Raw genomic sequence first — 49,758 nt, forward strand, 5'->3', positions numbered from 1 at the left:
GGGTTCGCGATCAACGGATTGCAGGCCCGTTATCCCGAGTTGAACAAAGCCCTGGACCGGGTGATCAGTCCTGCGGGGCGCGCGACGTTGGGGACGCTCAGCGATGAATGTATCGGTGACATCATCACTCGCCATCCGTTCCTGAAGACCGGCTCGCTGACCAAGGACGGTCGCTCGCTCACCGAGCATCTGGCGGCGATTCCGGAAGCGGCTCCGGCGTTGGCCGAACTGCGGGTGGGGAGTCTGCTTCCGGCCTCGCCGGTGCTGATCACCAGTGGTTTGAACGATGACACCGTTCCCTATGGTCAGGCCCGCCGGTTGGCCGAGGACTGGTGCGCGAAAGGCGCCACGGTCACCTTCCGTACCAACGATCTGCCGCCGATCTTTTCCGGCGCTACCATCCCGAACCATTTCGGACCCGAGATGATCGACGGCTTCGGCCCCGACAACGCGATCACCTACCTGCTCGACCGCCTCGCCGACAAACCCGTCACAGGCTGCACCTTCGACTGAAACCCCCCTGCGCCAGACCCCCGAGCGGGCCTCGCATCCGACGCTGTCGGATTGCGGGGCCCGCTCGCTTTCTATGGTTCGCCATTCCCTCGTCCGGAAGATGAGAATGACAATCTCCTGATACGAGAAGAACAGTTGCATCAACGTATCGGCAGATTTACACTTGCAGGACTCCGACAACTCGGTCTTCGGCTGAATCTCGTATGCGCCACCGAGGACGATGATGTTTCTGCGAGAGGCGAACCTCAGTGACCACCAGCGCGGCCAGCGACGTGTACTACGACCCGTACGATGTCGAACTCAATGCCGATCCGTACCCGATGTTCAAGCGGCTCCGCGAGGAGATTCCGCTGTACTACAACGAGAAGCACGACTTCTACGCGGTGAGTCGCCACGCGGATGTCAACGCGGCGTTGCTGGACAAGGACACCTACAGTTCCGCGCGTGGCGCGATCATCGAGCTGATCAAGGCCGATATCGAAATCCCCTCCGGCGTGCTGATCTTCGAGGATCCGCCGATCCACGACATCCATCGCAGCCTGCTGTCGCGGATGTTCACCCCCCGCAAGATCCGGGCGCTCGAGGACAAGATCCGCGAGTTCTGCGCGCACAGCCTCGATCCGCACGTCGGAACCGGACGGCTGGACTTCATCGCCGACATCGGCGCGCAGATGCCGATGCGCACCATCGGCATGCTGCTCGGCATCCCGGAACAGGACCAGGAGGCCATTCGCGACTTCGCGAACGAGCAGATGCGCACCGAGGAGGGCAAGCCGATGAAGGCCGCCTCCGAGGGCATGGTCAGCGGCGACATCTTCGCCGCCTACATCGACTGGCGGGCCGAGCATCCCTCCGACGACATCATGACCGAGCTGCTCAACGTCGAGTTCGAGGACGAGACCGGCACCGTGCGCCGACTGACCCGCGCGGAATTGCTGACCTATGTGAACGTGGTGTCCGGCGCGGGCAACGAGACCACGACACGGCTGATCGGATGGGCGGGCAAGGTGCTCGCGGAGCATCCCGATCAGCGCCGCGAGCTGGTGGAGAATCCGCGATTGATTCCGAACGCGGTCGAGGAGCTGCTGCGGTTCGAATCGCCCGCCCCGCACGTGGCGCGGTACGTCACCCGGGACGTCGAGGTGCACGGCCGGACCGTGCCGGAGGGCAGCGCCATGATGATGCTCATCGGCGCGGCCAACCGCGACCACCGGCAGTTCGCGCCGGACGGCGACGTTTTCGACATCCACCGCGACACCCGCCAGCACCTGTCGTTCAGTGTCGGCACGCACTACTGCCTCGGATCGGCGCTGGCCCGGCTGGAGGGGCGGATCGCGCTCGAGGAGATCCTCGCGCGGTTCCCGGAATGGGAAGTGGACGTGGCGAACGCGAAGCTGTCGCCCACCTCGACCGTTCGCGGCTGGGAAACGTTGCCGGCGTTCACCGCGTGAACCGCTTCCGGTGCCGCCCGGCCGCCGATGCCGTCCGGGTAGGAACCGACGCATCCGGGCCCACGGCATGCTCGCTCTCTGCGCGAGCCGGATCGGTGCGGACGTGCACATCGTGAACGCTCCTCGGCGACCAGGAAGGGAATCGAGATGTTGACTGCCCGCTCCCGCAGTGAGCTGGCTGCGAACCTTGCCGAGGCGGAGCGCGGCCGCAAACCCCTGTCGCCGCTGACCACCGCGCACCCGCGCATAGACGTCGTCGACGCCTACGCGATCCAGCTGATCAACATCCGCAGGCGCGTCCGCAACGGCGCGAGGGTTGTCGGGCACAAGGTCGGGCTCTCGTCGAAGGCCATGCAGCAGATGATGGGCGTCGACGAGCCCGACTACGGTCACCTGCTCGACGACATGCTGGTCTCCACGGAGGAGCCGGTGCCCGCCGGACGGTACTTGTCCCCGAGGGTCGAGGTGGAGGTGGCCTTTCTCCTGGGTGCGGATCTGCCCGGGGCGCAGTGCACCGAAGCGGACGTGCTCGCCGCCACGACGGCCTTCGCGCCCGCGATCGAGCTGATCGACTCGCGCATCGAGAACTGGGCGATCCGGTTGTGCGACACCATCGCCGACAACGCCTCATCGGCGGGATACGTCCTGGGTACGCAGCGGGTGGCGCCCGCCGATATCGACATCACCGCCATCGACGCGGTGCTCACCCGCAACGGGGAAGTGGTGGCCGAGGGCCGCAGCGACGCGGTGCTCGGCAATCCCGTCACGGCGGTGGCCTGGCTGGCCCGGAAGGTAGCGGGCTTCGGGGTGCGGTTGCGTGCCGGGGACGTCGTCCTTCCCGGATCGTGCACCAAGGCGATCGACGCCCACGCGGGTGACGAGTTCGTGGCCCGGTTCGCGGGCCTGGGCTCGGTCCGCCTCGCCTTCGACTGATCGGAACAAGGAGCGTTATGCCGGCGAAAGCATCCGTAGCCATCGTCGGGTCGGGCAATATCGGCACCGACCTGCTGTACAAGCTGTCGCGGTCGCAGTGGCTCGAGCCGCGCTGGATGGTGGGTATCGACCCGGCCAGCGAGGGTCTCGCGCGGGCCGCCCGGCTCGGGCTGGAAACCACCGACAAGGGGGTCGATCACCTGCTCGCGCAGGCCGAGAAGCCCGATCTGGTGTTCGAGGCCACCTCGGCCGCCGTGCACCGCAGGGCCGCCGCGCGCTACGCCGAAGCGGGGATCCGGGTCATCGACCTCACGCCCGCCGCGGTCGGCCCGGCGGTCGTCCCGCCCGCGAACCTGCGGCAGCATCTGGACGCGCCGAACGTCAACATGATCACCTGCGGCGGGCAGGCGACCATCCCGATCGTGTACGCGGTCTCGCGGGTGGTCGAGGTGCCGATCGCCGAGATCGTCGCGTCGGTCGCGTCGGTGTCGGCCGGGCCGGGAACCCGCGCGAACATCGATGAATTCACCAAGACCACCAGCCGCGGGGTGGAAACCATCGGCGGCGCCGCGCGCGGCAAGGCGATCATCATCCTCAACCCGGCCGACCCGCCGATGATCATGCGCGACACCATCTTCTGTGCCATCCCGGAAGACGCCGACCGCGCCGCGATCGCCGCGTCCATCCACGAGGTAGTGGCCGAGGTGCAGACCTACGTCCCGGGCTACCGGCTGCTCAACGAGCCGCAATTCGACGATCCGTCGGTCAATTCCGGAGGCCGGGCGCTGGTGACGACGTTCCTGGAGGTCGAAGGGGCCGGGGACTACCTGCCGCCCTACGCGGGCAACCTGGACATCATGACGGCCGCGGCCACCGAAGTCGGCGAGGAGATCGCGAAGCGGACCCTCGGCGTCGCGGAGAGCGCACGGTGAGCGAGACGGCGGCGACCAGCGACCGGACGATCGAAGGACAAGGCAGATGAGCGAATCCGATATCTGGGACGTCCGGATCACCGACACGTCGTTGCGGGACGGTTCACATCACAAACGACACCAGTTCACCCCGGACGAGGTGAGCGCCATCGTCGCCGCACTGGACGCGGCCGGCGTTCCGGTGATCGAGGTGACCCACGGCGACGGCCTCGGCGGCTCGTCGTTCAACTACGGCTTCTCCAAGACGCCCGAACAGCACCTGATCAAGCTGGCCGCCGAGACGGCCACGGAGGCGAAGATCGCGTTCCTCATGCTGCCCGGCGTCGGCACCAAAGAGGACATCGAGGAGGCCAGGGACAACGGGGGATCGATCTGCCGGATCGCCACCCATTGCACCGAGGCCGACGTGTCGATCCAGCACTTCGGGCTCGCACGGGATCTCGGCTTGGAGACGGTCGGCTTTCTCATGATGGCCCACACCATCGCGCCCGAGCGGCTCGCGGCACAGGCGCGGATCATGGCCGACGCCGGATGCCAGTGCGTCTACGTGGTCGACTCCGCGGGCGCCCTGGTCATGGAGGGCGTGGCAGACCGGGTGTCGGCGCTGGTCGCGGAACTCGGCGACGACGCGCAGGTCGGCTTCCACGGTCACGAGAACCTCGGCCTCGGCGTGGCGAACTCGGTGGCGGCGGTGCGCGCGGGCGCCCGGCAGATCGACGGCAGTGCCCGCCGGTTCGGCGCGGGCGCGGGAAACGCTCCGGTGGAGGCGCTGATCGGCGTGTTCGACAAGATCGGCGTCAAGACCGGCATCGATTTCTTCGACATCGCCGACGCCGCCGAAGACGTCGTGCGCCCCGCGATGCCCGCCGAATGCCTGCTCGATCGCAACGCGCTGATCATGGGCTACGCGGGCGTCTACTCGAGCTTCCTGAAACATGCTGTCCGCCAAGCGGAACGCTACGACGTGCCCGCCGCCCAGCTATTGCACCGTGCAGGCCAGCGCAAGCTGATCGGCGGCCAAGAGGATCAGCTCATCGACATCGCACTGGAACTCGTTCGCGAACGCGACGCCGAAGCGGCGAGCTAGCGCCGAGCGGTCCGCCCACCGTAGCAACCCCGCCGCGAAATGTGCTCTCGCGGCGGGGTTCCGGCGGTCACTCGGATTTCACCGGTGGGCGCGCGACGGCCGGAGTACCTCCGATGACACCGTCGTCCTGCAGCGCGCGGATTTCCGCCTCGCTCAGGCCGAGCGTGGTGAGCAGCTCCGTGTTGTGCTGGCCGAGCAGGGGAGCGGGCTGGCGATGGAAACGTCGCGGACCGGCGGAGAACCGCACCGGTACCGTGCTGTGCCTGGCCGTCTCGGCGACCGGGTGGGCGACCGGCTCGAAGAATCCCCGGTACTGCAGCTGTGGCAGTTCGAACTGACGATGCGGTTGCACGACCCGGGCGACCGGGACACCGGCGTCCCAGAGGACGCGGACGATCTCGTCGCTGTCGCGCTCGGCGCACCACGCGGCGAGCCGCTCGTCGATCAGGTCGTGCCTGCGGCGGCGGCCTGCCTCGGTCGAGAGTTCCGGATCCAGTGCCCAGAACGGAGTTCCGATCGCTTCCCGCAACCGCCGCCACTGCGCGTCGGTGGCTACCGCTATCGCCACCCAGCAATCCTGCGCGCCGAATTCGTCCACTCCCGCCGCGCGGTAGAGGTTCTGCGGCGCGGCGACGGGACCGCGGTTGCCGTCCCGCTCGAGCAGCACGCCATAGGCGGAGTACTCGATCACCTGCTCGGCGGCCACGTTGAGCGCCGCCTCCACCATCGCGGCCTCCACCAGCACGCCCTGACCGGTGCGCCGCCGGTATTCCAAGGCCAGCAGCAGAGCGTTGAGCGCGTGCACGCCCGCGTTCGGGTCGCCGATCGAGTAGGGCTCCACCGGATTCTGGTCCGGGTGGCCGGTCAGCCAGGTCAACCCCGAGGTGTCCTCGATGACGTAGGCGAAGGCCGGATGGTCGCGCCAGGGACCGTCCAGGCCGAATCCGGGCATCCGGACCATGATCGCGTCCGGGCGCAGTTTCCGTACGGCGGGGTAATCCAGGCCGATCTGTTCCAGCACCCGCGGCGTGTAGTTCTCGACGATCACGTCGCACGTGGCGGCCAGGCGCTTCAGCAGGTCCTGCCCGCGTTCGGAGCGGAAGTCCAGCGTGAGGCTCTTCTTGTTGGTGTTCAGCCCGGAGAAGATCGGAGACTTCTCCCACCACTGCTCTTCGGTCAGCGGCACGCCCGCGATGAGGCGGGTGCCGTCCGGTCGCCCGGCCGACTCCACGTGCACGACCTCCGCGCCCAGCATGGCTAGGAAGTGGGTGCACGACGGCCCGGCCCAGAACGTCGTGAGATCCAGGACACGAAGATCGCGGAACGGCAGGGGATCCCGCTCGGCCAGACCCGCCGCGCCGCGGTGCGCCGGGCGGCGGGCGCGGTATTCCTCGGTGTGCTCGCCGAGGCGCGGAGCAGGCAGCGGATCCCGCAGTAGCGCGGGCCGGGTGCGGTACGGCGGGCCGGGCTGGACGAAACCGTCGCGGGGGTTGACCGTGAAGAACTTCCGGGCCACGGGGTGATCCATGGTGGTGGCGTCGGCGCCGTTGACCACCGGGCCGTTGGGGATGCGGAAAGCCGTCGCCAGGTCGCGGATCACCTCGGCAGGCTGCTCGGCCAGCCAGGCGAAGATCTCCGGCGCCTTCTCGTTGGCCTTCTGGGTGATCCCCGCAGCGAGGTCCTCTTCGATCCATTCCGGATGGCCCACCATCGCGCACAGGTCGAACCACTGCTGGGCGGTGCCGCATCCCACCGCCACCAAACCGTCGGCGGCGGTGGCGACGCCGGGCACGCTGAGCCGTCGTTCGGTGCGGAACGGACGGCCGAGGGCGTCGAAGAAGGAGACCGGGAAATAGGTGAGCCCGAGGATCTGCGTCTCCAGCACGGACAGGTCGACGAGCTCGCCCCCAGCGGATCCGAGCGTGCGCAACCGCGATGTCATGGTGGCCGCACAGGCGTAGGCGCCGGCGAACCATTCGCCGACCCGGCCGCCCACGTGCACGGGCGCACGATCCGGTGCACCGCGGCCGAGCCCGACGATGCCACCGGACCAGGCCTGCAGAGTGAACTCGGTGGCCGGGCGATCGTGCCACGGCCCGTCCAAGCCGAAAGGGGTTATCGCGGTGACAACCAGGTGCCGATGAGCGCGGCGCAGCGCGCCGGGGGCGAGCCGGGGATGCTCGGCCAGGCGCGAACCCGGCGACCACACCACCACGTCGGCCGAGGCCAGCAGGCCGTCGACGAAATCCAGATCGGCGGCCACACCAGGGTCGGCGACGACACTTTTCTTCGAACCGGCCAGGAAGGCGAACAGCGCACCGTCGGCGCCGGGCTCGAGTTCGGCTCGGGAGGCCGACCAGCGCCGGAGGGGATCCCCCTCGGGCGCTTCGACTTTGATCACCTCCGCGCCACCGTCGGCCAGTAGTTTGGTGCAATACGCACCGGCGATCCCGCAGGAGAGGTCGACCACGACGCAACCGCGCAGCGGCGGCTCCACGGGGCGTTCGGCGCTGCTTGCGGAGTGTTTCGATGCCATGACCCTCACCGTTCCGATCACCGGCCCCGAGACCGCCGAGCACAGCCGCGGCGGACTAGACCTGCTTCTTGCGACCCGACTTGCTCAACCGGAACTCCGGCGGGAACTGCGCGTCGTTGTCCTTGACCGAGTTGTTCAGCCCGCCTTCGAAGGCGTTGTCCAGCATGAGTTCGTCGTCGTCGGCGTGGATATGGCCGCCCATCGACTCGAAGAACCCGCTCAGCAGGCTGCCCATGTACTCGCCCTGGTGCTGCTTCATCACCTCGAAGAAGACCTTCTGCATGAAGACCGTGTCGGTGGGCCGGTTGCGCGCACAGGCCAGCGCGTATTTCTCGGTCTCGGCTTCGAGGTCTGCCCGTGGCACGACCTTGTTCAGGAAGTTGCACTCGTACATTTCCCGCGCCGTGAACGCCCGGCCGGTGAAGACCATCTCCTGGAACCGGCGCAGTCCCATGGTCTGTGCCCACGTCCACATCCGCGGCCCCCAGCCGTAATAGCGGAAGGACGGGTGACCGAACAGGGCATCGTCGGAGGAGATCACCAGGTCGGCGTCGGCAGCCTGGTAGAAGTGCCAGCCGTAGCAGTAGCCCTTCACCTCCAGGATGCTGATCTTCTTGAACTCCTGGAGGCTGCGGCAACCGGCCTGGGCGTTGGCGTACCACTGGCTGATCGTGGCGCCGTGGCGGAAGGACTCCTTGGGCGGATACCGCACCTCGTCCTCGCCGATCTTGTACTCGCTCAACCGCGGGCCCTGGGTGGGCGCGTTCTGCACCGCCATGAACTCGGGGAGGTCGGCTCCGGTGCCGAGATCGTCGCCCGCGCCGCGCACGACGAGCACTTTCACGTCGTCGTCGACGCTCGCGCGATGCAACAGATCGGCATAGCGCAGCCGCGCCGCGATGGTGGGGGCGTTGAGATGGTCGGGCCGATCGAACGTGATCGTCGCGATCCGGGTCTTGGTGTCCTTCTCGTAGCGGATGATCTCCTCCGCCGAAGGCTGCTCGGGACCGGGCATGGACGGGCTCCTTTGCCGAAGATGAGACGTGTCCGGAACGTTCTGCCGGACACCGTGAACCGGTGCTCCGGCAGCAGCGCCGGAGCACCGATCCCTAGTGCTCCCAGTGCGGAGCGACGGTGAGCACCTCGGCGCCGTCCTCGGTGATCAGCACCGCGTCGCGTCCGAAAACCGCCCCGACACCCGGTTCCCACACGTAGCCGGTGACCGCGAGCACCATGCCGGGTTCCATGCGCTCCGCCTCGGCGCTCGCCCGCAGGTGGGAGGTCACCACCGGCGGGTCGAAACCCATGCCGAGGCCCCGCGCTACCGGCATCGGCGGCAGCGGTTCCCCCGCGATCTCGTAGGCGGCCAGCAGATCCGTGCCTGCCGATCCTGGGCGGCATGCCTCGATCAGGCGCGCCCACAACCCGTCCCACCGCCGGTACAGCTTCCGGACGCTGTCGTCGCCCTCGCCGCCGACCGGCCAGGTACGGCCGACCTCGCCGATGTAGCCCTCACCGAGGACCCCGGCGGAGAAGGCCACCAGGTCGCCCGGCTGCACGCGCCGGTCCGCGCCGGCCCGCCGCCACGGGTGTTCCCGCGAGGTCACCCAAGCCGAGTCCTGTGACGCCGGGGTGCTGACGCCGCCGGCCGCCATGGCTTCCAGCAGCACGCCGATCAGCGCCTGTTCGGTGACGCCCGGCGCGAGCTCGGCCACCGCGGCGGACAGACCTGCCTCGGCGATCCGCAGCGTGCCGCGCAGCACCTGCACTTCCTGGTCGGTCTTGATCCGGCGCGCGGCGCGCATCGCGAGTTCGCCGTCGACCAGCTCGGCGTTGGGGAAGGCGATCGGCAGCAGCTTCGCGAAGGTGGGCGACAGCGCGTCGGTGCCGACCCGCCGGGCGTTGGCGGCTCCCTCGATGCCTTGCAGCACGCCGATGGTGTTCATCGGATTCCACGCGATCCCGTAGAGGTGATCGTGCGGGATGTCCTCGGGCACGCCTTCGTCCCAGGTGCTCAGCAGATGCACCGCACGTGTTTCCCGCACCACCGTCGCCACCGGCCCGAACGGGCGGGTGCCCGCGACCCATAGTTGCGGTGTGCCAGAGACGTAGCGGGCGTTCGCCTGGCGTCCGAGAACCAGGACGTCCAGGTCATGGGCTTCCATCTGTGCCAGTGCACGATCGCGCCGCCCATGTCGCAGGGCGCGATCGTCTGGCACGACCTCAGTGGCCATACGGGGCATAGGGGTAGTCGGTGAGGGACGTCCAGCCCTCTTCGGTGATCACGATGATTTCCTCGCTTCGGTAGCCGCCGGTGCCGTCCTCCCAGACCACCGGCTCCAGAACCAGCACCATGTTCGGTTCGAACACGAAGTTCTCGTCGAACTCGTCGCCGAGATCGGTGCCGATCATCGGCATCTCGGCGGCGCTCACGCCGATTCCGTGTCCCAGGTAGAAATGCGGCAGCCAGGGTTTGGTGCCGCCGTTGGCGGCGATCGCCGCCCGGGCGAGTTCGGCGGCGGTGGCCCCCGCGCGAGTCACGTCCAGCACCGCGGTGAGAATCTCCCGCCAGCGCTCGAACTGCTTCTGCTGACGAGCGTCGGGCTCGGCGCCGACCGTCCAGGTGCGGCCGAAGTCCGAACAGTAACCGCCGTAGGTGATGCTGACGTCGGTCCAGAGCACGTCGCCGGCAGCCAGTTCCCGCTCTGTGGTCAGTAGCGGGAGGGCGAGATCGCCGTGCGTGGTCCAGACGCCGTCGGCCTTGGTCTCCGGCATCACCTGCCAGATGGCGTCGAGCATGTTGGCGGTGGCGCCCAACTCGAAGGCCCGGCGCACGAAGCTCGCCGACAGATCCATCTGCCTGCGTCCCGGCACCAGCGCCGCCTGCACGTCGACCATGGCCCGCTCGGTGATCCGGCACGCGGTGCGGATGCAGGCGATCTCGTCCGGTGTCTTGATCAGCTTCGCGGGTCCGATGACGGCCGCGGCGTCCGACGGAGGGCCGCCGGGGAACAGCGTGGACTGCGCCCGCGACATGGCACCGGTGCACTCGTCCACCGCGATGGTCGCCCCGTCCGGGACGAGATCGGCGATCAGTCGGGCGAAAGCCGCCACGCCCTCGTCGAATTCGAGATAGACGGGCCCGTGCAGGTGATCGGCGGGCAGATCCGATTCCGCCGAGGCTCCCTCCCGGAAGGGCAGGAAGAGGTGTGGCCACGGATCGCCCGCGACGACCACGGCGACCGGTCGCTCGACGTGCGCGAGCCCCGCGTCGCCGAGGGGCCAGTTCGCGCCGGTCGCGTACACGACATTGCTGTTGTTCAGCAGGATCAGCGCGTCGACGCCCTGATCGGCCATGGCCGATCGCAGCCGCGCCCCGGTGTCGCGCCGCATGCGGGCGCGATCCGGTATCTCGGGGATCTCGACCGACGAGGTCGCCGCGATGGGGAACGACGTCATGAGACCAGACCCAGGAATTCCGCCACGTTGCCGCTGACGATGCGGGCGGCGTCCTGCGGGCCCACCGCCTGCACGACGGCTTCCAGGGACTTCTCCGAGTAGCCGAACGTACTCTCGTTGTGCGGGTAGTCCGACGACCACATGACGCGGTCGCGGCCGATGTGATCGATCAGCGACAACCCGAGCGGGTCCACCATGAACGACGCGCGCATGTGGTTGTCCCAGTAGTAGCGCACGTCGTGCTCGACCGGGCGGTCGAGCATGTGCTGGAAGGAGGCCAGCATGTGCTCGGCGTCCTGGATCGCCGCGGGCACCCAGTTCACGCCGCCTTCGAACCAGCCGATGCTGAGGCCGGGATGCCGGTCGATGATGCCGCTGAAGATGTATTTGGAGAACAGTTCCCGGAACGGCGCGACGTTGTGCATCATGCCGACGGCGACGCTGTTGATTTCGCAGGGGCTCGACAGCGGCGACTCACCGATGTGGTGGGAGACCGGCACGCCGGACTCCTCGATCGCGTCCCACACCGGGATCATCGCGGTGCTCGCGTAGTCGATGACCTTGCCCTCGTCGTCCTTGCCCGCCGACAGCGGCAACAGGAAAGTCTTGAGTCCCAGCGACTTCAGTTCCGCGAGGGTGCGGCGAGCGCCGTCGGCATCCCACCAGTTGATCAACCCGACGCCGTAGAAGGTGCCGTCGGATTGTTCCTGCAACTCCGCGATGTAGGCGTTGTACACCCGGAAGGACAGTTCCCGGATCTCTTTGTCCGGGTAGAACAGCAGCGCCAGCAGCGCGTTCGGGAACGCGAGTTCCTTGGCGATGCCGTCGGCGCGCAGATCCGCGATGCGTGCCTCCATGTTGGCGCTGCCGGAACCGTCCAGCGGGTCGTACTGCATCAGCACGTGGCTGAAGTCCCCGGGCAGGAACGACTTGCCCTTCCGGCCCAGCTGGTAGGCGCCGTCCTCGTACCACACGCGTGGGGCCCGGTCCTTGAGGGATTCCGGGAAACGCTCGTAGAAGATGTCGTGCGCCAGCGAGATGTGGTTGTCGGCGGAGAACACTTCGGTGCCCGCGGGCAGGCCCACCGAACCCTCGGCGTGCCCGCGACGGTCCTTCGGGGGACCGAAGCCGCCGGGCGGGTACAACGAAGCACTGCTGGTCGGAACCGACATCTTGACCCTCCCATGGATCTGTTGGCTGCACGGAACCGTCGTCCCGCCGGCGTGGGTGGCGAACGCGGAGCCCGGTGGCGGCGTGGACCGCGACCGGAGATCCGCCTCGACTGTGGTGGCCGGGCTCGCGATGACCCGCGCGGCGGCGATCCTCCTCGGATCGCGGCGGTGTCCGTTATGGGAATGACGTTATCACAGTAGGAGAGGGAGACCTACGCCTGTCGTCATATTCGGACCGAATAGTGCGCCTTGTACAGCGAGAATGGGGTTATCACCAGAATCCTGGAGAACCGGTGTGATCACCCAGGATGTCGTCGCCGAGGCGGATCTGTTCTTCCAAGGGTCCCATCCGATCGCCGGTGTCAGGTGAAGGTTCCGGAGAGGTCGAATCGATGCCCGTGAGACCCTTGTCACATCGGTAAAACCAACCTACTGTGTGTTCACTAGGTTTGATCGAACAGGGATTTTCGTGACTACTCCTCGTCCTTACGCCTCCCTGCTGGCAAAAGGTGAAGACCGCCGACAGCGCATCCTGGCTGTCGCCCAGCGACTGCTCACCCGAAATGGCTGGCGCAGTACGACATTGGCTCAGATCGCCCGGGAGGCCGGCGTGAGCCCGGCCGGGCTGCTGCACCATTTCCAGTCCAAGGAGCAACTCCTGCACGCCGTGCTCGACGCCCGCGACGCCGACGACGCCCGCGAAGCCGACGTGACCGGCGATCTGTTCCTGGAGATCCGTAAGGTCGCCGACCGCATCCAGCGCTCACCGGAGCTGGTGGGCACCTTCGTAGTTCTACTGGTGGAGAACCTGCTGCCCGAGGCTCCACTGCACGAGCGCCTGCTCGACCGTTGGAAGGTGGCCGTCGGCATCGTCGCCGACGTCATCCGCCGCAACCAGGAGATCGGACGGTTCCGGCCCGATTTCGACCCTGACATCCGGGCTGTGGAAATCGTCGCTTTCATCAATGGAATGGAGATCTCATGGATGCTCGACCACTCGATCCCGCTGACCGAGGTGTTCAACGAGTACACCAGGTCACTGGCCCGCGACTTCGCTCCGGCTGGGGAACGATGAGATACCGCCTCGACGTCGTCGCGACCAGCGTCGTCGATGTCGTCGAGCACGCGGGCGGATGGCTGTTCGACCGGTCCGTCGCCGGATGGGACGTCACGGTGCTCGTCGCCGATCTGTCGGACACCCGGCCGCTGCGCATCCTCGGCGCGGAAGTGCTCGAACTCGAGCAGGTGCTCGCCTCGCGCGGGCAGGGTCGTCAGCCGCACGCGCTCGCGGTCGCCGCCGATGTGTGCGAGTGCGATCGCCGGGCGCGCCGGGGTCTGTTGAAGGCGCTCGACGACGGTGGCGTCCAAGTGGTGGTCTGGGGTGAGGGCTGGCCGTCGCCGCCGGAGCACCGGGTCGATCCGGTGCTGCACCGGCTCAGCGTCGCCGCGCAGGCCTTCAAAGCGCAGGCGCTGACCGCGGCGGCGGTACCGGCCACCGCGGTCGGAACCACGGAGGTCTTCCGCAGCGGGCTGTCGTCCTTCCCGCCGATCGGTGCCGACCTCAGCCCCGTCGGCTGACTCTCCCAGCTCCACATCGCTTCGCGCCCGGCTGATCCTCGGCCGTTCGCGTTCGCATCTTCCCGCCGCGCCGTTCGACCGCTCGTCATCCGGTCGCGGGGCACAGCCCGCCGCGCCGACCGGTCCCACCCTGTCGAGCGCCCTCGATGCGCGCGCCTTCCTGCGGCTTCCGTGTAATCGCCAGTACATCCGCGTATTGAATTCTCATTTCAAGTGTGCAACCGTATGCGTATATGAGAATGGCATTTTCCACCACAGAGAGGGTGATTAATGCAATCCCAGGCACAGGCGCCTCCTCCTGCCGCGACCGGGCCATCCGGGCGCGCAGGAACGGGCCGCAACCGTCTGCTGCCGGGACGGGGCCTGCCTGCCACGCTCGCGCGAGCGGCGTCGGGGCCCATGCAGGCCGTCGGCGGGCTGTTCGCGATGTCCGCGGACGCCGTGCGGTTCTTGTTCCGCAGACCGTTCCAGACCAGGGAGTTCCTCGAGCAGTCGTGGTTCATCGTGCGTGTCTCGCTGGTGCCGACGCTGCTGGTGGCGATTCCGTTCACGGTGCTGGTCAGTTTCACCCTCAACATCCTGTTGCGGGAACTCGGCGCCGCAGACCTCAGCGGGGCGGGCGCCGCGTTCGGCGCCGTGACGCAGGTGGGCCCGATGGTCACCGTGCTGATCGTGGCCGGGTCCGGCGCGACGGCGATGTGCGCCGACCTCGGCTCGCGCACCATCCGCGAGGAGATCGCGGCGATGCAGGTCCTCGGCATCGATCCGGTGCAGCGACTGGTGACGCCACGGATGCTCGCCTCCGGCTTGGTGGCGTTCCTGCTGAACAACCTGGTGTGCATCATCGGCGTGATCGGCGGCTACGTGTTCTCCGTCTATGTGCAGGACGTGAATCCGGGCGCCTTCGCGGCCGGGATCACGCTGCTGACCGGGATCGACGAGGTGATCATCTCCTCGGTCAAGGCTTTGCTGTTCGGGCTCGTCGCCGGGCTCGTCGCCTGCTACCGAGGGTTGATCGTGACCGGTGGGGCCAAGGCCGTCGGCAACGCGGTCAACGAAACCGTGGTCTACGCCTTCATGTCCCTGTTCGTGATCAATGTCGTCGTCACGGCGATCGGCATTCAGATGACCGTCCGGTGAAGGAGCGGCGCTCGTGACCCTGATCGCGCGCTATCCCAAGACATTTCGACGGATCCGGCGGCCGTATCAAGCGTTGGGCCGGCTCGGCGACCACGCCATCTTCTATCTGAAGGCGCTGGTGTACGCGCCGTTCGCCGCCTGGCACTACCGGCGGGAAACGGTCCGGCTCATCGCCGAGATCAGCATGGGCTCCGGGGCATTGGCGGTGTTCGGCGGGACGGTGGTGATCGTCGGGTTCCTGACCTTGGCCACCGGCGGCACCCTCGCCGTCCAGGGCTACAGCTCGCTGGGCAACATCGGCATCGAGGCGCTGACCGGCTTCCTCTCGGCGTTCATCAACGTGCGCATCTCCGCGCCGGTGGTCGCGGGCATCGGGCTGGCGGCCACCTTCGGCGCGGGCGCCACCGCCCAGCTCGGCGCGATGCGGATCAACGAGGAGATCGACGCGCTGGAATCGCTGGCGATCGAACCGATCGCCTATCTGGTCGGCACCAGGATCGTCGCGGGCATGATCGCGATCGTCCCGCTGTACGCCCTGGCGGTCATCGCCTCGTTCATCGCGAGCAGACTGACCACCGTCGTGCTGCTGGGGCAGTCCGCTGGGTTGTACGACCACTACTTCGGGACCTTCCTGAACCCGATCGATCTGGTGTGGTCGTTCGTGCAGGCGATCTTGATGGCCTTGACGGTCCTGCTGATCCACACCTACTTCGGTTTCTTCGCCAGCGGGGGACCGGCGGGTGTCGGTATCGCGGTGGGAAACGCCGTCCGGACCTCGCTCATCGGCGTCGTCTCGGTGACCCTGCTGGTCTCGCTGGCGGTCTACGGCGCCAACGGGAACTTCGACCTGTCCGGCTGAGAGGTGCCGATGTCATCGACGATGAAGTCGCTCACAGCGCTGTCGCGCGAGCTGGCGCGCCCCGCGGCCGGGCTGGCCTCGATCGCCCTGGGTATCGCGGTGATCAGCCTGAGCCTGACCATGTTCAACGGCGGGTTCGCCGACACCGTGCCGGTGACCGTGCTGTCGCCGCGTGCCGGCCTGGTGATGTATCCGGACGCCGACGTCAAGATGCGCGGTGTCACGGTGGGCAAGGTCGAATCGATCGAGGAACGCGCCGACGGGCTCGCATCGATCCGGTTGGCCATCGATGCCGGACAGCTGGATCTCATTCCCGCCGACGTGCGGGTGGACATCGCCTCGACGACGGTGTTCGGTGCGAAATTCGTCCAACTCGTCCCGCCGGAACGCCCTGCGCGGCAAGCGATGCGCGCCGGCCAGGTGCTCGAATCCGACCACGTCACCGTGGAGATCAACACCGTCTTCCAGCAGCTGACCTCGGTGCTGGGCCGCATCGAACCGGAGAAGCTGAACGAGACGCTCGGCGCGATCGCAGGCGCGACCGGCGGGCGCGGCGACAAACTGGGTCTGATGCTCGGCGACCTGGAGAACTTCCTCGCCCAGCTCGAGCCCGGACTGCCCGCTCTGCAAACGGATCTCGCCATGGCGCCGCAGGTGTTGAACACCTACGCCGACGCGGCGCCCGCCTTGCTGGACACGGCCCGCAACACCGCTGCGATCAGCCGGACGATCGTGGACGAACAGCAGAATCTCGATGCCATGCTGATCGGGCTGATCGGGTTGTCCGACATCGGAACCCAGGTGCTCGGCGACAACCGCGCCGCGCTGGACAGCGCGCTGGCGGCCCTGGTGCCGACCACGACGCTGACCAACGAGTACCACGAGGCATTGACCTGTGCGCTCGACGGCTTCGGGTGGCTGTCGCAGTCGAAGCCGGTCGACGTGCCCGGGCTCGGGCTGTCGGCGAACTTCCTGTTCGGCACCGAGCCCTACCGGTATCCGCGGCATTTGCCGAAAGTGGCCGCCACGGGCGGTCCGCAATGTTCGGTGATTCCGGTTCCGTACGAGGGACGGCCGCCATTCGTGGTCGCCGACGTCGGCGCGAACCCGTTCGAGAAGGGGAACCAGACCGTGGAGCTGAACGTGGGCAACCTCCCGCAGGCGCTGTTCGGTCCGTTCGCCGGGGCACCGGGCCAGGGGGCACCCCGATGACGCCGCGCAACTCGCCGTTGCTGAAGTTCGGCGTCTTCGCCGCGGTCATGCTCGTGCTGTCCGGGTTCCTGCTGCTCGTGTTCGGCGACTACCGGACCGGGTCGCGGGCCGAATACGCCGCCGTGTTCACCGACTCCTCCGGGCTGCGTTCGGGCAACACCGTGCGGATCGCCGGCGTGGAGGTGGGCACGGTGCGTGCGGTCTCGTTGCGCGACGACCACACGGTCAGGGTGACCTTCGACGCCGAACGCGGCGTCGCGCTGACGAACGGCACGGCGGCAGCCGTCCGGTATCTCAATCTCGTCGGCGACCGCTACCTGGAATTGTCCGACACCGCCGGATCGACCGGAATCCTGAGCGCGGGCTCGGAAATCCCCGTCGAGCGGACCTCGCCCGCGCTCGACCTCGACCTTCTGCTCGGCGGCCTGAAGCCGGTGATCCAGGGCTTGAACGCCCACGAGGTGAACGCGTTGACCTGGTCGCTGCTAGAGATATTCCAGGGCAAGGAGGGCACCCTCGACTCGCTGCTGTCGCGGACCTCCTCGTTCACCACCGCGCTCGCCGGGCACAGCGAGGTGATCGGACAGGTGATCGACCACCTCGGCGCCGTCATGGCGACGCTGGCGAAAGACGGCGAGAAGTTCGCGGGCACCATCGACCGGCTGGAACAGCTGGTCACCCACCTGTCCCAGGACCGCGACCCGATCGCCGAGGCGATCGTCGCTCTCGACAACGGCACGGCGACCATCGCCGACCTGCTGACCAGGGCCCGTCCGCCGCTGGCGGGCACCGTCGATCAGCTCGCGCGGCTGGCCCCGCTGGTCGACCAGGACAAGCAGCGGCTGGACGACGCCTTGCAGCGGGCGCCGGGCAACTACCGCAAGCTGGTGCGCACCGGCGCCTACGGCAACTTCGTCCAGTACTACATCTGCGCGGTCACCGTCCGGGTGACCGACGACGCGGGGCAGGTGGCGGTGCTGCCCTGGATCGAGCAGAAAACCGGAAGGTGTAGCGGGTAGCGATGCTCGAGTACCGCGGAAGTCATCTGGCCCGGCACGGCGTCATCGGCGTCGTGCTCGCGGTCTGCGTCATCCTGGTCGGACTGCAGTCCCAGAAGTTCATCGACTGGGCGACCACCGTGCGGTACCAGGCGGTCTTCAGCGAGGCGGGCGGGCTGGCCGTCGGCGACGACGTGATCGTCTCCGGCCTGAAAGTGGGCCGGGTGTCGGGTGTCTCGCTACGCGGGGGCGACGCCTGGGTGACGTTCGCGATCGATGAGACGATCCGGCTCGGCGACGAGAGCGCGGCGCAGATCAAGACCGGTTCGCTGCTGGGCAAGCGGGTGCTGACCGTAGTCTCCTCCGGTGGCGACACACTGCGGCCGTTCGGCGTCATCCCGCTGGAGCGGACCTCCTCGCCCTACTCGCTGACCGACGCGGTGGGCGAGTTGACCACCAATGTCTCGGAGATCGACACCGACTCGCTCAACCGGTCGCTGGACATGCTCTCCTCGACACTGGACCGCGTCGCGCCGCAGCTGGGGCCGGCCTTCGACGGCGTGACTCAGCTGTCCCGCTCGATCAACAGCCGCAACAGCGCACTTCGGGACATGCTCAGGACCACCGCCGACGTCACCGAGATCCTCTCGCAACGGGGCGGTCAGCTGAATGCACTGATCCTGAACGCGAATTCGCTGCTGGACGTATTGGCCGCGCGCCGTCAGGCGATCGTCGAGCTGCTGGCCAACACCGCCGCGGTGGCCAGGCAACTCTCGGGCTTGGTCGCGGACAACGAAGCCGAGCTCGCGCCGACGCTGAATCGGCTGAACTCGGTGGTGGCGATGCTGGAGAAGAATCGCGACAACATCGGCGCGGCGATTCCGGGTCTGGCGAAAGTCGCGCTCACCCAGGGCGAAGCCGTGTCCGGCGGCCCGTTCTACAACGCCTATGTGGCGAATCTGATCCCCGCCCAGCTCATCCAGCCGTTCATCGATCAGGCCTTCGGCATCCAGCCGCCCAGCCAGTTCCCCCTCCCGAGCCCGGAGCCGCCCCGATGAAGAAGAGAATCCTCGGCGTCGCCGGTGCGGTGATGGTCGTCTCGCTGGTCGTCACCGGTGCCTACCTCGGGTATCGGACAGTGTTCGGCCCGAGGACGATTCGTGCGGTCTTCGCCTCCGCCACCGCGATCTATCAAGGCGACGATGTGCGCGTGGCCGGTGTCGGAGTCGGCCGCATCGCCTCCATCCGACCGCGGGGAACCAGCACCGAGATGGTGCTGGAAGTCGACCGCGACGTCCCGATTCCGGCCGACGCCAAGGCGGTGATCGTCGCCCAGAGCCTGGTCGGTGCCCGCTACGTGCAGCTGACGCCCGCCTACCGCACGCAGGGGCCGACGCTGCCCGACGGCGGGGTGATCCCCTTGGAGCGCACCGCCGTCCCGGTCGAGTGGGACGAGGTGAAGACCCAGCTCACCCGGCTGGCCACCGAACTCGGCCCCGGCATGGACCTGACCGGCAGCGCGACCGGCCGTTTCATCGACAGCGCCGCGAACGCTATGGCGGACAACGGCGCGAAGTTGCGGCAGACGCTGGCTCAGCTGTCCGGGATCGGGCGGGTACTGGCCGACGGCAGCGGCGACATCGTCGGCATCATCGCCGACCTGCAACACTTCGTGACGGTGCTGCGCGACAGTGACGTGCAGATCGTCGAATTCCAGAACCGGCTGGCCAGCCTGTCCAGCGTGCTCGCCGACAGCAGATCGGACCTGGATGCCGCGCTGAGCGAGCTGTCCGTCGCGGTCGGGGAGGTCCAGCGGTTCGTATCCGCCAACCGGGACGGCGCGTCCGAACAGGTGCAGCGCCTGGTGAACGTGACCCAGAATCTGGTCGATCACCGCGACGACGTCGAGGAACTGCTGCACATATTCCCGACGAGCATCGCCAACTTCTACAACATCTACAACCCGGACACCGCGACCGAAGCGGGCGTATTCGTTCTGAACAATTTCTCCGATCCCGTGCAATTCGTGTGCTCGTCCATCGCCAGCCTGGAGAAGACGACCACCGCGGAGGCGGCGCAGAAATGCCGTGACTATCTCGGGCCGGTGCTGGGACTGCTGAACTTCAACTATCTACCGTTCCCGGTCAATCCGGTGCACGGGCCGAGCGCGCGCCCGGAGAACCTCATCTACACCGAAGACCACCTGATCCCCCAGGTGGTGGCGACCGACGGACCGCCACCACCGCCCCTGCCGAGCCTCGCGGACATCCTGTTCCCCGGCGGAAGGCGTTGACCATGAGAACTTTTCCGCGACGCGGCTGTCGTCCGCTGCTCGCCGTGAGCGCCTGCTCGATCTTGACGCTCACGGGATGCGGATGGCACGGAGTGAACTCGCTGCCGCTGCCCGGCGCCCCTGGGCAGGGTACGGACGCGACCGTCGTCCAGGTGGACATGGCGAATGTCGGCACCTTGGTGGCGAATTCGCCGGTACTGGTGGACGACGTCGTGGTCGGCAGCGTGCGCGGGATCCGGCTCGACGGTTGGCATGCGGTGGTGGAGGCGTCCATCCGCGCGGACGCCGCGGTGCCCGCGAACGTCGTCGCGACGATCGGGCAGACCAGCCTGCTCGGATCCAGTCACCTCGCGCTGAACGTGCCCGCGGGCGCCGAACCGTCCGGGAAGCTGGCCTCCGGGGCCAGCATCCCGATGAACAAATCCTCGACCTATCCCTCCACCGAACAGACGCTGGCGTCGCTGTCGGTGGTCGTCAACGGCGGCGGGCTCGGTCAGCTCGGCGAGATCATCGGCAACTTGAACGACGCCTTCGACGGACATCAGGGGCAGATCGGCGCGCTGCTGGTGCGCCTCGACACGATGATGGGCGTCATCGACGGCCAACGCGACGACATCATCGCCTCGATCGATGCGCTCAACCGGCTCACCGGACAGTTCGCCGAGCAGCGCGATGTGGTGACCGAAACCCTCGAGCGGCTGCCCCCCGCGCTCGACGTGCTGCTGGCACAGCGGCCGAACATCATCGCGGCGCTGGATCGGCTGCGCACCTTCAGCGACACCGCCACCGCCGTGGTCACCGACGTCCGGACGGATCTGGTGACGAATCTGCGCAACCTGGAGCCGACGCTGCGGGCGCTGGCCGACGTCGGCCCGCAGATCGATGGGGCACTGGCGTACGCGACCGTGTTCCCCTACGGCCAGATGGTCATCGACCGCGCGGTGCAGGGCGACTACATGAATCTGTTCGCGACAGTCGATCTCACGGTTCCGCGGCTGAAACGGGAATTGCTGCTCGGCACGCCGTGGGGTGATCCGACCGCCGTGGTACAGGCGGCAATCGGCGACCCGGGCTACGCGCAGCAGACCTCGAACCCGCTCGGGGCCGGGATCACACCGCCGACCACCGGAGGCCGCTGATGCTGCTGTCCCGTTTCGTCCGCACCCAGTTGCTGATCTTCGCGGTCCTGTCGGTGATCGGGCTGACGGCGATGGCGACGGTCTATATGCGCTTGCCCCACCTGGCCGGCGTCGGCACCATCAGCGTGTCCGTCGAACTGCCCGCCACCGGAGGGCTCTACCGCTTCGGCAATGTCACCTACCGTGGCGTCGAAATCGGCGAGGTGAGCTCGGTCGAGCTGACCGGCGACGGCGTGCGCGCCACCCTGAAGATCGACAGCTCCTACGACATTCCCGCCGACCTGACCGCGGAGGTGCGCAGCGTGTCCGCGGTGGGTGAGCAGTACGTCGAACTGCGGCCCCGTACCGACTCGCCGCCCTATCTGCGCGACGGCGCGGTGATCGAGTCGCGGCACACCACCGTTCCGCAGCCGGTCGGCCCCATGCTGGATTCGCTCAGCGATCTGGTGGGCAGCATCCCCACCGACAAGCTGCGCGAACTGCTCGACGAACTCTTCCAGGGCATGCACGGGGCCCGATACGACCTGGACTCCCTGCTGACCTCGGCGCAGACCCTCGCCGCCGACTTGAACGGAGCGGGAGGCCGGACCCGCACGCTCGTCGAAGACGCTCGGCCGCTGCTGGATTCGCAAGTGCGCTCCGCCGACGCAGTCCGGATCTGGACGCGTAGCCTCGCCGGCGTCACCGGTCAGGTCGTCGAGAACGATCCGCAGGTCCGCACGCTGCTGCGCTCCGGTCCCGGATTCACCGGGGAGGTCGCGCACCTGTTGGACTCGGTGAAACTCACGCTGCCGATCCTGCTGTCCAACCTGACGACCGTCGGGCAACTCGGCGTGACCTACAACGCCGGACTGGAGCAGATACTCGTCCTGCTGCCACCGGCGATCTCGATGATCCAGGCCGTGCAACCGAATCGGAACGCCTCCGGCCTCGGCCTCGGCGACTTCCGGTTGGGCGGCATCTCCGACCCGCCCGCGTGCACCGTCGGATTCCTGCCGCCGTCGGCTTGGCGATCGCCGGAGGAGACCGACACCATCGACACCCCGGACGGCCTGTACTGCAAACTGCCCCAGGATTCCGACATCGCCGTGCGCGGAGTGCGCAACATCCCGTGCGCGAACAACCCCGCCAAGCGGGCGCCGACCGCCGCGCTGTGCAACAGCGACGAGCAGTTCCAGCCGCTTGCCGCCGAACAGCCCTTGCTGGGGCCCTATCCGCGCGACCCCGGCCTCGAAGGGCAAGGCGTCCCACCGGACTCCCGCTCGGTTCCGGGCGCGCCACCACCGGCCGCACCGGCGTCAGCGCCCGGAGAGCCTGGCGCGCCCTCGATCGGCATCGCGCGATACGACCCGAGAACCGGGAACTACCTCGGTCCGGACGGCCGTCTCTACCAGCAGAGGGACCTGGTCGCCACGACCGGCCGAGCCTGGACCGACATGCTGCCGCACTGACCGCCACGAGGAGCTGATCGGCCGCGGCAGACCCTGCGACGACGGCGAGCAGGAGTCGATTTCCCAGGGTGGCAGAGTAATCGGCGTGACTCGCGCGGTGGAATGACCGATACTCGACCTTCACGAGTCGATGTCCGGAGGTAGGGGACTTGAAGCTGGCGGAGGCGTTGGCGTTGCGCGCGGATTCGGCGCGCCGGATCGAGCAGTTGCGTGCTCGCGTTGTGAGCAACGCACGTTTTCAGGAGGGGGAGGAGCCCGCCGAGAACGCGGCCGCTCTGCTCGACGAGGCGGGCGAGGTGCTCGAGGACTACGAGAAGCTGATCCGGCGCATCAATCGCACCAACGCCGCCGCGCGGATCGGCGACGACGGCACCTTGACCGACGCACTGGCCCGCCGGGATGCGTTGCGCCTGCGGCACTCCCTGGTCACCGCCGCGGCGGACGCGGCGGCGGGCAAGGGGCAGCCCGGGTACGCGCGTCAGTTGCGATCGGAGCTGAAGATGTTCTCCGCGTTGCCGGTCGCCGAACTGCGTGGGCAGGCCGACGACCTGGCCCGGGAACTGCGGGAACTCGACGTCCGCATCCAGCGCTCCAACTGGGAGGTCGAACTGTTGGACTGAGCGGGGAAGTGGAGCAGGTAGTCATCGCGGAGGCGTGCACGAACCCGATGGCCGGCGGGATATTCGGCCACTTTCTCGGCGCACGATGGGCAGTGCGAAGGGTTCGACTCCCTTCCTCACACCGCAGCCCAGCACCGCGCACAAGAGACAGTGCACAGCACACAGCACACCACCATGTGCAGATCCGTGACGGCGAGGGCGGGTAAGGGGCACTCCACTCTTCGCTAGTCCCAGAGTTTGCCGCACGGCAGGTGCGGCAGGTCGGGGCGGACGTTGTCGTCGACGGTGACGACGAATCCACCGTGGGCGCCCAACTCGGCGACGACGTCCGCTATCTGCGCCGCGCCCGCCTGGTAATCCATTGCGAAAGCGCCGGTTTCGATGCGTATGTGGCGGGTCCGCGCGGCCACGTTCCGAGGGAGATTCCCGGCGAGCACCGTACGGGCGGGCCGGGACATCAGGGTACCGATCGCGCGGAGCGTTTGCGGAGCAAGAGGGCGAAGAGTAGGACGAGGACGCCGGCGAAGGCCAGTCCGCCCAGCCGCGTGGCGCTGCTCGCACCGGCGGCCTGGAGCAGATCGATCGGCTCGGCAGGCTTGCGCGGCGCGGTCTGGGTGGGAGCGGCGGCCGGTGTGGCGGAGTCCGGAGCAGCCGAGAGGATGCGCGGTTGCGCGTCCGGTACCGGCGCGGCCTGCGCCGACGCGGTGATCTCCGCGGCGAGATTGGTGGCGAACTGGCCGATGAGCGTGCCCGCCACGTCGGCGAGCGCGCCGCGCCCGAACTGTGCGGGCTTGCCGGTGATCGCGAGGTCGGTGTCCACGAAGACGTCCGTGGTCGCGCCGGATTCGACGAGGCGGCAGGTGATGGTGGCCTTGGCTGTTCCGTTGCCGCGGGTTTCGCGACCGCGCCCTTCCAGCACGGCGATCCCGGCGGCCTCGTCCTGCGAGACGACCTTGATGACCCCGCTGTAGCTCAGCCCGACGGGGCCGAGTTTGACCTTGATCTTGCCGTGGAAGTCGTCGCCGTCCCGGGAGGTGATGGTGGCGCCGGGAACGCAGGGGGCGATGCGTTCCAGATCGAGCAGCACCTGCCAGGCCTGCGCGGCCGGGACGGGAATGGTGAAGGTGTTGTCGAGTTTCATGGAAGTCCTTCGGTGGTCACGCCTGCGGCGCGGTGGGCGTCTCGGCGTTCGCCGAGTCGGCGGCGGCGCGGACCGCCCGGACGATGCCCTGATATCCGGTGCAGCGGCACAGGTTCCCGGAGATGCCCTCGCGGATCTCGGTCTCGGTGGGGTCCGGGTTGTCGCGCAGGAAGGCGGTGGCGGACACGATGAAGCCGGGAGTGCAGAATCCGCACTGGAGCCCGTGCTCCGCGCGGAACGCCGCCTGCACCGGCGAGAGTTCGCCGTCGGGTCCGGCGATGCCCTCGACGGTGGTCAGTTCGGCGCCGTCGGCTTGCACGGCGAACACCAGACAGGCGCGCACCGCCTGCCCGTCGAGCATGATCGTGCAGGCGCCGCACACGCCGTGCTCGCACCCGAGGTGGGTGCCGGTGAGGCCGCACTTCTCGCGCAGGTAGTCGGCCAGGGTCAGCCGGGGCGGCACTCGGTCTCGGCGGAGAGCGCCGTTGATGCGCACCTCGATGTCGACGTCAGTCATTGCGGGCCTCCTCTACGGCGCGTCGCCATGCGCGCGCCACCATCGCCGCTCCGACTCGGCGCCGGTAGTCGGCGGAGCCGTGCACATCCGACGAGACCGCGTCCAATCCGGCGGTCGCGCTCCGGCCGATCTCCTCGGCCTGTGTCGCCTCGGCGGGGCGACCGATCAGCTCGGCTTCGGTCTCGGTTGCCCGCACCGGGGTCGGCGCCAGGCCGAACAAGCCGATCGCGCACCGTTCGACGCGGGAGTCCGCGTCCAGCCGGACCGCCACGGTGGCCCCCGCCATCGCGAAATCTCCACTGCGGCGGGTGAATTCCTCGATAGCGAAGCCGCACCGCCCGTGCCAGACCGGGAAGACGATCCCGGTCACCATCTCGTCCTGCTCCAGATCGGTGGTCCACATACCGGTGAAGAACGCCGATGCCGGGATGGTGCGCCGTCCGCGTGGGGAGAGCGTCTCGATGTCGGCGTCGAGCGTCAGCGCCACGACGGGGTATTCGGCCGCGGCGTCGGCGTGCGCGATCGCGCCGCCGATCGTGCCCCGGTTGCGGATCTGGAAGTGTCCGATGAGCGGCGTGGCCCGGGCGAGCAACGGCGCCGTCCGGCGGACGTCCTCGGACCGGCCGACCGCGGCGTGCGTCGTCCCGGCGCCGATCCGGACCGCATCCGGGCGGGCTTCGATGCCGCGCAGCTCGTCCACGCGCCGGAGGTCGACGAGATGCTCGAACACGGCCAGCCGCAACGCCAGCATCGGCACGAGGCTCTGCCCGCCCGCGATGATCTTGGCCTCCTCGCCCAGTTCGGCCAGGAGGGCGACGGCTTCGGCCGCGGTCGCGGGTGCGTGGTACTCGAAGGCCGCCGGTTTCATGCGGGACCCTTTCCGGCGGCGCGCGCCTCGTCCAGCAGTGCCACGATGGTGGCCGGGGAGAGGGGCAGTTTCGAGATCTCCACCCCGAACGGCGCGAGCGCGTCGATGACGGCGTTGAGCACGGCAGGGGTGGCCCCGATGGCCCCGCCCTCGCCGACGCCCTTGAAATTGCCGGGTCCCGGGCTCGGGGTATCGATGTGCCCCACCTCGATCGTTGGCGCTTCGGTCGCCGTGGGAAGCAGATAGTCCAAGAAGGTGGTCGCCACCGGATTGCCGCTCTCGTCGTAGGCGAGATGCTCGTAGAGCGCGCCGCCGATGCCCTGCACGGTGCCGCCGTAGATCTGGCCCTCGACGACGTTGGGATTGATCATCGGACCGCAGTCCTCGCTGACGATGTAGCGCAGCAACTTCACCTCCCCGGTGTCGATGTCGACCTCACAGGTGCACACGTGGGTGGCGTTGGCCCAGATCGCCAGCTGCGGGGTCTTGTACCGTCCGCTGGCCTCCAGCCCGGGCGATACCCCGGGCGGCAGCGAGTCGGCCTGGAAGTACGCGATCTCGGCGATCTCGGCCAGTGACAGCACCTTGTCCGGCGCCCCGCGGACGGTGGCCCGGCTGCGGCTGAACTCGATGTCCTCGGGGCTCGCGCCCAGCCGGTGGGCGGCGATGGCCAGGATACGTTCCCGCAGGATCGACGCCGTCCGGTCGATCGCTCCCGCGGTCATCGAGCCGGACCGGCTGCCGCCGGTGCCACCGCCGAACGGCGTGATCGCGGTGTCTCCCTGGATGGTTCGCACATCGGCCAGCTCGACGCCCAGCGCGTCGGCGGTCAGCTGGACGACCGTGGTCTCCAGACTGTTGCCCGCCGAGCCGCCCGCGACGTAGACGTTCACCTTGCCGGACGGCTCGATGCGGATGGTGGCGCCCTCGGTGCTCAGGAACGGGCTGCCGCCGGTGGTCGGCTCCACGTAGGTGCAGGTGCCTACGCCGAGGTAGCGGCCATCGGCGCGAGCTTCGCGCTGCTGCTTGCGGAAGCCCTCGTAGTCCAGCAACTCGACCGCCTGCTCCAAGGTCTCCAGCGGCGAAATGTTGTCGAAGGTCATGCCGTTCGGGTTCGCCCAGGGCAACTCGTCGCGGCGCAGCATGTTCCGCCTGCGCAGCTCGATCGGATCGATGCCGATCTGCCGGGCGGCGTGGTCGAGCAGGATTTCGCGGGCCACCGATTCGAACTGCCACGGCCCTCGGTAGGCCAGGCGGCCGACGGTGTTGGAGTACAGGAATTTCGCGGTGAAGGAGGCGTCGGTGATCCGGTACGGTCCGGGGAACAGCAGCCCGACCACGACGCCGCCGGTGAGCGGCGACGGCGTCGGATAGGCGCCCACGTTCTGCACGTGGTCGATGGCGGCGGCGAGGATGGTGCCTTCGGCGTCGAACGCCATCCGGACATCGGCGTGCTCGTGGCGCGACATGCCCGCGGCCATCAGGTTCTCTTGCCGGTCCTCGATCCACTTCACCGTTGTGCCGAGTTTGCGGGCGGCCAGCAGGATGCAAGCGTCCTCGCGCAGCGGGACCTGCTTGAGGCCGAATCCGCCGCCGGTGTCACGGGCGATGACACGCACCTGATGCTCGTCGATGCCGAGCAGCCGGGCACAGAATCCGCGCACTTCGTGCGGTGACTGGGTGGAACTCCAGATCGTCATCTCCGCCGTCGGCGCCGACCAGTCCGCGACGATCCCGCGGGTCTCCAGCGGGACCGGCAGATACGCCTGCTGAAAGATCGTCTGCCGCACCACGTGCGCGGCCGAATCGAACAGCGGCGCCAGATCGGCGGCTGGGCGCCCGCCCATCTCGCCCGCGGAGTTCCCCGCGAATCCGGCGTGCACCAGGTTCGGCGAGTCCGCCGCGGTGACGTAGTCGACCACCGGTTCCAGTGGCTCGTAATCGATGACCACCAGTTCGGCGGCGTCCTCGGCCACGTACCGGTCGACCGCGATCACCAAGGCCACCGGGTCGCCGACGAAGCGGACCTCCTCCTCGGCCAGCGGCGGCCGGGGCACCGGCGGGAAGCCGACGATGTCGAGCGCGTAGGAGATCTCGTGCACGCCGGAATTGAGGTCCGCGGCGGTGTAGACGGCGAGCACGCCGTCCAGTTCCAGCGCACCGGAGACATCGATCGCACCGATCGCCGCGCGGGCGAGTGGGCTGCGGACGAAGCACGCGTGGGCCATGCCGGGGCGGGTCACGTCGTCGACGAAGGTTCCCGCGCCGGTCACCAAGCGCGCGTCCTCGATCCGTGGCACCCGGGTGCCGACGACGCCGGTCGTGGTGGTGGGTTCGGTCTGGGTCATCGGTGCGCTCGCAGAGAGTGCGGGCCGGACTGGCCGTTGGGCGACCTGGTCGATGTCATCCGGTTGATCCTCCGTTCACCTCGGGCGCCCGCAGGCATGCCCGCGTGGTGGTCGTTGCCTTCGACTCGGCCGACCTTCGTGGCCGACGGCCGGGAGTCGGATCGGCCCGTGTGCCGGGGCGCCGGCCGGTTGCCGCTCGCGAATGCTGAGCACGTGTTTAGCATCGAGATTCGCACGCTGTCAATTCCGCCTATGTCGAAAATGAGTATGACGCTAGTATTGAACGAGAATAGCATTCTCGTCGCTGGGTCAGGTGCAAACGCCGGGAGCGTCGGGAAGGGCCTCAGAGGGGCCCAGAACGATCGCCGAGAGGGTTCATCATGCGAGAACTCGCCGCGCATCTGTTGCGCTGGCATGCCGCGAACACCGTCTACGTGCTCGCCACTGTCGTGCGCGTGACCGGCAGCGCACCCCGGCCGGCCGGGGCGACCATGGCGGTGGACGGATCGGGGAATGTCCGCGGCAGCCTGTCGGGCGGGTGCGTGGAGGGCGCGGTCTACGAGCTGTGCCTGGAGGTGCTCGAATCCGGCGAGCCCGTCCGCCGGACGTTCGGCTACAGCGACGCCGACGCCTTCGCTGTCGGTTTGACCTGCGGTGGAGAACTGGAGATCTTCGTGCATCGCATCACGCCCGCGGAGTATCCGGCCGTCGAGGCCGCGCTCGATCCGAGCGGTCCGATGACGTTCGTCCGCGACCTGGCCTCCGGTGCGGTGGTCGCGCTCGGGCCCGAGACCGCCACCGGCGCGGATTTCGATCGCGCGGTGGTGCGGCAGGCGCGCGCGATGCTCGACACCGGCGTGACCGGTGTTCGCGTCGTGGGCTGCGCGGACCGGGAGCGCACGGTGTTCGTCGAGTCCTTCGCGCCCGCGCCGCGCATGCTGATCTTCGGCGCCACCGATTTCTCCTCCGCCCTGTGCAGTGTCGGCCGGTTGCTGGGGTACCGCGTCACCGTCTGCGAGGCCCGCCCGGCCTTCGCCGACCATGCCCGGATGCCGGACGCCGAGGAGGTGGTCCGGGACTGGCCGGACCGATACCTGCGGCGCACGCCCGTCGACGCCCGGACGGTGATCTGCGTCCTGACCCACGATCCCAAGTTCGACATCCCGGTCCTCACCGAAGCGCTGCGCCTGCCCGTGGCCTACGTGGGCGCGATGGGGTCACGCCGGGCCGACCGCGAACGCCGGATCCGGTTGCGCGCCGCCGGACTCACCGAGGCGGAACTGGGGCGGCTGCACTCGCCGATCGGCTTGGAACTGGGCGGTCAGACACCGGAGGAAACAGCCGTGGCGATCGGAGCCGAGATCGTCGCCGTCCGGCGCGGCGGCTCCGCGCGGCCGCTGTTCACGACCGACCGGCCCATTCATCCCGGCGGCGAAGTGCGAGTCGCGACGGGGCGCGCCGTGGGGATATAGCGCCACGGAGTGGTCGTTCAGTCCAGAAACAAGTCCGGCGTGGGTTTCTCGCCGCCGCCGTACCCGGACAGATCATCGATCCCGGCGTAGAGCGACAACGCGTCCGCGTCGATGAAGCAGTTGGCCGTGACCTCTTTCGCGGGCCGGGTCATGATCGCGAGGGCGGCGTCGGCCATGATCCGCGGACTGCGGGCGGAGGCGAGCTGCCGCTCGCCGTCGGCCAGGTTGGCGACCGCCGAGGTGGCGATATAGGTCTGCGGCCACAGGCAGTTGAAACCGATTCCGGCGTCGGCGAATTCGGCCGCCCAGCCCTGGGACAGCAGGGTCATCCCGTACTTGGCGAGGGTGTAGGCCGGGTGGGCGCCGAGCCAGCGGGGGTTCAGATTCACCGGCGGCGCGATGGTCAGCACGTGCGGGTTGGCCGAGTCGCGCAGGTGCGGCAGGCAGGCCTGGGTCAGCAGGAACATGCCGCGGATGTTGATGTCCTGCATCAGGTCGAACTTCTTGACCGACAATCGCTCGGTCGGTTCGGTGGCGATCGCGCTGGCGTTGTGCACGCAGACATCGATGCCGCCGAACCGCTGCACGGCGGTCTCGACCACGCGCCGTACGTCCGCTTCGTTGCGCACGTCCCCGACCACGGCGGCGGCTCGCCCGCCCGCGGCTTCCACTTCGGCGGCCGCGGTGTGGACGGTGCCGGGCAGGCGGGGGTGCGGTTCGGCGGTCTTGGCCAGCAGCACCACGTTGGCGCCCGCTTCGGCGGCGGCGAGGGCGATCGCCAATCCGATGCCGCGGCTCGCTCCGGACACCACCACGGTGCGATCGGTCAGCTGTCGGTCCTGGTCGGACATGGTTCTCCTCGGTCGTCGCGCGCGGTTCGGCCGGCTCCTGCCACCTGAATGGTATTGGCATTCTCCTTTTTCGCAAGTACCGTATTCAACGATGAACAACCAAGTGCAGACCTCGTCCGGCATCCCGCTGGAGGCGAGCTACGGACCGGACGCGCGGCGCGGTGACCCACCCGCACCGGGCGCCTACCCCTTCACCCGCGGCAACTTCGCCACCGGTTACCGGGGCCGGTTGTGGACGTTCCGGCAGTACTCCGGCTTCGGTACCGCCGAGGAGTCCAACCGCCGTTACCGCTACCTGCTGGAACAGGGCGGTACCGGCCTCTCGGTCGCGCTCGATCTGCCCACCCAGTGCGGATACGACCCCGACGACCCGGAAGTGAGCGAGGAGGTGGGCCGGGTCGGTGTCGCGGTGGACACCCTCGCCGACGCCGAGGTCCTCTTCGACGGCATCCCGCTGGACCGGATCAGCACCAGCTTCACCATCAACGGCACCGCCGCGATCCTGCTGGCCTTCTACGTGGCCGCCGCGGAGAAGAAGGGCGTGCCGCGCGCGAAGCTCACCGGCACGATCCAGAACGACATCCTCAAGGAGTACGCCTCGCGCGGCACCTGGATCTGGCCGCCGGAGCCGTCGCTGCGCCTGATCGCCGACACCATCGAGTTCTGCGCGGCCGAGGTGCCGCGATTCAACGCGATCTCGGTGGCGGGTGCGCACTTTCGCGACGCCGGGGCGAATGCCGTGCAGGAGATGGCCTTCACGCTGGCCGACGGCGTCACATACTGCGACACCGTGATCGAGCGCGGCCGGATGACGATCGATCAGTTCGCCCCGCAGATCTCGTTCTTCTTCTACACGCACGGCGACTTCTTCGAGGAGATCGCGAAATACCGGGCCGGACGCCGCCGCTGGGCCACCATCGTGCGCGAGCGGTACGGCGCGAGCACCGACAAGGCGTCGATGTTCCGCTTCGGCTGTGTGGCCGGCGGCGCCTCGCTCTACGCGCCGCAGGCGCAGAACAACCTGGTGCGCGTCGCCTACGAGGCGCTGGCCTCGGTGCTCGGCGGCGTGCAGTCGATGTTCACCGCCGCGTGGGACGAGCCGTTCGCGCTGCCCAGCGAGGAATCCGCCACGCTGGCGCTGCGCACCCAGCAGGTGCTCGCCTACGAGACCGGGGTGACCCGGGTGGCCGACCCGCTGGGCGGCTCCTACTTCGTCGAGGCGCTCACCGACGCCACCGAGGCCAGGATCGTCGAGATCATGCACGATCTGGAGCAGCACGGCGGCATGGTGCGCTGCATCGAGGACGGTTACCTGCAGGGCCTGATCGCCGACGAGGCTTACCGGTTGCACCAGGCGGTGGAGTCGGGCGAACACCCGGTGGTCGGAGTGAACACATTCGTCTCCGACGAGCCCGCCCCGGACATCGGCACCTACGAACTCGACGCCGACGGGCGCGAACGCCAGTTGAAGCGACTGGCGCGTGTGCGGTCCGAGCGCGACGCCGCGACCGTCCGCGACAGCCTCGCAGCCCTGTCGCGCGCCGCGGAAGGAGACGAGAACCTCATGCACCGCCTCATCGATTGCGCCAACGCCTACTGCACGGTCGGCGAGATGACCGCCGCGCTGAAGTCGGTGTGGGGCGAGTTCCAGCAGCCGGTGGTCTTCTGATGCCCGCCCGCGTACTGGTCGCCAAACCCGGCCTGGACGGGCACGACCGCGGCGCCAAGATCGTCGCCCGCACGCTGCGCGACGCCGGGTTCGAGGTCATCTACACCGGGATCCGGCAGCGTATCGAGGACATCGTCGCCATCGCGCTGCAAGAGGACGTGGCCGTCGTCGGCCTGAGCATCCTCTCCGGCGCGCACGTCGCGCTCACCACGCGGGTGGTGGACGCGCTGCGCGCCGCCGACGCGGGCGACATCGCGGTCGTCGTCGGTGGCACCATCCCGCAGGCGGACGTGCCGCGGCTGCTGGAAGCCGGTGCGGCCGCGGTGTTTCCGACGAGCACTCCGCTGGAGACGCTCGTCACCGAGATCCGCGCGTTGACCGGGCACCCGGCGCCATGACCGGCCGCGGGCCGAATCGACACAGCTTGGAGGAATCGTGCGCATCGGAGTGATGATCGGGCCGGAGAAAGGGGACTCCGGGCGCAAGCTCGAACGGATGCTGCGCGACATCGAGTGGGCCGAGTCCGCGGGAATGGACACGGCGTGGATCCCGCAGATCCCCACCGATTTCGACGCGCTGATCACGATCGCCGCGATGGGGCTGCGCACCTCGCGGATCGAGCTGGGCACCGCGGTCGTGCCCCTGCAAGCACAGCATCCGATCGCTTTGGCGCGGCAGGCGCTCTCGGCGCACGCCGCGGCCGGGGGCAGGCTGGCGCTGGGGGTCGGGCCGTCGCATCACTGGATCGTGCGGGACATGCTCGGCCTGCCCTACGACAAACCGGCCGCCTACACGCGCGACTATCTCGAGGTGCTGAACGCGGGACTGCGCGGACCGGGTGCGGTGGACGTGGAGAACGCGACGTTCACCGTGCACAATCCGCTCGATCTCGGACCGGTGGCCCCGGTGCCGGTGCTGATCGCCGCCCTGGGACCGGTGATGCTGCGCATCGCGGGAGAGCAGGCCGACGGCACCGTGCTCTGGATGGCCGACGAGCGCGCGATCGCCGACCACGTCGTGCCGAAGATCGCCAAAGCGGCGGCCGACGCGGGCCGGCCCGCTCCGCGTGTGGTCGCCGGGTTGCCGGTGTGCCTGTGCGAGCCCGGCCGAGTGGACGAGGCGCGCGAGCGGGCCAATCGGATTCTGGGCGAGGCGGAGATCTCGCCGAACTATCAACGACTGCTGGACCAGGGCGACGCCCGTGACATCGGCGATCTGTGCCTGGCCGGCGACGAGGCGCAGATCGCGGCCGGGCTGCGTCGCTACGCGGAGGCGGGCGCCACGGACATCTCGGTGCGCCTGCTGCCGATCGGGGAGACCCTCGACGAACTGGTGGCGTCCAAGCGCCGCACCCGGGCGATGATCGCCGAGCTGGCCAGGGAGTTGCGGTGAGTCCTACGGGCTCCGGGCCGCTGGCCGGAATCCGGATCCTGGAGGTCGGCACCATGCTGGCCGGTCCGTACGCCACCATGATGCTCGCCGACCTGGGCGCGGAGGTCACCAAACTGGAACCGGCGGGCGGCGACATCTCCCGTCAGGTGAGCGACAGCTACTTCGCGAGCCTGAACCGCGGCAAACGCAGTATCCGCGTCGAATTGGGCAGCGAGCACGGCCGGGCGCGACTCGGCGAACTCGTCGCTGGATCGCACGCGCTGCTGGTGAACCTCAAACCATCGGCGATCCGGCGGCTCGGTCTCACCTACGACGCGCTGCGCCGGTGGAACGAGAAGATCGTGTGTGTCGCGATCACCGGCTACGGCCTGTACGGCGGGGACGATCCGGCCTTCGACTACGTGATCCAGGCGGCGGCCGGGATCGCCGCTCTCACCGGTGATCCCGCGGGTCCGCCGACGCTGCCGGGATACTCCTCGGCGGACAACTCGACCGGCCTGACGGCCGCGCTGGGACTGTTGGCCCAGATCGTCTCCGGTCGTGGCGGCCAGATCGACGTGTCGCTGTACGAGGTCATGCTCTCGCAACTGAACTATCACGCGGCCGCCTACCTCAACGAGGGGAAGCGGCCGCAGCGCCGCCCGTTCGGGGCGCACTCATATTACGTTCCCGCGCAGATCTTCCCGACCGCCGACGGCTATCTCGCGCTGTTCGTGACCCACGACGGCTTCTGGAAGACCTTCGCCGCGGAGGCGGGTGTCGACGGGTTCGAGCTGATGGCCGACCGGGTCGCCCGTCGCGTGGACGTGCTGGCGGCGGTGACCGCCGCCCTCGCGGCCGACACCGCGACCGGATGGGAAGCGCGGCTGTGCCCGCTCGGAATTCCCGCCGCCGCGGTCCGTGACCTGCCGGAGGCGCTGGAGGCAAGCCCGGAGGCCGTGGTGACGGCGGGGGAGTTCCGGCTCGTCGGCAGCCCGATCCGGATCGCGGGCTATGAGCCGAAGTACGCGCCGCCGCCTCGGCTGGGCCAGCACGGGGGCTGAAAGCGCGACACCGGATTCGGTGGGGGCGACCGGCGCCAGCATCGACAGCCCCGCACCCGCGGTCGCACGCGGCCCGGCCGCTATCCCCGTCGCAGGTGGCGCCCGGGCGCGCGTGCCGAACGTGTAAACCGATCGTGGACCGTGTGGACGCGACCACGAATCATGCTGTGACGCTGCGTAAATTGCTCACTGTGCGCCGCATGCTCGCCTCGACGCGCTCGTCCCACGTCGAGGGCGCAGCCGCGATGTCGGGCCAGCCCAGCCGCGATGTCGGGACATCGCAGTCAGGTGTCGGGACAGTGCAGTCAGGTGTCGCGACAGCGCAGGCGGGTCTCCCGGCGGCACAGCCCCTGTCGGGGCGGAACAAGGCCGCGCGGGACCCGCCCCGCCGCTCACTCGTAGTCGACGGTGATCGAGTCGGTGTCCGGGACGGCCTGGCAGGTGAGCACATAGCCGTCGTCGAGTTCGTCGTCGGTCAGCGCGTTGTTCTGGCGCAGGCTCGCGCTTCCCACGGTCACCTTGGCGATGCAGGTGGCGCAGTTGCCCGCCTCGCAGGAGAACGGCGGCGTCAGCCCTCCCCGCCGCGCGCTCTCCAGCAGCGTCTCGCCGTTCTTGCGTGGCACCGTCTTCTTCCTGCCGTTGAGGATGATCGTCACGGTGCCCGCCCCGTCGGCGGCGGAAGGGGCTGTCGCGGGGCGGGTCACGCTGTCGGCCGGTGCCGGGCTTTCGACCGGGGCCTCGTCCACGGCGGCGGGAATCGGCGCAGGCGCACCGAATCGCTCGCTGAACACCAGGCCCGGACCCGGCAGCGCCAGTTCGACCATCTCCATGAAAGCCTCGGGCCCGCAGACGTATTGATCGGCGTGGCCGTCGTCGCCGACGAAGGCGCGCACCGCCGCTGGGTCGAGGAAGCCGCCCGCGCTGTCCAGGTGCCGGACCACCGCGAGCCGGCCGGGGTGGCGCCGGGCCAGCTCGGCCAAGGCCGCTTCGAAGATCATCGAAGCCGCGTCGCGGTCCGCGCACAGCAGCCGGACCCGCCGCCGCGTGGCGGCCAGGGCGCACTTGGTGAGCGACAGGATCGGCGTGATTCCGCTGCCGCCGCTGAAGCCCAGCAGCGGCACGTCGGTCTCGCGCAGGCAGAATCGGCCCGCGGCCTTCGTCATCTCCACTTCGTCGCCCTCGGACAGGTTGTCGTGCATCCAGTTCGACACCGCCCCGCCCGGCACTCGTTTCACGGTGGTCATCAGCTCGCCGTCGGTCTCCGGCGCGCTGGACATCGAGTACGACCGGAACAGCTCCGTTCCGTTCACGGCGATCTTGAACGTGCAGAACTGCCCGGCGCGGTAGGTGATCGGCCCGTCGTGCGGCGCGAGCACGAACGTGCGCGCGTCGGCGCTCTCCTTCACGATGCGGGTCACGGTCGCGCGCTGGAACAAAGAGGGTCTCGCCATGAACCGTGTCCTCCTGGTATGAAGATTCTATCCGAATGAGAATTATATTCTCACTCACGAGACGGGATCTCTCAAATGTCCTCGACCACCGCTTCGAGCACGCTCGTCTTCGAGGGGCGGGCCTACACCGGGACCGAGCTCGACGACCTCGCGGCCGGTCTGGCGGCCGAGCTGGCCGACGGCGGCGTGCGCGCGGGCGACCGGGTGGCGCTGATGTCCTCGAACCGGCCGGAATTCGTCGTCGCCGTGCTGGCCATCTGGCGGCTGGGCGCCGCGGCGATCCTGATCAGCCCGGCGTACAAGCACGACGAAGTCGCGCACGCGGTGGCTGTCACCGGGCCGCGTCACGCGGTCGGCGACAGTCCGGTGCTGGCCGCGTTGCTACCGATGCGACACCTGGACGCGCCGATCGCCCCCGCGCAAGGTGGCGGCACGGCGCCCGACCCGGCTTCGGACGCCGTGCTGGTGTTCAGCTCCGGCACCACCGGGATGCCGAAGGCGGTGCGGCACACCCACGCGTCGCTGGCAGTCGCGGTGCGCCAGTGGACGCAGGTGCTCGGCCTCACCGCGACCGACCGCATCCAGATCGCCACGCCGCCCTCGCACATCCTCGGCCTGCTGAACATCGTGACCGCGCTGCGGGCGGGTGCCTGGATGCGGCTGCACCGCCGCTTCGACTTGGAAACCATGCTCGCCTGCATCCAGGCCGACCGGATCACCGTCGAGATGGCGGTCGCGCCGATCGCTCTCGCGCTCGCCGGGCACCCGGACCTCGAGTCCTACGATTTGAGTTCGCTGCGCTACATCATGTGGGGCGCGACGCCGGTGACCGTCGCGGTGGCCGAGGCCGTCACCCGGCGCACCGGAGTGCGCTGGCTGCCCGCCTACGGCGCGAGCGAACTGCCGGTGATCGCGTGCAACCCGCTCGCGGGCGCGCGGCTGGACACGGTCGGCAAGGCCGCGCCAGGGGTGCGCGTCCGGGTGGTCGCGCTGGACACCGGAGAACCGCTGCCGCCCACGGAGATCGGTGAGATCCAGTGCCGCGCGGAGTCGGTGATGGCCGGCTACCTGCCCGCCGAGGAGAGCGCCCGCGCCTTCGACGACGGCTGGTACCGCACCGGCGATGTCGGCTACGTCGATGAGGAAGGCTGGATCCGGCTCACCGACCGGGCCAAGGAAATGATCAAGGTACGCGGATTCCAAGTGGCGCCCGCCGAGATCGAGGCCGTTCTGCACGGCCACCCGAAGGTGATCGACTGCGCCGTGTTCGGGGTGCCCGACGCAGCAGACGGCGAGGCAGTGGTCGCGGCGGTGTCCGGCGCCGAGGCGGTCACCGCGGACGAGCTGATCGCCCTGGTGGGCGAGCGCCTGGCCACCTACAAGCGACCGCGTCGCGTCGTGTTCGTGCCCGAGATCCCGCGCCTGCCCTCGGGCAAGGTGCTGCGCCGAGTACTCAAGGAGCGCTATGGACGTCCGTCTGACCAGTGAACAGCGGCAATTGCGTGATGCCGCGGCGAAATTGGCCGACGACCTCGGCCCCGGCTCGGTGGCCGAGCTCGACGACGAGAACCGCCGCGCGCGCTTGGAGCGAGCCGTGGCGGCCACCGGTTGGCGAGCGCTGCGCACCGACGGCGCCTCCGGTGTGGAGGTCGCGATCGTGACCGAGGAATTCGGCCGCGGGCTGGTCGACGTGGCCTTTCTCGGACCGGTGTTGGCCGACGACCTGTGCGGGCGACTCGGCGCCGAGGGCCGCTGGACCATCGCGGTCGGGGACCGGGCCATCGACGCACGCGGCAGCGAATCGGCGCTGCTCGTCACCGGCGAGCAGGTCGTGGCCGCACCGGTGGGCGCGACGCTGCCCGGCGCGGACCTGACCCGGCAAACCGCCGCAGTGGCGGGCGAACACCGGCGGATCGGAGAGCTGTCGCCCGACGAGGCCATCCGGTGGCACGCGCTCGCCGTCACCGCGACCACCGCCGATCTGCTCGGCGTCGCCCGCGGCGCCCAGGATCTCGCGGTCGGATACGCGAAGGTGCGCGAGCAGTACGGCCGCGCGATCGGGTCGTACCAGGCGGTGGCGCATCTGCTGGCCGAGAACCAAGCGCTGATCGAAGGGGCGATCAGCGTACTGCGCCACGCGGCCTGGGCCGTCGACGAACTGGCTGCGGCGCAAGCGCTGCGGGCCGCGCGGATCGCCAAGGTCTACACCGCACGGGCCGCCCGCACCGTCTGCGAGACCTCGATCCAGGTGCACGGCGGTATCGGCAACACCTGGGAGTGCCTCGCCCACGTCTATCTGCGGCGCGCGCTGGTCTCGACCGAACTGTTCCCCGTTCGTCTGGAGGAGATCGACCTTGGACTTTCGTGACGCACCGCAAGAGGCCGAGTTTCGCTCCCGGCTGCGCGCCTGGCTGGCCGAAACGGCTGGGCAGTTCCCGACCTCGGGCGACGACTACTGGGCGCGCCAGGGTGAGTGGCATCGAGCGCTGTACGCGGCCGGATTCTTCGGATCGTCCTGGCCGAAGGAGTTCGGCGGCCACGAGCTGCCCCCGGTCTACGACGTGATCGTGGACGAGGAACTCGCGCTCGCCGGGGCGCCGCCGCGGCCCAGCCTCGGGTATCTCGTGCAGGGTCTGGGCCGCCACGGCGGCAAGGAACTGCAGCAGCGCTTCCTGCCCGGCATGATCGACGGCACCCAGCGCTGGTGCCAGGGTTTCAGCGAGCCCGGCGCGGGCTCCGACCTCGCCTCGCTGCGCACCACCGCGACTCGCGACGGGGACCACTACGTGGTGCACGGTCACAAGATCTGGACCAGCTACTCCGACGTCGCCGACTGGTGCCTGCTGCTGGCCCGCACCGACCCGGACGCTCCACGGCACAAAGGCATCTCGGCATTCGTGATCGCCATGGACCAGCCCGGCGTGCAGCAACGGCCGCTGGCCATGATCAGCGGCGTCACCCGGGAGTTCGGGCAGGTGTTCTTCGACGGCGCCACGGTGCCCGCCGATCAGATGGTGGGCGAGCCCGGCGACGGCTGGAAGCTGGCGATGACCGTCGTCGGGCACGAACGCGAGCCGTCGACGCTGGGTTACGCGGCCCGCTACGGAAAACTGGTGCGGCAGTTGGCCGCCCGGTTCGACGGTCCCGCCCCGGAGGAACTGGCCTGGGCGGCGGTGCAGACCGAGATGCTGCGCCTGCACGTGCGCCGACGGCTGTCCGAACAGCTGGACGGGGTGGTCCACGGCCCGGACGGCTCACTCGACAAACTGCTCATGACCTGGGTCGACCAGTCGGTCGGGCACGCGGCGCTCGCCGTCGGCGGCACGGACGACACGGAACTGCTCGGCAGCTACTTCTACAGCCGCGCGCAGAGCGTCATGGGCGGCACCTCGCAGATCCAGAAGAACATCATCGCTTCGCGCATCCTCGGATTAGGAGTTTGACCATGTACGACCTGCCGGAAGAGATCCACGTCGAGGCCGACGGACCGCTCCGGATCGTCACGCTCAACCGGCCCGACGCACTCAACGCCGTCAACGACGACCTGCACACCGGGCTGGCCCGGCTCTGGCCCCGGCTCTCCGACGACCGCGAGGCGCGCGTCGCGGTGCTCACCGGCGCGGGCAAGGCGTTCTCCGCGGGCGGGGATTTCGCCTATCTCGCCGAGCTGGGCCGCGACGCCGACCTACGAGCCAAGACGATCGCGCACGGCCGCGACATCGTGCTCGGCATGGCCCGTTGCCGGGTGCCGGTGATCGCGGCGGTGAACGGCCCCGCGGTGGGACTGGGGTGCAGCCTGGTCGCGCTGAGCGACGTCGCCTACATCGCCGAGACCGCCTACCTGAAGGACCCGCACGTCCAGGTGGGCCTGGTCGCCGCGGACGGTGGACCGCTGACCTGGCCGCTGCACACCAGCTTGCTGCTGGCCAAGGAATACGCGCTCACCGGCGCGAAGATCCCGGCCGAGCGGGCTCGTGAGATGGGGCTGGTCAACCACGTGGTCGCCGACCCGCGCACCGAAGCGCTGGCCTGCGCGAAACGCATCCTCGAACTGCCGCGCCAAGCGGTCGAGAGCACCAAGCGTCTGCTGAACCTGCACCTGGAACGCGCGGTGCTGGCCACCCTGGATTACGCGACGACCGCCGAAGATCTCTCCTTCCAGACCGAAGACTTCCGCGCGGTGATCACCGCCCTCACCGCGGACCGGAACTGACGTCGGATCGCCGATGGCGGGCAGCGATCCGGCCGGGGCCGGACTTCGGTGGGCGCCGCTGACCGGCAGCCGAGGAATTGCCTGTCGAACGCGCGAAGATTGCGGGGACCGCGGCCCCTGCGCTGACCGAGCGGACGGGGGTCGCGACATGCGGCGACCGAGCCTGCGCAGCCACGGGGCGCGTCGCCTCGAGCTCGCGGAAGGTCGTGCCCCGCAGGATATCTCGCAGCAACCGCCCGCGGCGCAAAGTGCTTGGCTAAGTGAACATCCGCAGGGCACACTCTAGGTAACGACGTCCGGCGCCGCCGGTCGAACGCGGGGGCGAGGTCCGAGAACAGATGAGGATTCGGCCGAGGCAGCAGCTGCTCGAGCTGTGGCGAGCGGTACTCGCCTGTTCCTATGTGGACGGGACGTGGCGGTGGGGCGGGCGCGACGGCGCCAACTCGATCAGCGACGCCGAACAGCTGCTGTGCCTGCTGTATCCGGCGACCGAGATCGAAGCCTTCGCGCTGGACCAGCCGAACGACATGAGTCCCGACGTCAGATCCGCGCTCGCCCCGTTCGGCGAGGAGACGCGCATCGGTGGCGTCCTGGTCGCCCTGGTGGAGGACTATCTGCGCCGTTATACCGGACCTGACGGCGAACCCGTCTTCGCCGCCGGCTCCTACTTGCGCTCCGGCGACGACAGCCCGCTCACCGACAGCCAATTGGCGGTGGAGGTCGTCGACTCGTACTCGATGTCGCTGAGCCTGTGTATCGCGGCGCTGCGGTTCCTGCGCGGATTCGAGCGTTTCGTCAGCGGCGAGGTCCGGCTGGAGGCCCGGCAACTGCGCGAGCGGATCCCGGGGGTGATCGAACAGGCCAGTGCGCGCCTGACCGCGGCGATGGCCGGTCTGGTGCGCAGTTTCGTCATCCACACCCCGGAGCCGAGGACCGAGTTCGGGCAGTCGATCGTCTACATGCTCAACCAGACCCGCACGCCGGCCGACGAAGTCATCGAGCGGCTGTCGGCGCAGCTGGAACGCCTGCGGGTGCAGGCGGCCAACGAGGTCAGGCTCAGCCAGACCACCGAGGTCGATATCGCCGACGACGGGCGGCTTTTCGAATGCGGGTGGAGCTGGGGCATCGTGCACAGCTCCGAACCGATCGGGATCGTGCCCGGCAGGGTCAGCAGCGCGACCGGCCACGCGGAAGCCCGTCCCTACCTGTACTTCACGGCTGTCGCCCTGGACGGCATCATCGACCTGTCGTCGCAGCGTATCCGGGAACTCGACCTGTTGACCGACGAGCAGCGCACTCTCGCCGACGCGCTGCAACTGCGCTTCGAGTTGACCCGCAACTATTGGTCGAGGGTCGCCCGCTTCGGCAGCGGCCGCTGGCCGCTCGAGGACATTCCGTGGCGCACCTCCGACGGCGAGGAATCGGAGTACTTCAGTCTCGTCATCGCCGCCATGCTCATCCAGGACCTGGTCTACCGGGAGAGCACCGAGGATTTGTCGCGCACGCTGGCGGTGCTCGACCAGCTGGCCCGCCGCGGGCGCATCACCAGCCGGTTCACCGTCGGCGATCCGGCCGCGCCGCTGCACTATCCGGGTGTGCGACTGAACCTGGCAGGCAGCGAGGAGGTTGCCCCGGGGCCGCCGCTGGTCTGGTACGTGCCGGATTTCGCGACCATGCTGCTCAAACGCTGCCTGCAGGCGGCGAGCCTGCGCACCGACGTGGACACCCGCGACCGGCTGATGGCACTCGCCGAAGCGGCGATGGAACATCTCGACCAGCGAGTGCTGCGGGACGGCCCGGTGAACGGCCTGTGGGACGATATCGGCCGGTTGGTCGGCTCCGTGGACGCGCAACCGGGAGGGCCGTCCTGGTTCGTCACGGAGCGAATGATGGAGTGCCTGGTCATCGCCTACGGCACCTTCGAGCAGCCCCCGCTGGCTCCACAGGCGATGGTCGCCCGCGCGGTGGACCTGCTCAGTGAGGCCGAGCATCTGCTCAATCAGGAGGAACTGGAAATCGTAGGCCAGGATCTGTCCCCGAAACAGGCTGCGGTCAACCGGATCCGGCAATCGCTCGACCGGGCCCGCCGCGTGCTGCGCGAGCGTCCCGGCACCGCCTACAGCCTGGCCACCCAGGCGCTGGTCCAGCTGGACGAACTGGCGTACGCCCGCCGGGACGCGACACGGTAGGGGTGGCAAGGTGCTGGTGTTCTCCACCTCGGACAAGGGCGGCACCGGGCGATCGGTGACCAGTTGCAACATCGGCTACCGGCTGTGCCGTTCCGGTCTCAACGTCGCCTACGCCGACTTCGACCTCGGCTCACCCACGGCCGGTGCGCTGTTCGAGATCAGCGCGGCAGAACGCGGCGTGCCGCGCGGCGGCGTGCACTCCTACCTGCTCGGTGAGAGCGGAACCGTGGCCCGTGTCGACGTCGGCGCGGCGACCGATCGGCCGGAACTGCGCCGCATCGGTCCCAACTCGGGCCGGCTGGTGCTGCTGCCCGGGGACGAGGGCGGCGCCGAATTCCTCACCGACGACGACGCGGTGGTGCAGCGCTGCGCGGAACTGCTGGTGGCGCTGGATCAGGAATTCCCCGTCGTGATCGTGGATCTCAGCGCGGGCCGCTCCGCGGCGTTGCAGATCGTGCTGCAGGCGACCGCCCTGCCGCAACTGCGCGGGCGCACCGCCCGCTGGTTGATCTTCCACCGCTGGACGCGGCAGCACATCCTGGCCGCCGCCGGTCTGGTGTACGGCTCGCACGGATTGCTGAAGGCCGGCGCCGAATGCGGTCACGACCCCGACGAACTGCTCGGCTCGGTGCGATACGTGCGCACCGCGGTGCCCGATGCCACCTGGCACGGAGTCGCCCAGCGCCCGGCGCAGGCGGCGTGGCTGCAAGAGCAGGACACCGCGCTGCGGCGGCTGGCCACCGCCAAACGGCTCGGCACGACGGCGGTCCTCGGCTCCACACCCATCGAGCCGGTGCTGCAGCGGCGCGAACAGCTCATCCTCGACGCCGACGTCAACGCCCAAATCGCCAACGAGGCGACCGCGTCGGCCTACGCCGAACTGGCTCGCCGACTGGTCGACATCGCCACCTGGGAGAGGCTGTAGATGCGGGATACACAGGGCTACAGCGAGGCGACCGAACAGCCTCGAATCGCTTCGGTCCCGCTGTCGCACTTGTCGATCGAGGTCGGGCACTTCTACATCAACGACATCACCTCCGATATCGAACGCGTCGGCGCGGAGTTCCGCCGCATCGTCCCTTTGGTGTCGGCCTTCATCGAGTCGGCCAAGGTGCAGTACGGCCCGAACGCCCGGGTGAGCACCTGCTACCTGATCGACGACTACTTCCAGCCCGACACCGATCCCTCCGTCATCCTCGCCAAGCTGCTGGACGCCGCCGAGGAGAACGGATTGGTCATCGACTATCTGGCGCGCGAGTCCGGCTGCTGGCGGGCCGCGAAGTTCGTCGACGGCGTGGCGTTCGGCGAGCCGATTCCGGTGGCGGAAATGGTGGCCGCGCGCATCGTCGCCGAGCCCGCGCCGCCGAGTACCGGGCGCAGGCCGCCGACCGCGGAGTCGGGATGGCTGTGCAACGGGCGCCGGTCCTCCGAGGACGAACGCGGCCAGGCCATGCGCCATCGAAGCTATCAGCCGCCGGAGGAGTTCGGCCGCCGGGAGCACTCGATCTTCCTCGACGTGGAATTGTGGAGCAGGCACATCGTCGACGGGGTGACGGTTCGGCGCTGGTCGTGCCCGTTCCTGGCCGCTGTCTGGCATCTGCTGCGGCTCGGCATGCTGCGCTACCACGGTGACGCCGTGGTGGACCCGCAACCGTGGCGCCGCGCGGATCTCACGCCGCGCCGCTGGCAGGACATACCGCCGGTGGTGCAGCTCAATCCGTCCGCCGCGCCGTTCGCCGCCTACAAGACGCTGTCGATGCTGCCCAAGCGGTACATCGGCATCGAGCACGCCGTGCGGCTGGTGCTCGACCACCTCGATCTCGACGACGATGTGGTCGAGCAGGTCATCACCCGTGGCGCCGAGGAGGTCCCGCCGGTACCGGTGCCGCGCGAGGTCAGCGAACGGCTCTCCCACCTGCTGCTCGACGGGGCCTGAGATGGCCGCGACCACGCCCCTGGTCGTCCTCGGTGAAGTGCGCACCTGCCTGCTGCCCTCGGCGACCGCGCTAACCGGAGCGGAGGCCTGCGATTTGCTGGCGCTCATGCCCGGCTGCACGGTGCGGTGGCGGGAGCGGCCGGGCACGCTGGCGGTGTCGCCGACCACCGCGGTCGGCGTCGACTGCGATCTGGCCCTGGGTGAGCAGACCGCGCACATCGTCGGAACCGTGGCGACCAGTGCGGTTCTGTCCGGCGGACGCGTGCTGCAATCCACCGCGCGCACCCGGGTGGTGCGCGCCGCGGGACGGCGCAGACAGACTTGGTCGCACTATCTCAGCCAGAAGGGCGTGACCGAGGTCATCAGTCGCATTCCCGAAAGAGCCACCGCCGGTGCGGCTTTGGCCGAGGGATACCTCGCCGGGCCGGTCGACGCCGACACACTGGACCTGGCCTCGATCAGTGAACGCCTGCTCGCTCGCCTGCGCGCCGACACCAGGCTGGATCAGAAGCCGCCGGTGCGGGCAGGCGCCACCCGGCTGCGCTGGGTCGCCCGGATCGGGGGCAGTGCCGGTCCCTCGGCCGCCCTGCACCTGGACGACGCCACTGTCCGAACGGTTCGGATGATCGTGCGCGACGAGGCGGACCTCGATGCGGCGCAACGGTTCTGCGAGGATCTGGCCGCGCACGACTGGCTGCTGACCGTCGTCGCCGACGCGCTGGCCGAGGCCGACCGCTTCCCCTCGCACCGCCGGGAACGCACCGACATCCTGGCCCCGGTGCTCGAAGACCTCACCGGACTGTGGATGCCGGGAGCGCACACCCCGGCCTCGATGCGTGCGTTGTGGCGGGAGCTCCAGGTCGACCCCGGCTTGTCCCGCCAATGGAACACCCTCGTCGCACGGCTTCGCGACCGTATCGCCGTGGCGACCCTGGACGCGCTGCGGCACAAGGCCTTCGACACCGAATGGTAGCGGCCGATCCGGCTACATGCGGAACCACTTGCGCACCAGCAGGGCGAAGAACACCGACATCGATACCGTGCCCGTCCACGCTTCCACGGCGAACAGCGGCCGGGCGGCCGGGCGCAGATTCTCGGTGTCGCCGGGGCCCAGCGGATTGATGAAGCTGGTCACGCACGTGTAGACGGTGGCAGCCGGTGAGGTATTTCCGCTCAGGACCAAAGCGGCGACGGTGAACAGCACCAACTGCACGGCAACCCAGCCGAGCAGCCAGGACGGCCGGTAGCCGTGGCCGCACAGCACATACGACAGTTGCCCGGTCCAGCGCCGCCGGCCCGGCGGCAGCGCGAGCGTGCGGGCCCGGGCCAAGCGCAGACCGCAGCGGTCCTCGGCCTCGTCGTCCTCGTTCATCCGGTACAGCGCGGCGCCTCTGCGATATGCCAGGGCCGCGTGACCGGGCAGCCGTGCCGCCGAGAGCTGTGCCCCCAACTGCTCGTACTCCTCGGCCAGCATGGTGTTCTGCCGACTGCTCAGCCGCAGCGGACCGCGGAATTCGACCTCCGCAGCCAGCAGCGCCGCCGGAATCGCGCTCGGCACCCGCCAGCCCGCTTCGTCGGGCCCCGGTTGCCGCGCGGCGGCGTACAGGTGCCGGAACACCAGGGAGTCGGAGTGGCGCCGCGTAGTGGGCGGGTCGTAGTCGGCGAGGATCGCCTCGGCATGCGTGGCGAACCGCTCCAGCGCTTCTTGCTCGGTGCGACCGCCCCGATCGATCTCGGCCGTGTATTCGTCTGCGCGGCGGGTGATCCGGGTCGAGACCGATGCGACGAAGGGCGAAATCTCCCCCATGTCACGAGTCTAGCGGTCGGCCTCTCAGCCGGTACTCGAAAACGTCCCGGGGCTCGCCCGGCCCGAAATACCGGTGGTCGTGCTCGACGAATTCGAATCCGGCTCGCTTGAACAGATTGCTGGCCAGCTGGTTGTCCGGCCGCACGGTCAGATACATCACCTCGGCGCCCACGGTCCGGCACGTCTGGAGGGTGCGCTTCAGCAGCGCGCGACCGTAGCCCCCTCCTTGGTACCGCTTGGCCACCGCGAACGTGAACAGCAGCGCCCGGCCGGACTTCTCCAAGGTCAGCGCGTAACCGATCACCGCACCGTCCACCTCCGCAACCAACCACTCGGATCCGTGCAGATCGAACAGCTGGCGCAACATCAGATATCGGTACGGCTCGGCGAACACCTCGGCCTCGATGGCCGCGATGTCTTCGATATCGGCGAAGCAGGCCTGCCGGTATTCCGGCTGAGGCGCTGTGGCGAAGTTCATGCGCTCCCTACTGCCAGGGCATAGGCCGTACGATTCCAGTTTAGGACGTCGGTTATCGACCGCGTCAGTGTAGAACTCGCGGAATCGTTCCCTCGGGCAGCAGGGCGTGTCGCATCCGCCTGCCGTGGCGGCGGCTACTTCGGCGGGAAGCGCAGGGCGCCGTCGAGCCGGATGACCTCTCCGTTGAGATAGTCGTTCTCGATGATGGCGGTGGCCAGCTTGGCGTATTCCTCGGAACGGCCCATGCGCTTGGGGAACGGTACCTGCGGGCCCCAGTAGGCCTCCAACCGGTCGGCGGCTTTGCCGTAGGCGGGGGTGTTGACGGTGCCCGGAGCGATGGTGACCACGCGGATGCCCACCGGCGACAGGTCACGGGCGGCCACCAGGGTCATTCCGACCACGCCGCCTTTGGCCGCGGAGTAGGGAAGCTGGCCGATCTGTCCTTCGAACGCGGCGATCGAGGCGGTGTTCACGATGACGCCGCGCCCGCCCTCCTCCAGCGGATCGGTCTTCGCGATCGCGGCCGCCGAGAGGCGCAGGACGTTGAAGACGGCGGTCAGGTAGAACTCGATGGTGGTGCGGAAGCCGTCGAGCGACAGCGGCTCGCCGTCCTTGCCGATCAGGCGGCCGCCGGTCGCGGGACCACCGTGGGTGTCGACCGAGATGCGCAGCGGCCCCAGCGATTGCGCCTCCGCGATGGCGGCGCGCACGGAGTCCTCGTCGGTGGCGTCGGTGTGCACATAGCGGATCCCGAGTTCGGTCTCGAGCTGCTTGCCCTTCTCGTCGGCGACGTCGGCGACCACGATCTTCGCCCCCGCGGCGTGCAGGCGCCGCACGGTCGCCTCACCCAGGCCTCCGGTTCCACCGACGACGAGCGCGGAGCTTCCATTGATCTGCATGGCATAATCCTATCTTGCAACTGTGGCTCTCGCTTTGAGAAAATGATGTTCTCATGACTCTCTCGGCATGATCACCGAAAAGTCGCCGCGCCGCAATCGCGTCGCCCGGAATGGAGGCCTCCAATGCCCGAAGCCGTCATCGTGTCCGCCCTGCGGACGCCCATCGGTACCGCACGGAAGGGAACGCTGCGCGACACCAACGCCTTCGACCTGGCCCACCACGTGGTGGGCGCGGTCGCCGATGGCCTCGACCGGTCCCGCATCGATGACGTCATCCTGGGCGAGGGGCGCTACGGCGGCGGCGTGCTGGCCCGGCACGCGGCCGTGACCACGGGGCTGACCACCGTGCCGGGCCTGGCGCAGAACCGGCACTGCGCGGCGGGAATGTCCGCGGTGCACACCGCGGCGGCCGGGATTCGCGCGGGCATGGACGAACTGGTGATCGCGGGCGGCGTGAATTCCGAGTCCACCGCCCCCAAAGCGCGATTCAGAGTCGGCGAGGACGAGTGGATCGATCCGTGGGTGTCGCCGAGTCACCCGGACCGCCCGGACGCCCCCGCGCTGGACATGTCCATCACCGTGGGCTGGAACGCCGCGGTCAAGGCGGGCATCTCGCGTGCCGATCTGGACGCCTGGGCCTTGCGCTCACACCGCAACGCGATCGCCGCGATCGACGAGGGCCGGTTCAAGGAAGAGATCGTGCCCATCGAGACCCCGCACGGGCTGTTCGACACCGACGAGCATCCTCGCCGCGACACCAGCCCGGAGAAATTGGCCTCGCTCAAAGTGCTGCACCCGGAGATCGAGGGCTTCTCGATCACCGCGGGCAATGCCTCCGGGGCCAACGACGGCGCCGCCGCGCTCGCCATCGCCAGCGACCGGCTGGGGTTGCCCGCGCTGGCCTACATCCGTTCGTGGTCGTCGGTGGGCGTCGATCCGGCCGACACCGGCCTCGCGCCGATCGAGGCGATCACCAAAGCGGTCTTCCGGGCCGGTATCTCGCTGTCCGCGGTACAGCTGATCGAGATCAACGAGGCCTTCACCTCGGTGCCGATCGCGGCCATCCGGGCATTGGACCTCGACCCGGAGAAGGTGAACGTCAGCGGGAGCGGTTGCTCGCTCGGCCACCCGGTGGCCGCGACGGGAGCCAGGATGATCGTCACGCTGGTGCACGAATTGCGCCGTCGCGGTGGGGGTCTCGGCATCGCGGCGATGTGTGCCGGCGGTGGCATGGGCGCGGCCACGGTCATCGAGGTCCCCGCTCCGTGATCGGATCGGGCAGCGGCGCACAAGGATGGGCGTGACCCTGGAGCGGGCGACCGTCGCCGAGTTGCTGGCCCAGGCACGCGCCGGGTCGGCACGGGCGACGGGCCGCTTGCTCAGCCTGGTCGAGGGGGCCCGCCGCGACGAGGTCCAAGCGGCTCTGGAGCCCGGTAGCGTCCGGGTGATCGGTGTGACCGGCCCGCCCGGCGCGGGCAAGTCGACGACGATCGCGGCGCTTGTCGGCGTCTACCGGGCGCGCGGGCTGCGGGTCGCGGTCCTCGCGGTCGACCCGTCCTCGCCGTACAGCGGCGGAGCCCTGCTCGGGGACCGCATCCGCATGGCCCAGCACATCGATGACCCCGGCGTGCTGATCCGGTCGGTGGCGACGCGCGGGCACCTGGGCGGCCTGGCCGCCGCGGTGCCCGCCGCCATCGGCTTGCTCGCGGCACTGGGCTACGACGTCGTGCTGCTGGAGACCGTGGGTGTGGGGCAGTCGGAGATCGAGATCGCCGCCGTCGCGGACCCCACGCTGGTGATCCTGAATCCCGGTGCGGGCGACGCGGTGCAAGCCGCGAAGGCGGGCCTGCTGGAGGTGGCCGACCTGCTGGTGGTGAACAAGGCCGACCGGGAGGGCGCCGAGCAGACCGTGCGCGATCTGCGGGCGGAGTCCGCCGTGCCGATCCTCACCTTGGTCGCCGCGCGCGGCGAGCGGGTCACCGAACTGGCGGAGGCGATCGAGGCGCACCATCGCGCCGACACCCCGGCGCGGCGCACGGCTCGGGCCCGAGCCCAGATCCTTTCGCTGGCGCAGACCCGATTGCGCGCGCATGCCGAGCTGGACCGGCTGG

Annotated in this window: 46 protein-coding genes; 31 read left to right on the forward strand and 15 right to left on the reverse strand. The window is 69.0% G+C overall.

The annotated features are described in order from the left end of the window. The 5 genes from ON19_RS32895 to dmpG all read left to right on the forward strand — a co-directional run. Positions 1 to 513, forward strand: a 513-nt coding sequence (locus ON19_RS32895) for a lipase family protein (protein ID WP_043701799.1), incomplete at its 5' end; no start/stop codon positions are given. A gap of 248 nt (positions 514 to 761) precedes the next feature. Continuing rightward, the gene (locus tag ON19_RS32900) at positions 762 to 1,964 is read left to right on the forward strand and encodes a cytochrome P450 (protein ID WP_043701801.1); all 1,203 of its coding nucleotides are present in this window, start codon (positions 762 to 764) and stop codon (positions 1,962 to 1,964) included. Positions 1,965 to 2,111: 147 nt separating this feature from the next. After that, a complete protein-coding gene (locus ON19_RS32905) occupies positions 2,112 to 2,897 on the forward strand; it encodes a 2-keto-4-pentenoate hydratase (RefSeq protein ID WP_043701803.1) in 786 nt (261 codons plus the stop codon). 17 nt (positions 2,898 to 2,914) lie between these two features. Beyond that, on the forward strand, positions 2,915 to 3,829 hold the full coding sequence (locus ON19_RS32910) for an acetaldehyde dehydrogenase (acetylating) (protein ID WP_043701804.1): 915 nt from the start codon (positions 2,915 to 2,917) through the stop codon (positions 3,827 to 3,829). A gap of 46 nt (positions 3,830 to 3,875) precedes the next feature. Then, positions 3,876 to 4,916 carry a 4-hydroxy-2-oxovalerate aldolase gene (dmpG, locus tag ON19_RS32915; protein WP_043701805.1) on the forward strand — a complete coding sequence of 347 codons (1,041 nt, stop codon included), beginning with the start codon at positions 3,876 to 3,878 and terminating at the stop codon, positions 4,914 to 4,916. Positions 4,917 to 4,983: 67 nt separating this feature from the next. On the opposite strand, the gene ON19_RS32920 is transcribed toward dmpG, so the two are convergent. The 5 genes from ON19_RS32920 to ON19_RS32940 all read right to left on the reverse strand — a co-directional run bounded on the left by ON19_RS32920 (position 4,984) and on the right by ON19_RS32940 (position 12,083). After that, positions 4,984 to 7,452, reverse strand: coding sequence for a CaiB/BaiF CoA-transferase family protein (locus ON19_RS32920; protein ID WP_051169547.1), 2,469 nt, complete (start codon positions 7,450 to 7,452; stop codon positions 4,984 to 4,986). 55 nt (positions 7,453 to 7,507) lie between these two features. After that, complete coding sequence (locus tag ON19_RS32925) at positions 7,508 to 8,467, reverse strand: enoyl-CoA hydratase/isomerase family protein (protein ID WP_043701809.1); 960 nt, start codon at positions 8,465 to 8,467, stop codon at positions 7,508 to 7,510. A 94-nt stretch (positions 8,468 to 8,561) separates the two neighbouring features. Beyond that, positions 8,562 to 9,686, reverse strand: a complete 1,125-nt coding sequence (locus ON19_RS32930) for a M24 family metallopeptidase (RefSeq protein ID WP_043701811.1) — start codon at positions 9,684 to 9,686, stop codon at positions 8,562 to 8,564. Further along, a complete protein-coding gene (locus ON19_RS32935) occupies positions 9,676 to 10,911 on the reverse strand; it encodes a M24 family metallopeptidase (protein ID WP_043701814.1) in 1,236 nt (411 codons plus the stop codon). Before ON19_RS32935 ends, ON19_RS32930 begins: the two co-directional genes overlap by 11 nt. Beyond that, the gene (locus ON19_RS32940) at positions 10,908 to 12,083 is read right to left on the reverse strand and encodes an amidohydrolase family protein (RefSeq protein WP_043701817.1); all 1,176 of its coding nucleotides are present in this window, start codon (positions 12,081 to 12,083) and stop codon (positions 10,908 to 10,910) included. Before ON19_RS32940 ends, ON19_RS32935 begins: the two co-directional genes overlap by 4 nt. A 469-nt stretch (positions 12,084 to 12,552) precedes the next feature. On the opposite strand from ON19_RS32940, the gene ON19_RS32950 reads away from it, so the two are divergent. The 11 genes from ON19_RS32950 (at position 12,553) to ON19_RS33000 (ending at position 23,373) form a co-directional block, all read left to right on the forward strand. Next, positions 12,553 to 13,158 carry a TetR/AcrR family transcriptional regulator gene (locus tag ON19_RS32950; protein WP_043701823.1) on the forward strand — a complete coding sequence of 202 codons (606 nt, stop codon included), beginning with the start codon at positions 12,553 to 12,555 and terminating at the stop codon, positions 13,156 to 13,158. Then, positions 13,155 to 13,661 (forward strand): hypothetical protein, encoded by a 507-nt coding sequence (locus ON19_RS32955; protein WP_043701826.1) that lies wholly within the window; start codon positions 13,155 to 13,157, stop codon positions 13,659 to 13,661. Before ON19_RS32950 ends, ON19_RS32955 begins: the two co-directional genes overlap by 4 nt. Positions 13,662 to 14,060: 399 nt before the next feature. After that, positions 14,061 to 14,801 carry an MlaE family ABC transporter permease gene (locus ON19_RS32960; protein ID WP_227955026.1) on the forward strand — a complete coding sequence of 247 codons (741 nt, stop codon included), beginning with the start codon at positions 14,061 to 14,063 and terminating at the stop codon, positions 14,799 to 14,801. Positions 14,802 to 14,814: 13 nt separating this feature from the next. After that, a complete protein-coding gene (locus ON19_RS32965) occupies positions 14,815 to 15,660 on the forward strand; it encodes an MlaE family ABC transporter permease (protein WP_372478690.1) in 846 nt (281 codons plus the stop codon). 9 nt (positions 15,661 to 15,669) lie between these two features. Further along, positions 15,670 to 16,872 (forward strand): MCE family protein, encoded by a 1,203-nt coding sequence (locus ON19_RS32970; RefSeq protein WP_227954824.1) that lies wholly within the window; start codon positions 15,670 to 15,672, stop codon positions 16,870 to 16,872. Next, the gene (locus tag ON19_RS32975) at positions 16,869 to 17,891 is read left to right on the forward strand and encodes an MCE family protein (RefSeq protein ID WP_043701832.1); all 1,023 of its coding nucleotides are present in this window, start codon (positions 16,869 to 16,871) and stop codon (positions 17,889 to 17,891) included. Before ON19_RS32970 ends, ON19_RS32975 begins: the two co-directional genes overlap by 4 nt. Positions 17,892 to 17,893: 2 nt before the next feature. After that, positions 17,894 to 18,928, forward strand: coding sequence for an MCE family protein (locus tag ON19_RS32980; RefSeq protein WP_043701835.1), 1,035 nt, complete (start codon positions 17,894 to 17,896; stop codon positions 18,926 to 18,928). Next, a complete protein-coding gene (locus ON19_RS32985; RefSeq protein ID WP_043701838.1) occupies positions 18,925 to 20,163 on the forward strand; it encodes an MCE family protein in 1,239 nt (412 codons plus the stop codon). Before ON19_RS32980 ends, ON19_RS32985 begins: the two co-directional genes overlap by 4 nt. Before the next feature lie 2 nt (positions 20,164 to 20,165). Beyond that, complete coding sequence (locus ON19_RS32990) at positions 20,166 to 21,302, forward strand: MCE family protein (protein ID WP_043701841.1); 1,137 nt, start codon at positions 20,166 to 20,168, stop codon at positions 21,300 to 21,302. A 2-nt stretch (positions 21,303 to 21,304) separates the two neighbouring features. Next, on the forward strand, positions 21,305 to 22,753 hold the full coding sequence (locus ON19_RS32995) for an MCE family protein (RefSeq protein ID WP_043701940.1): 1,449 nt from the start codon (positions 21,305 to 21,307) through the stop codon (positions 22,751 to 22,753). Between the two features lie 149 nt (positions 22,754 to 22,902). Next, entirely contained in the window at positions 22,903 to 23,373 is a 471-nt protein-coding gene (locus ON19_RS33000; RefSeq protein WP_043701843.1) for a DIP1984 family protein, read from the forward strand. Positions 23,374 to 23,597: 224 nt separating this feature from the next. Here ON19_RS33000 and ON19_RS33005 read toward each other — a convergent pair whose 3' ends face one another. The 5 genes from ON19_RS33005 to ON19_RS33025 are packed head-to-tail and all read right to left on the reverse strand — an operon-like array spanning position 23,598 to position 28,247. Further along, on the reverse strand, positions 23,598 to 23,831 hold the full coding sequence (locus ON19_RS33005) for a hypothetical protein (protein ID WP_043701845.1): 234 nt from the start codon (positions 23,829 to 23,831) through the stop codon (positions 23,598 to 23,600). Then, on the reverse strand, positions 23,831 to 24,514 hold the full coding sequence (locus tag ON19_RS33010) for an SRPBCC family protein (RefSeq protein WP_043701848.1): 684 nt from the start codon (positions 24,512 to 24,514) through the stop codon (positions 23,831 to 23,833). Before ON19_RS33010 ends, ON19_RS33005 begins: the two co-directional genes overlap by 1 nt. Before the next feature lie 16 nt (positions 24,515 to 24,530). After that, positions 24,531 to 25,031, reverse strand: coding sequence for a (2Fe-2S)-binding protein (locus ON19_RS33015; RefSeq protein WP_043701851.1), 501 nt, complete (start codon positions 25,029 to 25,031; stop codon positions 24,531 to 24,533). Beyond that, positions 25,024 to 25,899, reverse strand: a complete 876-nt coding sequence (locus ON19_RS33020) for an FAD binding domain-containing protein (RefSeq protein WP_043701854.1) — start codon at positions 25,897 to 25,899, stop codon at positions 25,024 to 25,026. The genes ON19_RS33015 and ON19_RS33020 overlap by 8 nt, the downstream gene beginning before the upstream one ends. After that, a complete protein-coding gene (locus ON19_RS33025; protein ID WP_043701856.1) occupies positions 25,896 to 28,247 on the reverse strand; it encodes a xanthine dehydrogenase family protein molybdopterin-binding subunit in 2,352 nt (783 codons plus the stop codon). Before ON19_RS33025 ends, ON19_RS33020 begins: the two co-directional genes overlap by 4 nt. A 380-nt stretch (positions 28,248 to 28,627) precedes the next feature. Here ON19_RS33025 and ON19_RS33030 point away from each other — a divergent pair, with 380 nt between their 5' ends. Beyond that, positions 28,628 to 29,719, forward strand: coding sequence for an XdhC family protein (locus tag ON19_RS33030; RefSeq protein WP_043701859.1), 1,092 nt, complete (start codon positions 28,628 to 28,630; stop codon positions 29,717 to 29,719). 17 nt (positions 29,720 to 29,736) lie between these two features. Here ON19_RS33030 and ON19_RS33035 read toward each other — a convergent pair whose 3' ends face one another. Next, positions 29,737 to 30,570, reverse strand: coding sequence for an SDR family oxidoreductase (locus ON19_RS33035; protein WP_043701861.1), 834 nt, complete (start codon positions 30,568 to 30,570; stop codon positions 29,737 to 29,739). Between the two features lie 91 nt (positions 30,571 to 30,661). On the opposite strand from ON19_RS33035, the gene ON19_RS33040 reads away from it, so the two are divergent. The 4 genes from ON19_RS33040 to ON19_RS33055 are packed head-to-tail and all read left to right on the forward strand — an operon-like array spanning position 30,662 to position 34,674. Then, positions 30,662 to 32,239 carry a methylmalonyl-CoA mutase family protein gene (locus ON19_RS33040; protein ID WP_043701864.1) on the forward strand — a complete coding sequence of 526 codons (1,578 nt, stop codon included), beginning with the start codon at positions 30,662 to 30,664 and terminating at the stop codon, positions 32,237 to 32,239. Continuing rightward, positions 32,239 to 32,637 (forward strand): cobalamin B12-binding domain-containing protein, encoded by a 399-nt coding sequence (locus tag ON19_RS33045; RefSeq protein ID WP_043701866.1) that lies wholly within the window; start codon positions 32,239 to 32,241, stop codon positions 32,635 to 32,637. The genes ON19_RS33040 and ON19_RS33045 overlap by 1 nt, the downstream gene beginning before the upstream one ends. A 37-nt stretch (positions 32,638 to 32,674) precedes the next feature. Continuing rightward, the gene (locus ON19_RS33050) at positions 32,675 to 33,631 is read left to right on the forward strand and encodes an LLM class F420-dependent oxidoreductase (protein WP_043701869.1); all 957 of its coding nucleotides are present in this window, start codon (positions 32,675 to 32,677) and stop codon (positions 33,629 to 33,631) included. Then, positions 33,628 to 34,674, forward strand: coding sequence for a CaiB/BaiF CoA transferase family protein (locus tag ON19_RS33055; protein WP_043701871.1), 1,047 nt, complete (start codon positions 33,628 to 33,630; stop codon positions 34,672 to 34,674). Before ON19_RS33050 ends, ON19_RS33055 begins: the two co-directional genes overlap by 4 nt. 392 nt (positions 34,675 to 35,066) lie before the next feature. Here ON19_RS33055 and ON19_RS33060 read toward each other — a convergent pair whose 3' ends face one another. Then, positions 35,067 to 36,125: a ferredoxin--NADP reductase gene (locus ON19_RS33060; RefSeq protein ID WP_043701874.1), complete on the reverse strand. Its 1,059-nt coding sequence runs from the start codon at positions 36,123 to 36,125 to the stop codon at positions 35,067 to 35,069. A gap of 75 nt (positions 36,126 to 36,200) precedes the next feature. Between ON19_RS33060 and ON19_RS33065 the strand changes: the two genes are divergently transcribed. The 8 genes from ON19_RS33065 (at position 36,201) to ON19_RS33100 (ending at position 45,436) form a co-directional block, all read left to right on the forward strand. Next, a complete protein-coding gene (locus ON19_RS33065; RefSeq protein WP_043701876.1) occupies positions 36,201 to 37,613 on the forward strand; it encodes a class I adenylate-forming enzyme family protein in 1,413 nt (470 codons plus the stop codon). After that, positions 37,591 to 38,493, forward strand: a complete 903-nt coding sequence (locus tag ON19_RS33070) for an acyl-CoA dehydrogenase family protein (RefSeq protein WP_043701879.1) — start codon at positions 37,591 to 37,593, stop codon at positions 38,491 to 38,493. The genes ON19_RS33065 and ON19_RS33070 overlap by 23 nt, the downstream gene beginning before the upstream one ends. Continuing rightward, the gene (locus ON19_RS33075) at positions 38,480 to 39,568 is read left to right on the forward strand and encodes an acyl-CoA dehydrogenase family protein (protein ID WP_043701880.1); all 1,089 of its coding nucleotides are present in this window, start codon (positions 38,480 to 38,482) and stop codon (positions 39,566 to 39,568) included. The genes ON19_RS33070 and ON19_RS33075 overlap by 14 nt, the downstream gene beginning before the upstream one ends. A gap of 2 nt (positions 39,569 to 39,570) precedes the next feature. Continuing rightward, the gene (locus ON19_RS33080) at positions 39,571 to 40,338 is read left to right on the forward strand and encodes an enoyl-CoA hydratase/isomerase family protein (protein ID WP_043701883.1); all 768 of its coding nucleotides are present in this window, start codon (positions 39,571 to 39,573) and stop codon (positions 40,336 to 40,338) included. 338 nt (positions 40,339 to 40,676) lie between these two features. Next, on the forward strand, positions 40,677 to 42,527 hold the full coding sequence (locus ON19_RS33085; RefSeq protein ID WP_043701885.1) for an SCO2524 family protein: 1,851 nt from the start codon (positions 40,677 to 40,679) through the stop codon (positions 42,525 to 42,527). Between the two features lie 10 nt (positions 42,528 to 42,537). Then, positions 42,538 to 43,452: an SCO2523 family variant P-loop protein gene (locus tag ON19_RS33090; protein WP_043701889.1), complete on the forward strand. Its 915-nt coding sequence runs from the start codon at positions 42,538 to 42,540 to the stop codon at positions 43,450 to 43,452. Then, positions 43,453 to 44,463: an SCO2522 family protein gene (locus ON19_RS33095; RefSeq protein WP_043701892.1), complete on the forward strand. Its 1,011-nt coding sequence runs from the start codon at positions 43,453 to 43,455 to the stop codon at positions 44,461 to 44,463. Position 44,464: 1 nt separating this feature from the next. Continuing rightward, positions 44,465 to 45,436 (forward strand): SCO2521 family protein, encoded by a 972-nt coding sequence (locus tag ON19_RS33100; protein WP_043701894.1) that lies wholly within the window; start codon positions 44,465 to 44,467, stop codon positions 45,434 to 45,436. Positions 45,437 to 45,448: 12 nt separating this feature from the next. Here ON19_RS33100 and ON19_RS33105 read toward each other — a convergent pair whose 3' ends face one another. The 3 genes from ON19_RS33105 to ON19_RS33115 form a co-directional block, all read right to left on the reverse strand. Continuing rightward, entirely contained in the window at positions 45,449 to 46,270 is an 822-nt protein-coding gene (locus ON19_RS33105) for a hypothetical protein (RefSeq protein WP_043701898.1), read from the reverse strand. A 1-nt stretch (position 46,271) separates the two neighbouring features. Next, positions 46,272 to 46,748 (reverse strand): GNAT family N-acetyltransferase, encoded by a 477-nt coding sequence (locus ON19_RS33110; protein ID WP_043701901.1) that lies wholly within the window; start codon positions 46,746 to 46,748, stop codon positions 46,272 to 46,274. Between the two features lie 134 nt (positions 46,749 to 46,882). Beyond that, the gene (locus tag ON19_RS33115; protein WP_043701908.1) at positions 46,883 to 47,647 is read right to left on the reverse strand and encodes an SDR family NAD(P)-dependent oxidoreductase; all 765 of its coding nucleotides are present in this window, start codon (positions 47,645 to 47,647) and stop codon (positions 46,883 to 46,885) included. 123 nt (positions 47,648 to 47,770) lie between these two features. Between ON19_RS33115 and ON19_RS33120 the strand changes: the two genes are divergently transcribed. Next, positions 47,771 to 48,916 carry a thiolase family protein gene (locus tag ON19_RS33120; RefSeq protein WP_043701914.1) on the forward strand — a complete coding sequence of 382 codons (1,146 nt, stop codon included), beginning with the start codon at positions 47,771 to 47,773 and terminating at the stop codon, positions 48,914 to 48,916. A gap of 31 nt (positions 48,917 to 48,947) precedes the next feature. Then, the coding region (locus ON19_RS33125; protein ID WP_255218438.1) for an ArgK/MeaB family GTPase at positions 48,948 to 49,758 on the forward strand (811 nt) is incomplete at its 3' end.

The organism is Nocardia abscessus NBRC 100374, assembly GCF_000308455.1.
In the GTDB taxonomy this organism is placed as follows: domain Bacteria; phylum Actinomycetota; class Actinomycetes; order Mycobacteriales; family Mycobacteriaceae; genus Nocardia; species Nocardia abscessus.

Bases quoted from the DNA above. Each gene is read 5' to 3' on its own strand.
- ON19_RS33025 (WP_043701856.1), bottom strand. From the start codon at position 28,247: ATGACCCAGACCGAACCCACCACCACGACCGGCGTCGTCGGCACCCGG.
- ON19_RS33110 (WP_043701901.1), bottom strand. From the start codon at position 46,748: ATGAACTTCGCCACAGCGCCTCAGCCGGAATACCGGCAGGCCTGCTTC.
- ON19_RS33015 (WP_043701851.1), bottom strand. From the start codon at position 25,031: ATGACTGACGTCGACATCGAGGTGCGCATCAACGGCGCTCTCCGCCGA.
- dmpG (WP_043701805.1), top strand. From the start codon at position 3,876: ATGAGCGAATCCGATATCTGGGACGTCCGGATCACCGACACGTCGTTG.
- ON19_RS33045 (WP_043701866.1), top strand. From the start codon at position 32,239: ATGCCCGCCCGCGTACTGGTCGCCAAACCCGGCCTGGACGGGCACGAC.
- ON19_RS32990 (WP_043701841.1), top strand. From the start codon at position 20,166: ATGAGAACTTTTCCGCGACGCGGCTGTCGTCCGCTGCTCGCCGTGAGC.
- ON19_RS32940 (WP_043701817.1), bottom strand. From the start codon at position 12,083: ATGTCGGTTCCGACCAGCAGTGCTTCGTTGTACCCGCCCGGCGGCTTC.
- ON19_RS33070 (WP_043701879.1), top strand. From the start codon at position 37,591: ATGGACGTCCGTCTGACCAGTGAACAGCGGCAATTGCGTGATGCCGCG.
- ON19_RS32975 (WP_043701832.1), top strand. From the start codon at position 16,869: ATGACGCCGCGCAACTCGCCGTTGCTGAAGTTCGGCGTCTTCGCCGCG.
- ON19_RS33005 (WP_043701845.1), bottom strand. From the start codon at position 23,831: ATGTCCCGGCCCGCCCGTACGGTGCTCGCCGGGAATCTCCCTCGGAAC.
- ON19_RS33010 (WP_043701848.1), bottom strand. From the start codon at position 24,514: ATGAAACTCGACAACACCTTCACCATTCCCGTCCCGGCCGCGCAGGCC.
- ON19_RS33120 (WP_043701914.1), top strand. From the start codon at position 47,771: ATGCCCGAAGCCGTCATCGTGTCCGCCCTGCGGACGCCCATCGGTACC.
- ON19_RS33060 (WP_043701874.1), bottom strand. From the start codon at position 36,125: ATGGCGAGACCCTCTTTGTTCCAGCGCGCGACCGTGACCCGCATCGTG.
- ON19_RS32970 (WP_227954824.1), top strand. From the start codon at position 15,670: ATGTCATCGACGATGAAGTCGCTCACAGCGCTGTCGCGCGAGCTGGCG.
- ON19_RS32955 (WP_043701826.1), top strand. From the start codon at position 13,155: ATGAGATACCGCCTCGACGTCGTCGCGACCAGCGTCGTCGATGTCGTC.
- ON19_RS33030 (WP_043701859.1), top strand. From the start codon at position 28,628: ATGCGAGAACTCGCCGCGCATCTGTTGCGCTGGCATGCCGCGAACACC.
- ON19_RS32960 (WP_227955026.1), top strand. From the start codon at position 14,061: ATGCAGGCCGTCGGCGGGCTGTTCGCGATGTCCGCGGACGCCGTGCGG.
- ON19_RS33095 (WP_043701892.1), top strand. From the start codon at position 43,453: ATGCGGGATACACAGGGCTACAGCGAGGCGACCGAACAGCCTCGAATC.
- ON19_RS33035 (WP_043701861.1), bottom strand. From the start codon at position 30,570: ATGTCCGACCAGGACCGACAGCTGACCGATCGCACCGTGGTGGTGTCC.
- ON19_RS32935 (WP_043701814.1), bottom strand. From the start codon at position 10,911: ATGACGTCGTTCCCCATCGCGGCGACCTCGTCGGTCGAGATCCCCGAG.
- ON19_RS33080 (WP_043701883.1), top strand. From the start codon at position 39,571: ATGTACGACCTGCCGGAAGAGATCCACGTCGAGGCCGACGGACCGCTC.
- ON19_RS32925 (WP_043701809.1), bottom strand. From the start codon at position 8,467: ATGCCCGGTCCCGAGCAGCCTTCGGCGGAGGAGATCATCCGCTACGAG.
- ON19_RS32980 (WP_043701835.1), top strand. From the start codon at position 17,894: ATGCTCGAGTACCGCGGAAGTCATCTGGCCCGGCACGGCGTCATCGGC.
- ON19_RS33085 (WP_043701885.1), top strand. From the start codon at position 40,677: ATGAGGATTCGGCCGAGGCAGCAGCTGCTCGAGCTGTGGCGAGCGGTA.
- ON19_RS33040 (WP_043701864.1), top strand. From the start codon at position 30,662: ATGAACAACCAAGTGCAGACCTCGTCCGGCATCCCGCTGGAGGCGAGC.
- ON19_RS32920 (WP_051169547.1), bottom strand. From the start codon at position 7,452: ATGGCATCGAAACACTCCGCAAGCAGCGCCGAACGCCCCGTGGAGCCG.
- ON19_RS32985 (WP_043701838.1), top strand. From the start codon at position 18,925: ATGAAGAAGAGAATCCTCGGCGTCGCCGGTGCGGTGATGGTCGTCTCG.
- ON19_RS33105 (WP_043701898.1), bottom strand. From the start codon at position 46,270: ATGGGGGAGATTTCGCCCTTCGTCGCATCGGTCTCGACCCGGATCACC.
- ON19_RS32930 (WP_043701811.1), bottom strand. From the start codon at position 9,686: ATGGCCACTGAGGTCGTGCCAGACGATCGCGCCCTGCGACATGGGCGG.
- ON19_RS32910 (WP_043701804.1), top strand. From the start codon at position 2,915: ATGCCGGCGAAAGCATCCGTAGCCATCGTCGGGTCGGGCAATATCGGC.
- ON19_RS33065 (WP_043701876.1), top strand. From the start codon at position 36,201: ATGTCCTCGACCACCGCTTCGAGCACGCTCGTCTTCGAGGGGCGGGCC.
- ON19_RS32905 (WP_043701803.1), top strand. From the start codon at position 2,112: ATGTTGACTGCCCGCTCCCGCAGTGAGCTGGCTGCGAACCTTGCCGAG.
- ON19_RS33100 (WP_043701894.1), top strand. From the start codon at position 44,465: ATGGCCGCGACCACGCCCCTGGTCGTCCTCGGTGAAGTGCGCACCTGC.
- ON19_RS33115 (WP_043701908.1), bottom strand. From the start codon at position 47,647: ATGCAGATCAATGGAAGCTCCGCGCTCGTCGTCGGTGGAACCGGAGGC.
- ON19_RS33020 (WP_043701854.1), bottom strand. From the start codon at position 25,899: ATGAAACCGGCGGCCTTCGAGTACCACGCACCCGCGACCGCGGCCGAA.